This is a genomic window from Pseudomonas sp. LSJ-87 (genome assembly GCF_032971465.1).
Lineage (GTDB): Bacteria > Pseudomonadota > Gammaproteobacteria > Pseudomonadales > Pseudomonadaceae > Aquipseudomonas > Aquipseudomonas putida_Z.
Window position 1 is genome coordinate 56,435 of sequence record NZ_JAWJYQ010000030.1, and the last position, 57,671, is coordinate 114,105.

General features: G+C 57.9%; 49 protein-coding genes (2 of these 49 running past the window's edge). 36 read left to right on the top strand and 13 right to left on the bottom strand.

What is annotated here, in order from left to right; translation table 11 throughout:
• From RYH74_RS18565 to RYH74_RS18580, 4 genes are all read left to right on the top strand, one after another.
• Nucleotides 1–51, top strand: the 3' portion of a protein-coding gene (locus tag RYH74_RS18565; protein ID WP_317409875.1) for a DsbA family protein. Its footprint begins 582 nt before the window's first position; only the last 51 of its 633 coding nucleotides appear in the window; the start codon falls outside the window, past its left edge; its stop codon occupies nt 49–51.
• Nucleotides 44–1,876, top strand: a complete 1,833-nt coding sequence (locus RYH74_RS18570) for an ABC transporter ATP-binding protein (protein ID WP_075044054.1) — start codon at nt 44–46, stop codon at nt 1,874–1,876. Before RYH74_RS18565 ends, RYH74_RS18570 begins: the two co-directional genes overlap by 8 nt.
• A 237-nt stretch (nt 1,877–2,113) precedes the next feature.
• The gene (locus RYH74_RS18575) at nt 2,114–4,570 is read left to right on the top strand and encodes an EAL domain-containing protein (protein WP_317409876.1); all 2,457 of its coding nucleotides are present in this window, start codon (nt 2,114–2,116) and stop codon (nt 4,568–4,570) included.
• Nucleotides 4,571–4,600: 30 nt separating this feature from the next.
• Complete coding sequence (locus tag RYH74_RS18580; protein ID WP_317409877.1) at nt 4,601–5,386, top strand: TenA family transcriptional regulator; 786 nt, start codon at nt 4,601–4,603, stop codon at nt 5,384–5,386.
• A 126-nt stretch (nt 5,387–5,512) separates the two neighbouring features.
• Here RYH74_RS18580 and RYH74_RS18585 read toward each other — a convergent pair whose 3' ends face one another.
• From RYH74_RS18585 to ubiG, 3 genes are all read right to left on the bottom strand, one after another.
• Entirely contained in the window at nt 5,513–6,253 is a 741-nt protein-coding gene (locus RYH74_RS18585) for a YciK family oxidoreductase (RefSeq protein ID WP_025338096.1), read from the bottom strand.
• A gap of 152 nt (nt 6,254–6,405) precedes the next feature.
• Nucleotides 6,406–7,077: an N-acetylmuramic acid 6-phosphate phosphatase MupP gene (gene mupP / locus RYH74_RS18590; protein ID WP_087501536.1), complete on the bottom strand. Its 672-nt coding sequence runs from the start codon at nt 7,075–7,077 to the stop codon at nt 6,406–6,408.
• A gap of 2 nt (nt 7,078–7,079) precedes the next feature.
• The gene (gene ubiG / locus RYH74_RS18595) at nt 7,080–7,778 is read right to left on the bottom strand and encodes a bifunctional 2-polyprenyl-6-hydroxyphenol methylase/3-demethylubiquinol 3-O-methyltransferase UbiG (RefSeq protein WP_025338098.1); all 699 of its coding nucleotides are present in this window, start codon (nt 7,776–7,778) and stop codon (nt 7,080–7,082) included.
• 111 nt (nt 7,779–7,889) lie between these two features.
• Between ubiG and mtnA the strand changes: the two genes are divergently transcribed.
• The 25 genes from mtnA (at nt 7,890) to RYH74_RS18720 (ending at nt 41,104) form a co-directional block, all read left to right on the top strand.
• Nucleotides 7,890–8,966 (top strand): S-methyl-5-thioribose-1-phosphate isomerase, encoded by a 1,077-nt coding sequence (gene mtnA, locus RYH74_RS18600; RefSeq protein WP_025338099.1) that lies wholly within the window; start codon nt 7,890–7,892, stop codon nt 8,964–8,966.
• 366 nt (nt 8,967–9,332) lie between these two features.
• Nucleotides 9,333–12,098 (top strand): DNA gyrase subunit A, encoded by a 2,766-nt coding sequence (gene gyrA, locus RYH74_RS18605; RefSeq protein ID WP_075044057.1) that lies wholly within the window; start codon nt 9,333–9,335, stop codon nt 12,096–12,098.
• A gap of 257 nt (nt 12,099–12,355) precedes the next feature.
• On the top strand, nt 12,356–13,441 hold the full coding sequence (serC, locus tag RYH74_RS18610; protein ID WP_317409878.1) for a 3-phosphoserine/phosphohydroxythreonine transaminase: 1,086 nt from the start codon (nt 12,356–12,358) through the stop codon (nt 13,439–13,441).
• Entirely contained in the window at nt 13,441–14,535 is a 1,095-nt protein-coding gene (pheA, locus tag RYH74_RS18615; RefSeq protein ID WP_013971453.1) for a prephenate dehydratase, read from the top strand. The genes serC and pheA overlap by 1 nt, the downstream gene beginning before the upstream one ends.
• 176 nt (nt 14,536–14,711) lie before the next feature.
• A complete protein-coding gene (locus RYH74_RS18620) occupies nt 14,712–16,952 on the top strand; it encodes a bifunctional prephenate dehydrogenase/3-phosphoshikimate 1-carboxyvinyltransferase (protein WP_317409879.1) in 2,241 nt (746 codons plus the stop codon).
• Nucleotides 16,949–17,635, top strand: a complete 687-nt coding sequence (cmk, locus tag RYH74_RS18625) for a (d)CMP kinase (RefSeq protein WP_075044059.1) — start codon at nt 16,949–16,951, stop codon at nt 17,633–17,635. Before RYH74_RS18620 ends, cmk begins: the two co-directional genes overlap by 4 nt.
• A 124-nt stretch (nt 17,636–17,759) precedes the next feature.
• Nucleotides 17,760–19,436, top strand: coding sequence for a 30S ribosomal protein S1 (gene rpsA / locus RYH74_RS18630; RefSeq protein WP_003252673.1), 1,677 nt, complete (start codon nt 17,760–17,762; stop codon nt 19,434–19,436).
• A gap of 88 nt (nt 19,437–19,524) precedes the next feature.
• On the top strand, nt 19,525–20,583 hold the full coding sequence (locus RYH74_RS18635; RefSeq protein ID WP_317409880.1) for an acyltransferase: 1,059 nt from the start codon (nt 19,525–19,527) through the stop codon (nt 20,581–20,583).
• Nucleotides 20,584–21,169: 586 nt separating this feature from the next.
• Complete coding sequence (gene ihfB, locus RYH74_RS18640) at nt 21,170–21,469, top strand: integration host factor subunit beta (protein ID WP_013971456.1); 300 nt, start codon at nt 21,170–21,172, stop codon at nt 21,467–21,469.
• A 19-nt stretch (nt 21,470–21,488) separates the two neighbouring features.
• Complete coding sequence (locus RYH74_RS18645) at nt 21,489–21,752, top strand: lipopolysaccharide assembly protein LapA domain-containing protein (protein ID WP_046615541.1); 264 nt, start codon at nt 21,489–21,491, stop codon at nt 21,750–21,752.
• 102 nt (nt 21,753–21,854) lie between these two features.
• On the top strand, nt 21,855–23,282 hold the full coding sequence (locus RYH74_RS18650; RefSeq protein ID WP_317409881.1) for an MBL fold metallo-hydrolase: 1,428 nt from the start codon (nt 21,855–21,857) through the stop codon (nt 23,280–23,282).
• A gap of 208 nt (nt 23,283–23,490) precedes the next feature.
• The gene (locus RYH74_RS18655; RefSeq protein WP_317409882.1) at nt 23,491–24,555 is read left to right on the top strand and encodes an LPS O-antigen chain length determinant protein WzzB; all 1,065 of its coding nucleotides are present in this window, start codon (nt 23,491–23,493) and stop codon (nt 24,553–24,555) included.
• Nucleotides 24,556–24,705: 150 nt separating this feature from the next.
• On the top strand, nt 24,706–26,070 hold the full coding sequence (locus RYH74_RS18660) for a Wzz/FepE/Etk N-terminal domain-containing protein (RefSeq protein WP_317409883.1): 1,365 nt from the start codon (nt 24,706–24,708) through the stop codon (nt 26,068–26,070).
• Nucleotides 26,071–26,361: 291 nt separating this feature from the next.
• Nucleotides 26,362–27,672: a UDP-N-acetyl-D-glucosamine 6-dehydrogenase gene (gene wbpA / locus RYH74_RS18665; RefSeq protein WP_286919575.1), complete on the top strand. Its 1,311-nt coding sequence runs from the start codon at nt 26,362–26,364 to the stop codon at nt 27,670–27,672.
• Nucleotides 27,673–27,745: 73 nt separating this feature from the next.
• Entirely contained in the window at nt 27,746–28,696 is a 951-nt protein-coding gene (gene wbpB / locus RYH74_RS18670; protein WP_003260857.1) for a UDP-N-acetyl-2-amino-2-deoxy-D-glucuronate oxidase, read from the top strand.
• A gap of 269 nt (nt 28,697–28,965) precedes the next feature.
• Nucleotides 28,966–29,541, top strand: a complete 576-nt coding sequence (gene wbpD, locus RYH74_RS18675) for a UDP-2-acetamido-3-amino-2,3-dideoxy-D-glucuronate N-acetyltransferase (protein WP_317409884.1) — start codon at nt 28,966–28,968, stop codon at nt 29,539–29,541.
• A gap of 2 nt (nt 29,542–29,543) precedes the next feature.
• Complete coding sequence (locus RYH74_RS18680; RefSeq protein ID WP_317409885.1) at nt 29,544–30,629, top strand: DegT/DnrJ/EryC1/StrS family aminotransferase; 1,086 nt, start codon at nt 29,544–29,546, stop codon at nt 30,627–30,629.
• Nucleotides 30,623–31,900 (top strand): lipopolysaccharide biosynthesis protein, encoded by a 1,278-nt coding sequence (locus RYH74_RS18685; RefSeq protein WP_317409886.1) that lies wholly within the window; start codon nt 30,623–30,625, stop codon nt 31,898–31,900. Before RYH74_RS18680 ends, RYH74_RS18685 begins: the two co-directional genes overlap by 7 nt.
• Before the next feature lie 5 nt (nt 31,901–31,905).
• A complete protein-coding gene (asnB, locus tag RYH74_RS18690; RefSeq protein ID WP_317409887.1) occupies nt 31,906–33,792 on the top strand; it encodes an asparagine synthase (glutamine-hydrolyzing) in 1,887 nt (628 codons plus the stop codon).
• A gap of 298 nt (nt 33,793–34,090) precedes the next feature.
• The gene (locus tag RYH74_RS18695) at nt 34,091–35,230 is read left to right on the top strand and encodes a glycosyltransferase family 4 protein (protein ID WP_317409888.1); all 1,140 of its coding nucleotides are present in this window, start codon (nt 34,091–34,093) and stop codon (nt 35,228–35,230) included.
• A complete protein-coding gene (locus tag RYH74_RS18700; RefSeq protein WP_317409889.1) occupies nt 35,227–36,459 on the top strand; it encodes a glycosyltransferase family 4 protein in 1,233 nt (410 codons plus the stop codon). Before RYH74_RS18695 ends, RYH74_RS18700 begins: the two co-directional genes overlap by 4 nt.
• A 3-nt stretch (nt 36,460–36,462) precedes the next feature.
• The gene (locus RYH74_RS18705; RefSeq protein ID WP_317409890.1) at nt 36,463–37,074 is read left to right on the top strand and encodes a sugar transferase; all 612 of its coding nucleotides are present in this window, start codon (nt 36,463–36,465) and stop codon (nt 37,072–37,074) included.
• Nucleotides 37,071–37,688 carry an acetyltransferase gene (locus RYH74_RS18710; RefSeq protein WP_317409891.1) on the top strand — a complete coding sequence of 206 codons (618 nt, stop codon included), beginning with the start codon at nt 37,071–37,073 and terminating at the stop codon, nt 37,686–37,688. Before RYH74_RS18705 ends, RYH74_RS18710 begins: the two co-directional genes overlap by 4 nt.
• Before the next feature lie 88 nt (nt 37,689–37,776).
• On the top strand, nt 37,777–38,955 hold the full coding sequence (locus RYH74_RS18715; protein ID WP_317409892.1) for a DegT/DnrJ/EryC1/StrS aminotransferase family protein: 1,179 nt from the start codon (nt 37,777–37,779) through the stop codon (nt 38,953–38,955).
• A gap of 151 nt (nt 38,956–39,106) precedes the next feature.
• Nucleotides 39,107–41,104 (top strand): nucleoside-diphosphate sugar epimerase/dehydratase, encoded by a 1,998-nt coding sequence (locus RYH74_RS18720; RefSeq protein WP_317409893.1) that lies wholly within the window; start codon nt 39,107–39,109, stop codon nt 41,102–41,104.
• 224 nt (nt 41,105–41,328) lie between these two features.
• Here RYH74_RS18720 and RYH74_RS18725 read toward each other — a convergent pair whose 3' ends face one another.
• The 3 genes from RYH74_RS18725 to RYH74_RS18735 all read right to left on the bottom strand — a co-directional run bounded on the left by RYH74_RS18725 (nt 41,329) and on the right by RYH74_RS18735 (nt 44,712).
• Nucleotides 41,329–42,666, bottom strand: a complete 1,338-nt coding sequence (locus tag RYH74_RS18725) for a hypothetical protein (protein WP_317409894.1) — start codon at nt 42,664–42,666, stop codon at nt 41,329–41,331.
• 66 nt (nt 42,667–42,732) lie between these two features.
• Nucleotides 42,733–43,950: a hypothetical protein gene (locus RYH74_RS18730; RefSeq protein WP_317409895.1), complete on the bottom strand. Its 1,218-nt coding sequence runs from the start codon at nt 43,948–43,950 to the stop codon at nt 42,733–42,735.
• 180 nt (nt 43,951–44,130) lie between these two features.
• Nucleotides 44,131–44,712, bottom strand: a complete 582-nt coding sequence (locus tag RYH74_RS18735; protein WP_317409896.1) for a hypothetical protein — start codon at nt 44,710–44,712, stop codon at nt 44,131–44,133.
• Nucleotides 44,713–44,895: 183 nt separating this feature from the next.
• On the opposite strand from RYH74_RS18735, the gene rfbB reads away from it, so the two are divergent.
• The 5 genes from rfbB to RYH74_RS18760 all read left to right on the top strand — a co-directional run bounded on the left by rfbB (nt 44,896) and on the right by RYH74_RS18760 (nt 49,754).
• Nucleotides 44,896–45,966, top strand: coding sequence for a dTDP-glucose 4,6-dehydratase (gene rfbB, locus RYH74_RS18740; RefSeq protein ID WP_317409897.1), 1,071 nt, complete (start codon nt 44,896–44,898; stop codon nt 45,964–45,966).
• Nucleotides 45,963–46,868, top strand: a complete 906-nt coding sequence (gene rfbD, locus RYH74_RS18745; protein WP_317409898.1) for a dTDP-4-dehydrorhamnose reductase — start codon at nt 45,963–45,965, stop codon at nt 46,866–46,868. The genes rfbB and rfbD overlap by 4 nt, the downstream gene beginning before the upstream one ends.
• Nucleotides 46,869–46,876: 8 nt before the next feature.
• Entirely contained in the window at nt 46,877–47,758 is an 882-nt protein-coding gene (gene rfbA / locus RYH74_RS18750) for a glucose-1-phosphate thymidylyltransferase RfbA (protein WP_317409899.1), read from the top strand.
• Nucleotides 47,758–48,306, top strand: a complete 549-nt coding sequence (gene rfbC / locus RYH74_RS18755) for a dTDP-4-dehydrorhamnose 3,5-epimerase (RefSeq protein ID WP_317409900.1) — start codon at nt 47,758–47,760, stop codon at nt 48,304–48,306. The genes rfbA and rfbC overlap by 1 nt, the downstream gene beginning before the upstream one ends.
• A gap of 251 nt (nt 48,307–48,557) precedes the next feature.
• Nucleotides 48,558–49,754, top strand: a complete 1,197-nt coding sequence (locus tag RYH74_RS18760; RefSeq protein WP_317409901.1) for an O-antigen ligase family protein — start codon at nt 48,558–48,560, stop codon at nt 49,752–49,754.
• On the opposite strand, the gene RYH74_RS18765 is transcribed toward RYH74_RS18760, so the two are convergent.
• The 3 genes from RYH74_RS18765 to wecB form a co-directional block, all read right to left on the bottom strand.
• Nucleotides 49,751–50,641 (bottom strand): glycosyltransferase family 2 protein, encoded by an 891-nt coding sequence (locus RYH74_RS18765; protein ID WP_286101228.1) that lies wholly within the window; start codon nt 50,639–50,641, stop codon nt 49,751–49,753. The two genes, RYH74_RS18760 and RYH74_RS18765, sit on opposite strands and share 4 nt — an antisense overlap.
• A 176-nt stretch (nt 50,642–50,817) precedes the next feature.
• Nucleotides 50,818–51,657 (bottom strand): lipopolysaccharide kinase InaA family protein, encoded by an 840-nt coding sequence (locus tag RYH74_RS18770; protein ID WP_317409902.1) that lies wholly within the window; start codon nt 51,655–51,657, stop codon nt 50,818–50,820.
• Between the two features lie 135 nt (nt 51,658–51,792).
• On the bottom strand, nt 51,793–52,950 hold the full coding sequence (gene wecB / locus RYH74_RS18775) for a non-hydrolyzing UDP-N-acetylglucosamine 2-epimerase (protein ID WP_317409903.1): 1,158 nt from the start codon (nt 52,948–52,950) through the stop codon (nt 51,793–51,795).
• Between the two features lie 539 nt (nt 52,951–53,489).
• Here wecB and RYH74_RS18780 point away from each other — a divergent pair.
• Complete coding sequence (locus tag RYH74_RS18780; RefSeq protein WP_024086485.1) at nt 53,490–53,825, top strand: ComEA family DNA-binding protein; 336 nt, start codon at nt 53,490–53,492, stop codon at nt 53,823–53,825.
• Between the two features lie 238 nt (nt 53,826–54,063).
• On the opposite strand, the gene RYH74_RS18785 is transcribed toward RYH74_RS18780, so the two are convergent.
• Nucleotides 54,064–54,231, bottom strand: coding sequence for a DUF2897 family protein (locus RYH74_RS18785; RefSeq protein ID WP_317409904.1), 168 nt, complete (start codon nt 54,229–54,231; stop codon nt 54,064–54,066).
• Between the two features lie 181 nt (nt 54,232–54,412).
• On the opposite strand from RYH74_RS18785, the gene pyrF reads away from it, so the two are divergent.
• The gene (gene pyrF / locus RYH74_RS18790) at nt 54,413–55,114 is read left to right on the top strand and encodes an orotidine-5'-phosphate decarboxylase (protein WP_010952851.1); all 702 of its coding nucleotides are present in this window, start codon (nt 54,413–54,415) and stop codon (nt 55,112–55,114) included.
• Between the two features lie 58 nt (nt 55,115–55,172).
• Here pyrF and RYH74_RS18795 read toward each other — a convergent pair whose 3' ends face one another.
• From RYH74_RS18795 to RYH74_RS18805, 3 genes are all read right to left on the bottom strand, one after another.
• Nucleotides 55,173–56,003, bottom strand: a complete 831-nt coding sequence (locus RYH74_RS18795) for an undecaprenyl-diphosphate phosphatase (RefSeq protein WP_025338140.1) — start codon at nt 56,001–56,003, stop codon at nt 55,173–55,175.
• Between the two features lie 194 nt (nt 56,004–56,197).
• Nucleotides 56,198–56,473, bottom strand: coding sequence for a DUF3077 domain-containing protein (locus tag RYH74_RS18800; RefSeq protein ID WP_075044081.1), 276 nt, complete (start codon nt 56,471–56,473; stop codon nt 56,198–56,200).
• 1,008 nt (nt 56,474–57,481) lie between these two features.
• On the bottom strand, nt 57,482–57,671 hold the end of the coding sequence (locus RYH74_RS18805; RefSeq protein ID WP_075044082.1) for an NADP-dependent oxidoreductase. It continues 818 nt past the right edge of the window; the window shows 190 of its 1,008 coding nt (coding positions 819–1,008); its start codon lies off the right edge, out of view; it ends in the stop codon at nt 57,482–57,484.

The following is a 57,671-nucleotide window of genomic DNA, read 5'->3' on the forward strand; positions in this document are numbered from 1 at the left end:
CGCCTGCAACCCTTGCTCGGCCGCTGGCTGCAGCAGGCCGCCTGTGCTTGATGTGCCTGGGTCACCCGACCCGGTACCGGGCAAACCTCACACTGTGGCCGATCGATTGAGCTGGGCGGAAATCCGCCGCCTGGCCCTGCATCACAAGAAAAACCTCTGGTCCGCCAACCTCATCGCCGTATTGGCTGCCTGTTGCAGCGTGCCTATCCCGCTGCTGCTGCCGCTGCTGGTGGACGAAGTGCTGCTGGGCCATGGCGATGCCGCGCTGAAGTGGATGAACCACCTGCTGCCGTCCAGTTGGCAGGTGGCCGCGGGCTACATCGGCCTGATGCTGCTGCTGACCCTGTGCCTGCGCCTGGCCGCCCTGGCGTTCAACGTGATCCAGGCCAAGCTGTTCGCCGGCCTGGCCAAGGACATCGTCTACCGCCTGCGCATTCGGCTGATCGAGCGGCTCAAGCGCATCTCGCTGAAGGAATACGAAAGCCTGGGCAGCGGCACGGTGACCACCCACCTGGTCACCGACCTGGACACCCTCGACAAGTTCGTCGGCGAAACCCTTAGCCGCTTCCTGGTGGCCATGCTGACCCTGACCGGCACGGCGGCCATCCTGATCTGGATGCACTGGCAGCTGGCCTTGCTGATCTTGCTGTTCAACCCGCTGGTGATCTACTTCACCGTGCAGCTGGGCAAGCGCGTCAAGCACCTGAAAAAGCTCGAGAACGACAGCACCGCACGGTTTACCCAGGCGCTGGCGGAAACCCTCGACGCCATTCAGGAAATCCGCGCCGGCAACCGTCAGGGCTACTTCCTCGGTCGCCTTGGCCTGCGCGCCCGCGAAGTGCGGGACTACGCCGTGGATTCGCAGTGGAAGAGCGATGCCAGCGGCCGCGCCAGTGGCCTGCTGTTCCAGTTCGGCATCGATATCTTCCGCGCCGCGGCCATGCTCACCGTGCTGTTCTCCGACCTGTCGATCGGCCAGATGCTGGCGGTGTTCAGCTACCTGTGGTTCATGATCGGCCCGGTGGAGCAGCTGCTCAACCTGCAATACGCCTACTACGCCGCCGGTGGTGCGCTGAGCCGCCTCAACGAGCTGCTGGCACGTGACGACGAGCCGCAGTACCCGGCTGCCAGCGACCCGTTCGCCGGCCGCGAGACGGTGGGCATCGAAGTGCGCGACCTGCGCTTTGCCTATGCCGACGAGCCGGTGCTCGAGCACCTCGACCTGTCCATCGCCCCGGGCGAGAAGGTGGCGATCGTCGGCGCCAGCGGTGGTGGCAAGAGCACCTTGGTGCAGCTGTTGCTGGGCCTCTACAGCGCCCAGGCCGGCACCATCCGCTTTGGCGGTGCCAGCCTGCAGGAAATCGGCCTGGAAACCCTGCGTGAAAACGTCGCGGTGGTATTGCAGCACCCGTCGTTGTTCAACGACACCGTGCGCGCCAACCTGACCATGGGCCGTGACTGCAGTGACGAGGCCTGCTGGCAGGCGCTGCGCATTGCCCAGCTGGATGCCACCATCGCCGCGTTGCCGCAGGGCCTTGACAGTGTGGTGGGGCGCTCCGGCGTGCGCTTGTCCGGTGGCCAGCGCCAGCGCCTGGCCATTGCCCGCATGGTGCTGGCCGAACCCAAGGTGGTGATCCTCGACGAAGCCACCTCGGCCCTGGATGCCGCCACCGAATACAACCTGCACCAGGCCCTGGCGCGCTTCCTCAGCGGCCGCACCACACTGATCATCGCCCACCGCCTGTCGGCGGTGAAACAGGCCGACCGGGTGCTGGTGTTCGACGGCGGGCACGTGGCCGAGGATGGCGACCATCAGCAGCTGATTGCCGAGGGTGGGTTGTATGCCAAGTTGTATGGGCACCTGCAGCAGAGCTGAATTTGTGGCAGCCTGTGCGGGCCCTATCGCCGGCAAGCCAGCTCCCACAGGATTACCACAGGCCTGAGCATTGTGGGGTACCTGTGGGAGCTGGCTTGCCGGCGATAGGGCCGGGAAGGCCGTGCGAAAATCCCCAGGTTCCCTGTCATAAAAAACCCAACCGCCGGGATGGCAAATGGCCTACGCTGTGCTTGTCTGGGTTGATTTGCGCCTTATCTGCTCTGTGACAGGGACTCCATGAAGGGACATCGCACTCTAGAAGCGCCAAAGTTGCTCGGCATCACCTGGCCCTTCATCGCCGTTGTGGTCTTCCAGGTAGCCTTGGGCAGCCTCAGCCTTTATACGCTCTCGGCCGTGCGTGCCTATGTCGCGGGCGAAAGCCTTTGGTCCAAGGCGCAGAAAGACGCCATCTACTACCTCAACCTGTACGCCGAAACCCGCGACGACAGCACCTACCATCGCTATCGCCAGGCCATCACCGTGCCCCAGGGCGACCACCAGCTGCGCGAAGTGCTGGACCAGCCCAGCCCCGACCTGAACGCCGCGCGCCAGGCCGTGCTGCAAGGCGGCAACCACCCCGACGATGTCGAGCGGATCATCTGGTTCTACCGCAACTTTCGCAACGTCAGCTACATGCAGACGGCCATCGACTACTGGGACATCGGCGACGACTACCTGGGCAAGCTGGATATGCTGGCCATGGAAATGCGCAGCAGCTTCGCCGCTGGCCCGGTCGACGCCCGCACGGTCAGCGACTGGAAGGCGCGCATCGTCACCATCAACGAAGGGGTAACCCCGGCCGCCAAGGCGTTCAGCGATGCCTTGGGCGAGGGCTCGCGCATGTTGCTGCGGGTGCTGCTGATCACCAACCTGCTGACCGCGATGTTCCTGATTGCCATTGCCTGGCGCCGCTCCAGCAAGCTGTTGGCCCAGCGCCAGGCCTTTGCCAGCGCCCTGCAGGAAGAAAAGGAGCGGGCGCAGATCACCCTGCAGGCCATTGGTGATGCGGTGATTACCGCTGACGTGGAGGGCAGTATCGGCTACATGAACCCCGCCGCCGAGCAACTGACCCACTGGCAGGCCGGCCATGCCCAGGGCCTGCCGCTGTCGGCGCTGTTCAGCCTGGTGGACGAGCAGGCCGAGGAAGACGGCCGTAGCCTGGTCGAACAGGTGCTCAGCGGCAGCCTCAAGGGTGGCGCCGAACATGCCCGGCTGATCCAGCGCCTGGACGGTAGCACCGTGTCGGTCAACCTGGTCGGTTCGCCGATCGTCAATGACGGCCAGGTCAGCGGCATCGTGCTGGTGCTGCACGACATGACCCAGGAGCGCCAGTACATCGCCAACCTGTCCTGGCAGGCGACCCACGACGCCCTGACCGGCCTGGCCAACCGCCGCGAGTTCGAATACCGCCTGGAGCAGGCGCTCAATGACCTGGCGCGCCAGGCCGGGCGGCATTCGCTGATGTTCCTCGACCTCGACCAGTTCAAGCTGGTCAACGATACCTGCGGGCATGCTGCTGGCGACGAGCTGCTGCGGCACATCTGTGCCGTGCTGCAGTCCGGCCTGCGCGAAGGCGACACCCTGGCCCGGCTGGGGGGTGACGAATTCGGCGTGCTGCTGGAAAACTGCCCGCCCGACCAGGCCGAGCGCATTGCCGAGCAGCTGCGCCAGCTGGTGCAGAGCCTGCATTTCGTTTGGAAAGGGCGGCCGTTCGTCACCACCGTCAGTGTCGGCCTGGTGCACATGGCCCAGTCCCCCGGCACCCTCGAAACCTCGCTGCGTGCCGCCGACATGGCCTGCTACATGGCCAAGGAAAAAGGCCGTAACCGCGTGCAGGTGTACCATGCCGACGACAGCGAGCTGTCCATGCGCTTTGGCGAAATGGCCTGGATCCAGCGCTTGCACGTGGCCCTGGAAGAAAACCGCTTCTGCCTGTACGCCCAGGAAATCGCCCCGCTGAAAACCTTCGAAGGCCCCGGCCATATCGAGATCCTGCTACGCCTGCACGACGAAAGCGGGCGTACCATCCTGCCCAGCAGCTTCATCCCGGCGGCCGAGCGCTACGGCCTGATGACCGCGCTGGACCGCTGGGTGGTGCGCAATGTGTTCCTGGTCATCCGCCAGTGCCTGGACGAAGGGCGCGAGGGGCCGCTGTCGATCTGTGCGATCAACCTGTCGGGGTCGAGCATTGGCGATGACAAGTTCCTCGAATACCTGCAACGCCTGTTCGTCGAATACGCCATTCCGCCGCGGATGATCTGTTTCGAAATCACCGAAACCAGCGCCATAGCCAACCTTGGCAGCGCCATCCGCTTCATCAACGAATTGAAGGGGCTGGGTTGTCGCTTCTCGCTCGATGATTTCTGCGCCGGCATGTCGTCGTTCGCCTATCTCAAGCATTTGCCCGTGGATTACCTGAAGATCGACGGAAGTTTCGTCAAGGACATGCTCGACGACCCGGTCAACCGGGCCATGGTCGAGGTCATCAACCACATCGGTCATGTAATGGGCAAGCGCACCATTGCCGAATTCGTCGAAACACCCTTGATCGAGCAGGCCTTGCAGGAAATTGGCGTGGATTACGCCCAGGGCTACCTCATCGAACGCCCCCAGGTGTTCACCTGTGACAGTCTGCAGCGCCAACGGATCGCCGCCCGGCCTCTGTTGCAGCGGGCACCTGGCACGTTTCGCTAGCTAGAAATCACAAGGATCAAGGAGCTGAAAGTGATTGACGCATTCGTTCGTATCGGGCCTTTGATGGATCCCGCCAGCTACCCCCAATGGGCCCAGCAAATGATTGAAGACTGCCGCGAGAGCAAGCGCCGGGTAGTCGAGCATGAGTTCTACGCGCGCCTGCGCGACGGCCAGCTGAAGCAATCGACCATTCGCCAGTACCTGATCGGTGGCTGGCCGGTGGTGGAGCAGTTTTCGCTGTACATGGCTCACAACCTGACCAAGACCCGCTATGGCCGTCATCAGGGCGAAGACATGGCGCGGCGCTGGCTGATGCGCAACATCCGTGTCGAGCTCAACCACGCCGACTACTGGGTGAACTGGTGCCAGGCGCATGGCGTGCACCTGCACGAGCTGCAGGCCCAGGATGTGCCGCCAGAGCTGAACGGCCTGAATGACTGGTGCTGGCGCGTGTGCGCCACCGAGAACCTGGCCATTTCCATGGCGGCGACCAACTACGCCATCGAAGGTGCGACCGGTGAATGGTCGGCGGTGGTGTGCTCCACCGACACCTATGCGCTGGGCTTCCCGGAGGATCAGCGCAAGCGGGCGATGAAGTGGCTGAAGATGCATGCCCAGTATGACGACGCGCACCCGTGGGAGGCGCTGGAGATCATCTGCACCCTGGCCGGCGAGAACCCGACCCTGGGGCTGCGCAATGAACTGCGCAAGGCGATTTGCAAGAGTTATGACTGCATGTACCTGTTCCTGGAGCGGTGCATGCAGCTGGAAGGGCGCCAGCAGGGGCGCATGCGCCCGGTGTTGGCAGCGGGCTGATCGCTCTCCAGTCCCGGCCTCTTCGCGGGTAAACCCGCTCCCACAAGTACTGCGCTGCCCTCATGGGCGGTGAATAACCCTGTGGGAGCGGGTTCACCCGCGAAAGGGCCGGTACAGGCAAAAGCCTTACTGGGCGTTGAATGCCTGCCCATTCACCCCTTTGCTGTCGGGCCCCATCAGGTACAGGTACACCGGCATGATCTCTTCCGGCAGCGGGTTGTTCTGCGGGTTTTCGCTAGGGTAGGCCTGCGCCCGCATCGCCGTGCGCGTGGCACCCGGGTTGATGCTGTTGGAGCGCACCGGTGCCACCCCTTCCAGTTCATCGGCCAGGGTTTGCATCAGGCCCTCGGTGGCGAACTTGGACACGCCATAGGCGCCCCAGTAGGCCCGGCCCTTGCGCCCGACGCTGCTGCTGGTGAACACCACCGAAGCGTCTTCCGACAGCTTCAGCAGTGGCAGCAGGGTGCTGGTGAGCATGAAGGTGGCATCGACGTTGATGTGCATCACGCGCATGAAGTTGTCACCCGACAGCTGCTCCAGCGGCGTGCGCGGGCCGATGATCGAAGCGTTGTTCAGCAGGCCGTCGAGGCGACCGAACTGGTCTTCGATCATCACCGCCAGTTCGTCGTACTGGTGGGGCAGGGCGGTTTCCAGGTTGAACGGGATCACCACCGGTTGCGGGTGCCCGGCGGCTTCGATCTGGTCGTAGACCTCGTTCAGGTTGGCCTCGGTCTTGCCCAGCAGCAGCACAGTGGCGCCCAGCGCAGCGTAGGCCTTGGCGGCAGCGGCGCCGATGCCGCGGCCGGCACCGGTAACCAGGATGACCCGGCCTTGCAGCAGGTCGGGGCGGGCGGTGTAGTCGAACATGGTAGGTCCTTCGAGTTCGTTGGCGCGGCACCGTCCCCTGTGGGAGCGGGTTTACCCGCGAATGCGTACTATCAGACGCCGGTGTCGCCTGGGCTGGCGCATTCGCGGGTGAACCCGCTCCCACAGGGGCTGTGCTGCGGTCTAGAGGGGGTTCAGCAGCCGCACAGCGCGCTGTCGATCACTTTGCGCAGTTCCAGCGGGTGGTCCACCACCACATCGGCGCCCCAGTTGTTGGGGTTGTCCTCTGGATGAATATAGCCGTAGCGCACCGCCGCCGTGCGGGTGCCGGCGTCGCGGCCAGACTCGATGTCGCGCAGGTCGTCGCCGACGAACAGCACGCTGGCCGGGTCCAGGCCGAGGGTCTTGCAGGCGAGGATCAGCGGCTCGGGGTCGGGCTTGCTGTTCTTGACATGGTCCGGGCAGATCAGCAGCGCCGAACGCTCGGCCAGGCCCAGTTGCTGCATGATCGGCTCGGCGAAGCGCACCGGCTTGTTGGTGACCACGCCCCACAGCAGGTTGCCTTTCTCGATGTCGGCCAGCAGCTCGGCCATGCCGTCGAACAGCTTGCTGTGCACCGCGCAGTCGCGCTGGTAGCGCTCGAGGAACTCCAGGCGCAGGGCCTCGAAGCCTTCGGCCTCCGGGCTGATGGCGAAGGTCGCGGCGACCATCGCCCGGGCGCCGCCGGAGATCACGTCGCGGATCAGCTTGTCATCGACGGCCGGCAGGCCGCGCTCGGCGAGCATGGCCTGGCAGATGGCGATGAAGTCCGGCGCCGTGTCGAGCAAGGTGCCGTCCATGTCGAAGAGTACTGCTTGCAAACGCATGCTTATTCCTCGCGCAGGGTCTGGATCATGTAGTTGACGTCGACGTCGCTGCTGAGCTTGTAGTGCTTGGTCAGCGGGTTGTAGGTCAGGCCGATGATGTCCTTCACCTGCAGGCCGGCAACGCGGCTCCAGGCGCCCAGCTCGGACGGGCGGATGAACTTCTTGAAGTCGTGGGTGCCGCGCGGCAGCATCTTCAGGATGTACTCGGCGCCGACGATGGCCAGCAGGTAGGCCTTGGGGTTGCGGTTGATGGTGGAGAAGAACACCTGGCCGCCAGGCTTGACCATGCGGTAGCAGGCGCGGATGACCGAAGACGGGTCGGGCACGTGCTCGAGCATTTCCAGGCAGGTGACCACGTCGAACTGTTCAGGCATTTCCTCGGCCAGGGCTTCGGCGGTGATCTGCCGGTATTCCACCTGCACGCCCGACTCCAGCTGGTGCAGCTGGGCCACGGCCAGTGGCGCTTCGCCCATGTCGATGCCGGTGACCGTGGCGCCGCGCAGGGCCATCGCCTCACTGAGGATGCCGCCGCCGCAACCCACGTCCAGCACTTTCTTGCCGGCGAGGCTGGCGCGCTCGTCGATCCAGTTGACGCGCAGCGGGTTGATTTCGTGCAGCGGCTTGAACTCGCTTTCGCGGTCCCACCAGCGGTGGGCCAGCGCTTCGAACTTGGCGATTTCGGCGCGGTCGACGTTGCTCATTAGAACAGTCCTCTGAAACTTCGCAAAATTGCGCCGGAGTATACCCGAGCGCTCGGCCCCGAGGGTCGCTATAATCGCCGGCTTTTGATATCCGAACGACGGGGAGAGGCGATGCGCGAGCGACTTTTGGCGGCGGAGAAGGTGACCGGGATCCGCTGGCAGGGCGGCGTCTTGCACCTGCTCGACCAACGCCTGCTGCCGTCGGAAGAGCGCTGGCTGGCCTGCGACAATGTCGCGCAGGTGGCGGCGGCGATCCGCGACATGGCCGTGCGCGGCGCCTCGGCCATCGGCATTGCCGCGGCCTATGGCCTGGTGCTGGCCCTGGAAGAGCGGCTGGCCGAGGGTGGCGATTGGGAAATGGACCTGGAAGAAGACTTCCTTGTCCTGGCTGAAGCGCGCCCTACCGCCGCCAACCTGTTCTGGGCGCTGAACCGCATGCGTGAGCGCCTGCAGCGCCTGCGTCCGGACGAAGGCGTGCTGGCGGCGCTGGAGGCCGAAGCGGTGGCCATCCACGAAAGCGACCGCGAAGCCAACCTGACCATGGCCCAGCACGGTATCGAGCTGATCCGCCGCCACCAGGGCAACGCCCAGACCCTGCTCACCTACGGCAACGCCGGCGCCCTGGCCTGTGGTGGTTTCGGCACCGCGCTGGGGGTGATCCGCGCCGGTTACCTGGAGGGCATGGTCGAGCGTGTATACGCCGGCGAGACCCGCCCCTGGCTGCATGGCTCGCGCCTGACTGCCTGGGAACTGGCCAACGAAGGCATCCCGGTGACCCTGTGCGCCGACTCGGCGCTGGCCCACCTGATGAAGAGCAAGGGCATCACCTGGGTGGTGGTGGGCGCGGACTGCATCGCCGCCAACGGCGACGTGGCCAGCAAGATCGGCACCTATCAGCTGGCGGTCAGTGCCATGCACCACGGCGTACGTTTCATGGTGGTGGCGCCGAGCACCAGCATCGACCTGAACCTGGCCACGGGCGAGGACATCCCGCTGGAAGAGCGCGCTGCCGACGAGCTGCTGGACATTGGCGGCACCCGCGTGGCGCCGGATGTCGAGGTGTTCAACCCGGTGTTCGACGTGACCCCGGCCGACCTGATCGACGTGATCGTGACCGAGCGCGGCATCGTCGAGCGGCCGGATGCCGCCAAGCTGGCACAATTGATCTGCCGCAAGCGCCTGCACTGATATTCGTAGTGCCTGTGCCGGCCTCTTCGCGGGTAAACCCGCTCCCACAGGGATAGCACAAGGCCTGAGGGCGGTGGTGTACCTGTGGGAGCGGGTTTACCCGCGAAGAGGCCGGCACAGGCTACAAAAAATCCAGATTCAACCTCGTGTGAGGCCACCTGCCACATCTCCCCACCGCCCCTGCCTTTGTGATAACATCCGGCAGTTTCCAAGACCGCCCACCACGGCGGCCTTCATTGCGCAGATCCATGGCACAACTCATTGATTTGTCGTAAGTCGTCGCACCCTTATGCGCTGCGGCGGCGAGCTTCGTTCGGCCCTTGATGGAGCTGCGAAGTTTCACCAGAAAAAGGAATCAGGCTTCTCATGGGCGAACTGGCCAAAGAAATCCTCCCGGTCAATATCGAAGACGAACTGAGACAGTCTTACCTCGACTACGCGATGAGCGTGATTGTCGGGCGAGCGCTGCCCGATGCGCGTGACGGCTTGAAGCCCGTGCATCGTCGCGTTCTCTATGCGATGAGCGAACTGGGCAACGACTGGAACAAGCCGTACAAGAAATCCGCCCGTGTGGTCGGTGACGTGATCGGTAAGTACCACCCGCACGGCGACACCGCGGTCTACGACACCATCGTGCGTATGGCCCAGCCGTTCTCGCTGCGCTACCTGCTGGTCGACGGCCAGGGCAACTTCGGTTCGGTGGACGGCGACAACGCCGCAGCCATGCGATACACCGAAGTGCGCATGGCCAAGCTGGCCCACGAGCTGCTGGCCGACCTGCACAAGGAGACCGTCGACTGGGTGCCCAACTACGACGGCACCGAGCAGATCCCGGCGGTCATGCCGACCCGTATTCCCAACCTGCTGGTCAACGGTTCCAGCGGTATTGCCGTGGGCATGGCGACCAACATCCCGCCGCACAACCTCGGCGAGGTCATCGATGGCTGCCTGGCACTCATCGACAACCCCGAAGTCACCATCGATGAGCTGATGCAGCACATCCCTGGCCCGGACTTCCCGACTGCCGGCCTGATCAACGGCCGCCAGGGCATCATCGAGGCCTATCGTACCGGCCGTGGTCGCATCTACATGCGTGCCCGCTCCGAGATCGAAGACATCGACAAGGTCGGTGGCCGTCAGCAGATCGTGGTTACCGAGCTGCCGTACCAGCTGAACAAGGCTCGCCTGATCGAGAAGATCGCCGAGCTGGTCAAAGAGAAGAAGATCGAAGGCATCACCGAGCTGCGCGACGAATCCGACAAGGACGGCATGCGCATCGTCATCGAGCTGCGTCGCGGCGAGGTGCCGGAGGTGGTGCTCAACAACCTCTACCAGCAAACCCAGCTGCAGAGCGTATTCGGCATCAACGTGGTGGCCCTGGTCGACGGCCGTCCGCGCCTGCTCAACCTCAAGGACCTGCTCGAAGCGTTCGTGCGTCACCGCCGTGAAGTGGTGACCCGCCGTACCGTGTTCGAGCTGCGCAAGGCCCGCGAACGCGGCCATATCCTCGAAGGCCAGGCGGTCGCGCTGTCCAACATCGACCCGGTCATCGCCCTGATCAAGGCCTCGCCGACCCCGTCCGAAGCCAAGGAAGCCCTGGTCTCCACTGCCTGGGAATCCAGTGCCGTGCAGGTCATGGTCGAGCGCGCCGGCGCCGATTCCTGCCGCCCCGAGGACCTGCCGGAGCAGTACGGCCTGCGTGAAGGCAAGTACTACCTGTCGCCGGAACAGGCCCAGGCCATTCTCGACCTGCGCCTGCACCGCCTGACCGGCCTCGAGCACGAGAAGCTGCTGGCCGAGTACCAGGAAATCCTCGAGCAGATCGGCGAACTTATCCGCATCCTCAGCAGCGCCGAGCGCCTGATGGAAGTGATCCGCGAAGAGCTGGAAGCCATCCGCGCCGAATATGGCGATGCCCGCCGTACCGAAATCCTCGATGCGCGCCACGACCTCAACTACGGCGACATGATCCCGGAAGAAGAGCGCGTGGTGACCATCTCCCACGGCGGCTACGCCAAGACCCAGCCGCTGTCCGCCTACCAGGCCCAGCGCCGTGGCGGCAAAGGCAAGTCGGCTACCGGGGTGAAGGACGAGGACTACGTCGAGCACCTGCTGGTTGCCAACAGCCATGCCACCCTGCTGCTGTTCTCCAGCAAGGGCAAGGTGTACTGGCTGAAGACCTACGACATCCCTGAAGCGTCCCGCGCCGCCCGCGGTCGCCCGCTGGTCAACCTGTTGCCGCTGGAGGAAGGTGAGCGCATCACCGCCATGCTGCAGATCGACCTCGAGGCCCTGCAGCAGAACGCTGACGCCGACGAAGAGCTGGAGGACGCGGAAGACACCGTGCTCGAAGGCGAAGTGGTCGAGGCCGAGGAAGTGGACGAGGAAGACGGCGACACCCCTGAGTGGGTAGCCGAGCCGACCGGCGCCTACATCTTCATGGCCACTGCTTCGGGTACCGTGAAGAAGACCCCGCTGGTGCAGTTCGCCCGTCCGCGCTCCAACGGCCTGATCGCCCTGAAGCTGAAGGAAGGTGACACCCTGATCGCCGCGGCCATCACCGACGGTGCCAAGGAAGTCATGATGTTCTCCGACGCCGGCAAGGTGATCCGATTCGCTGAAAGCGTGGTGCGCGAGATGGGCCGTAACGCCCGTGGCGTGCGCGGCATGAAGCTGGGCAAGGGCCAGCAGATCATCTCCATGCTGATCCCGGAATCCGGCGCGCAGATCCTCACCGCCTCCGAGCGTGGCTTCGGCAAGCGCACCCCGCTGTCCAAGTTCCCGCGTCGCGGCCGTGGTGGCCAGGGCGTGATCGCCATGGGTACCAAGGGGCGCAACGGCCTGCTGATCGGCGCCATCCAGGTGCAGGAAGGCGAAGAGATCATGCTGATCTCCGACCAGGGCACGCTGGTGCGTACCCGCGTTGGCGAAGTGTCCAGCCTGGGCCGTAACACTCAGGGCGTGACCTTGATCAAGCTGGCTGCCGACGAGACGCTGGTGGGCCTGGAGCGCATCCAGGAGCCTTCCGAGGACGAACTCGATGATGTGATCGAGACGGACGAAGAGGGCGTCGAGGCTGAAGCGCCAGACAACGAAGAAGCTGCTGGTGCCGAAGAGGCCCCGCAGGAGTAAGCAAGCGTAAAACCCGAACGGGGCGACCAAGGTCGCCCCGTTTGACTGATCAGGCCAGGTCATCGTGGCCGCTGTGCGGCCCATCGCCGGCAAGCCGGGCTCCCACAGGTTCAGCGCGAGCTTCGAGGGTTGCGCGGCCCTTGTGGGAGCTGGCTTGCCGGCGATGGCCTGCAAGGCAGGCCCATGACAGGCGACACAGTTTTAGTTGGTCAGCACCGAATTACGATTTTGTACCATTTGGCAGAGCGAGAGTGGATGTGAGCAAACGAGCCTTTAACTTCTGCGCAGGCCCTGCCGCGCTTCCTGACGCTGTTCTGCAGCGCGCCCAGGCCGAGATGCTGGATTGGCGTGGCAAGGGCTTGTCGGTGATGGAAATGAGCCATCGCAGCGATGATTACGTGGCCATCGCCGAAAAGGCCGAGCAGGACCTGCGTGACCTGCTGTCCGTCCCCTCCAACTACAAGGTGCTGTTCCTGCAGGGCGGCGCCAGCCAGCAGTTCGCCGAAATCCCGCTGAACCTGCTGCCGGAAAACGGCACCGCCGACTACATCGAAACCGGCATCTGGTCGAAAAAGGCCATCGAGGAAGGGCGCCGCTTCGGCAACGTCAACGTCGCCGCCAGCGCCAAGCCCTACGATTACCTGGCCATCCCGGGCCAGAACGACTGGAAGCTGACCAAGAACGCTGCCTACGTGCACTATGCGTCCAACGAGACCATTGGTGGCCTGCAGTTCGACTGGGTACCGGAAACCGGTGACGTACCGCTGGTGGTCGACATGTCGTCCGACATTCTCTCGCGCCCGATCGACGTGTCGCAGTACGGCCTGATCTACGCTGGCGCGCAGAAGAACATCGGCCCGAGCGGCCTGGTCGTGGTGATCGTGCGCGAAGACCTGCTGGGCCGCGCCCGCAGCAGCTGCCCGACCATGCTCGACTACAAGGTCTCGGCCGACAACGGCTCGATGTACAACACCCCGGCCACCTACTCCTGGTACCTCTCGGGCCTGGTGTTCGAATGGCTGAAAGAGCAGGGTGGCGTCGATGCCATGGAGCAGCGCAACCGCGCCAAGAAAGACCGCCTGTACGGTTTCATCGACAGCAGCGAGTTCTACACCAACCCTATCAGCCACAACGCCCGTTCGTGGATGAACGTGCCGTTCCGTCTGGCTGACGAGCGCCTGGACAAGGCCTTCCTCGCCGGCGCCGATGCCCGTGGCCTGCTCAACCTCAAGGGCCACCGTTCGGTAGGCGGCATGCGTGCCTCCATCTACAACGCCCTGGGCCTTGAAGCAGTCGAAGCCCTGGTGGCCTACATGACCGAATTCGAGAAGGAGCACGGCTGATGTCCGAGCACGAACTGAAGGCGCTGCGCGTTCGCATCGACAGCCTCGACGAGAAGATCCTCGAGCTGATCAGCGAGCGCGCCCGTTGCGCCCAGGAAGTGGCCAAGGTCAAGACCGCCTCGCTGGCGGAAGGCGAAAAGCCGGTGTTCTACCGCCCCGAGCGTGAAGCAGCCGTGCTCAAGCGCGTGATGGAGCGCAACAAGGGCCCGCTGGACAACGAAGAGATGGCGCGGCTGTTCCGCGAAATCATGTCGTCGTGCCTGGCCCTGGAAGAGCCGCTGAAAATCGCCTACCTCGGCCCTGAAGGCACCTTCACCCAGGCAGCGGCCATGAAGCACTTCGGCCACGCGGTGATCAGCCGGCCGATGGCGGCCATCGACGAAGTGTTCCGCGAAGTGGCGGCCGGTGCCGTCAACTTCGGCGTGGTGCCGGTGGAAAACTCCACCGAAGGCGCGGTCAGCCACACCCTGGACAGCTTCCTCGAGCACGACATGGTGATTTGCGGCGAGGTCGAGCTGCGCATCCACCACCACCTGCTGGTGGGCGAGAACACCAAGACCGACAGCATCACCCGTATCTACTCCCACGCCCAGTCGCTGGCCCAGTGCCGCAAGTGGCTGGACGCGCACTACCCGAACGTGGAGCGCGTGGCCGTGTCGAGCAATGCCGAGGCGGCCAAGCGGGTCAAGGGCGAGTGGAATTCGGCGGCGATCGCCGGCGATATGGCGGCCAACCTGTACGGTTTGACTCGCCTGGCCGAAAAGATCGAAGACCGCCCGGACAACTCCACGCGCTTCCTGATGATCGGCAACCAGGAAGTGCCGCCGACCGGCGACGACAAGACCTCGATTATCGTTTCGATGAGCAACAAGCCGGGTGCCTTGCACGAGCTGCTGGTACCGTTCCACCAGAACGGCATCGACCTGACTCGCATCGAGACCCGCCCATCGCGCAGCGGCAAGTGGACCTACGTGTTCTTCATCGACTTCGTCGGCCACCACCGCGACCCGCTGATCAAGGCGGTGCTCGAGCAGATCAGCCAGGAGGCTGTGGCGCTGAAGGTGCTGGGTTCGTATCCGAAGGCGGTGCTTTGATCGAAGATTGCCGGGGCCGCTGTGCGGCCCATCGCCGGCAAGCCGGCTCCCACAGGTACAGCACAAGCCTCCAGGTGTGCGCGGTCTCTGTGGGAGCTGGCTTGCCGGCGATGGGCTGCAAGGCAGCCCCGATGGGCCTCACAGGCTGTCTAGATTTCTGAACAGGGTTCGCACCAGTGGTAAAAGCAGTAACAACCAAACCCGCGCCAATCATCAACCGCCTGGTCGTGGTCGGCCTCGGCCTGATCGGTGGCTCCTTCGCCAAGGGCCTGCGTGAAAGCGGCCTGTGCCGCGAAGTGGTCGGTGTCGACCTGGACGCGCCCTCGCGCAAGCAGGCCGTGGCCCTGGGCGTGGTCGACCGCTGCGAGGAAGACCTTGCCGCCGCCTGTGTCGGTGCCGATGTCATCCAGTTGGCCGTGCCGATCCTGGCCATGGAGAAGGTGCTGGCCCGTCTGGCCGGGCTTGACCTTGGCGATGCTGTCATCACCGACGTCGGCAGCGCCAAGGGCAACGTAGTGCGCGCCGCGCGGGAAGTGTTTGGGGGGCGCCTGCCGCGCTTCGTCCCCGGCCACCCCATCGCCGGCTCCGAGCAGAGCGGGGTAGAAGCCTCCAACGCCACCCTGTTCCGTCGGCACAAGGTCATCCTCACGCCGCTGGCCGAAACCCACCCGGCCGCCCTGGCCCTGGTCGACCGCCTGTGGCGCGAGCTGGGCGCCGATGTGGAGCACATGTCGGTCGAACGCCACGACGAAGTGCTTGCCGCCACCAGCCACCTGCCGCACCTGCTGGCCTTCGGCCTGGTCGATTCACTGGCCAAGCGCAATGAAAACCTCGAGATCTTCCGGTACGCTGCGGGAGGCTTCCGCGATTTCACGAGAATCGCCGGCAGCGACCCGACCATGTGGCACGACATCTTTCTCGCCAACCGCGACGCTGTCCTGCGCACGCTTGATACATATCGCAGCGATCTCGACGCCTTGCGCGACGCGATCGCTGAAGGGGACGGGCACCAGCTGCTGGGTGTATTCACCCGCGCACGCGTTGCCCGCGAGCATTTCAGTAAAATCCTGGCCCGCCGGGCCTATGTGGACGCTATGAACGCCAACGATCTGATTTTCCTGGCCCAACCGGGTGGCCGCCTGTCCGGGCGAATCCGCGTACCGGGCGACAAGTCGATTTCCCACCGCTCGATCATGCTCGGCTCGCTGGCCGAAGGCACCACCGAGGTCGAAGGCTTCCTCGAGGGTGAGGACGCGCTGGCGACCCTGCAGGCATTCCGTGACATGGGTGTGGTCATCGAAGGCCCCAACCACGGTCGCGTGACCATTCACGGCGTCGGCCTGCACGGCCTCAAGCCGCCACCTGGGCCGCTTTACGTGGGCAACTCGGGTACCTCGATGCGCCTGCTGTCGGGCCTGCTGGCCGGCCAGCCGTTCGACGTGACCATGACCGGCGACGCTTCGCTGTCCAAGCGCCCGATGAACCGTGTGGCCAACCCGCTGCGCGAAATGGGTGCCGTGGTCGAGACCGGCCCTGAAGGCCGCCCGCCGCTGACCATCCGCGGTGGCCACAAGCTCAAGGCGCTGACCTACACGCTGCCGATGGCCAGTGCCCAGGTCAAATCCTGCCTGCTGCTGGCCGGCCTGTACGCCGAAGGCAAGACCACCGTAACCGAGCCTGCGCCAACCCGTGACCACACCGAACGCATGCTGCGCGGCTTCGGCTACAGCGTCGACAGCAACGGCCCGGTGGCCTCGCTGCAGTCCGGCGGCAAGCTCACTGCCACCCGTATCGAAGTGCCGGCCGACATTTCCTCGGCGGCGTTCTTCCTGGTGGCGGCGTCCATCGCCGAAGGCTCCGAACTGGTGCTGGAGCACGTTGGCATCAACCCGACCCGTACCGGCGTGATCGACATCCTGCGCCTGATGGGCGGCGACATCACCCTGGAAAACCAGCGTGAAGTCGGCGGCGAGCCGGTGGCCGACCTGCGTGTGCGTGGTGCCAAGCTGAAGGGTATCGACATTCCTGAAGAGCTGGTGCCACTGGCCATCGACGAGTTCCCGGTGTTGTTCGTCGCCGCTGCCTGCGCCGAAGGGCGTACCGTGCTGCGTGGTGCCGAGGAGCTGCGGGTGAAGGAATCCGACCGTATCCAGGTCATGGCCGACGGCCTGATCACCCTGGGCATCAAGTGCGAGCCGACCCCGGACGGCATCATCATCGACGGCGGCCAGTTGGGTGGCGGCGAAGTGCATGGCCACGGTGACCACCGTATCGCCATGGCCTTCAGCGTTGCCTCGCTGCGCGCCAGCGCGCCGATCCGCATCCACGATTGCGCCAACGTCGCCACCTCGTTCCCCAACTTCCTGGCGCTGTGCGCCGAGGTGGGTATCCGCGTGGCGGAAGAGGGCAAGTCGTGAGTACCCTGGCGCCGGTCATCACCATCGACGGGCCAAGCGGTTCGGGCAAGGGTACGGTCGCCGGGCTGCTGGCCCGCGAGCTGGGCTGGAGGTTGCTGGACTCTGGCGCGCTGTACCGTCTGCTGGCGTTCAACGCCAGCAACCACGGTGTCGACCTGACCAACGAAGAGTTGCTGACCAAGCTTGCCGCCCATCTGGATGTGCAGTTCATCGCCGCCGAGCCCGGTAAGCTGCAACAGATCATCCTCGAGGGCGAGGACGTCAGCAACGTCATCCGCACCGAAACCGTCGGCGCCGGTGCCTCGATGGTTGCTTCGCTGCCGGCCGTGCGTGATGCACTGCTGGTGCGCCAGCGCGAATTCCGCGAGGCGCCGGGCCTGATCGCCGACGGCCGCGACATGGGCACCGTGGTGTTCCCGGACGCGCCGTTGAAAGTCTTCCTCACCGCCAGCGCGGAGGAGCGGGCGCGTCGCCGCTACCTGCAGTTGAAGGGCAAGGGTGAAGATGTTAGTCTGTCGAGTCTGCTGGATGAGATTCGTGCGCGTGATGAGCGCGACACCCAACGTGCAGTGGCCCCGCTGAAGCCAGCGGTCGATGCCATTCAGTTGGACTCTACCGAGTTGTCCATCGAGCAGGTGTTGCAACGTATCAGGAGCGAGATCGCACTGCGCGACCTTCTCTGATAGCCAGGAAAGCAGGCAGGGGCACCAGTCAACGTCCTGCCGGCTTTCCTTTACTTAAAACAAACCCACATTGTCTGGAATGTGGCTGTGGGCGTCTGTTTCGCCCGAATCTACAGGAATTAAAATGAGCGAAAGCTTTGCAGAACTCTTTGAAGAAAGCCTGAAAACCCTCAATCTTCAGCCGGGTGCCATCATCACCGGTATCGTTGTCGACATCGACGGCGACTGGGTTACCGTACACGCTGGCCTGAAGTCCGAGGGCGTCATCCCGCTCGAGCAGTTCTACAACGAAGCTGGCGAGCTGACCATCAAGGTCGGTGACGAAGTTCACGTTGCGCTGGACGCGGTCGAAGACGGCTTTGGCGAAACCAAACTGTCCCGTGAAAAAGCCAAGCGCGCCGAGTGCTGGATTGTTCTGGAAGCAGCTTTCGCCGCCGAAGAAGTGGTCAAGGGCGTTATCAACGGTAAGGTTAAGGGCGGCTTCACTGTCGACGTTAACGGCATCCGTGCGTTCCTGCCGGGCTCCCTGGTTGATGTCCGCCCTGTGCGCGACACCACCCACCTGGAAGGCAAAGAGCTGGAATTCAAGGTCATCAAGCTGGACCAGAAGCGCAACAACGTTGTCGTTTCCCGTCGCAGCGTGCTGGAAGCCGAGAACAGCGCCGAGCGCGAAGCCCTGCTGGAAACCCTGCAGGAAGGCCAACAGGTCAAGGGTATCGTCAAGAACCTCACCGACTACGGCGCCTTCGTGGACCTGGGCGGTATCGACGGCCTGCTGCACATCACCGACATGGCTTGGAAGCGCATCAAGCACCCATCGGAAATCGTTAACGTTGGCGACGAAGTCGACGTACGCGTTCTGAAGTTCGACCGTGAGCGCAACCGCGTTTCGCTGGGTCTGAAGCAGATGGGCGAAGATCCGTGGGTAGCTATCACTGCCCGTTACCCAGAAGGTACTCGCGTACAGGCTCGCGTTACCAACCTGACCGACTACGGCTGCTTCGCTGAGCTGGAAGAAGGCGTTGAAGGTCTGGTACACGTTTCCGAAATGGACTGGACCAACAAGAACATCCACCCGTCGAAAGTCGTTCAGGTTGGCGACGAAGTGGAAGTCATGGTTCTGGACATCGACGAAGAGCGTCGTCGTATCTCCCTGGGCATCAAGCAGTGCAAGTCCAACCCATGGGAAGACTTCTCCGGCCAGTTCAACAAGGGTGACAAGATCACCGGTACCATCAAGTCGATCACCGACTTCGGTATCTTCATCGGCCTGGACGGCGGCATCGACGGTCTGGTTCACCTGTCCGACATCTCCTGGAACGAAACCGGCGAAGAAGCCGTGCGTCGTTTCAAGAAGGGCGACGAGCTGGAAACCGTCATCCTGTCGGTCGACCCAGAGCGCGAGCGCATCTCCCTGGGCATCAAGCAGCTGGAAGACGATCCGTTCTCCAACTTCGTTGCTGTCAATGACAAGGGCGCTATCGTCAAGGGCATCGTGAAAGAAGTTGACGCCAAAGGCGCCATCGTCACTCTGGCCGACGACATCGAAGCTACTCTGAAAGCTTCCGAAATCAGCCGTGACCGCGTTGAAGACGCGCGTAACGTCCTGAAGGAAGGCGAAGAGATCGAAGCCAAGATCATCAGCGTTGACCGCAAGTCCCGCGTTATCAGCCTGTCCATCAAGTCGAAGGACGATGCTGAAGAGCGCGAAGCCATCCAGAGCCTGAAAAACGCTCCGGAAGCGGCTGCCGACACCACCATGGCTGCGCTGCTGCGCGAAGCAATGGCCAAGCAGAACTGAGTTCTGTTTGATCGGTAAAAAAAGGCGACCTTCGGGTCGCCTTTTTTTATGCTGAAAGAAGGCCATGTCGGGGGATTGTGCGATGTTGATGTTTGGCGACGTCATGGAAGGTCGCGGGCGCGATAACAATTTCCTGATCATCAGGCTGCTGGCGGCAACTGCCGTAGTGGTGGGGCATTCCTTTGCGCTCTCCTATCTGGAGTGCCTGAGTTGCACCGACCCTGGGCTGCTGCTGGGTATGCCGGTGCCCGTTCATAGCCTGGGCGTGGAAGTATTCTTCATGGTCAGCGGTTTCCTGATCGCGGCCAGTGGTGAAAAAAATAGCACCCGGGATTTCTACCTGGCCCGCGCATTGCGGATCTTGCCTGGCTTACTCGTGTGCCTGCTGCTCATGGCCTTTGTGCTAGGGCCTGTCATTACCTCGCTGCCGCTTGGTGAGTATCTTTCCCAGCGCCAGGTTTACAGGTACGTCTATAGCCCATTGCTGGTTTTCAAGGATGCCCAGTTCCTGTTGCCTGGGGTGAGCTTTACCCCGCGCCCCTATGGGGCTTCGGTCAATGGCAGCCTGTGGACCATCCCATTGGAAATGCGCATGTACGTGGTGCTGTGGCTATTGGTGCTGGTGGCCAAGGTTTGCCGGTGGCCGATGACAGGTTTGACGCTTGCCGCGTTGGTGATTGCACTGGGCTTGCACACCTTGCATCCAGCCTTTGCGGAGTACCCGTTCAAGCTGGTGGTGTGCTTCCTGGCAGGGGCGGTGTTCTATTCATACCGGGCGGTGATCCCGTATACCGGCTGGCTGTTGATTGCCTTTGTTGCGTTGTTCTTGTTGGCCAAGGGTGGACGCCTTGAGGTTTTTGCGTTTGCTGTTCTGACGATGTACGGCACGTTGTACGTAGCTTATTGCCCGCAGTTGAAGCTTCCTTCGTTTGTGGAGGATTACTCGTACGGCATCTACCTGTATGCATTTCCGATCCAGCAGGTGTTGGCGTGGGCAATGCCATGGGCTGGGCCTTACTGGCTGATGTTGGCGGCCGTGCCGGCGTCCTGGTTGGCGGGGTATGTGTCGTGGGGGCTGGTAGAGAAGCCTGCCTTGGCGATGCGCAAACGCTTTTCCCGAGCGGGCTCCCGGCAGCAATTGGCATAGGCGTTCGGGCTCCAATAGCTGGTGTGCCCACTTTCACCCAGAAGGTGGTGTAGCCTTGTGCTGCCTCAGTGGTATAACGGTGTGCCCAACTCTCCAGAAACTGGCGCGATCCCCTGTGGGAGCGGGCATGCCCGCGAAGCAGGCGACGCGATGGATGGCACCGGCTACGCCGGTGTTCGCGGGCGCGCCCGCTCCCACATGGGCTGTGCTGGCCTCAAGGCAGGTGATGTCCATGCGGGGGCAGTGGTCTGGCCCATTTTCCCAGTACTTGCACGATCCCCTTGTGAAGCGGCCCTGTGTCGCGAAAAGCCTGCTCTCGACAGGCCGGTACCTGGCTTCGAAACAGGCAGCATCTCTGCAGGGCCGGCGACCCAAGCCCGATTTCCAAAAGCCTGCACTATCCCTGTGGGAGCTGGCTTGCCGGCGATGAGGCCGGGCCTGCCACGCGCCGCCAGCTAGACCATTCCTGTAAAACTTCAATCTTGAATTTTTTTATTAAGTCAAGAACCACCCTGTTCAAATCCCTCCCAGCGTGCTACAAACTGGTTAAGCAATGATCTAGCTGCTTGATAACGAAGGGAAAAATATGACGAAGTCGGAGCTGATCGAACGTATTGTCACCCATCAGGGGCTGCTCTCGTCCAAGGACGTGGAGCTGGCCATCAAGACCATGCTTGAGCAGATGTCACAATGCCTTGCCACTGGCGATCGCATCGAGATCCGCGGTTTTGGCAGCTTCTCGCTGCACTATCGCGCCCCTCGCGTAGGCCGTAACCCGAAGACCGGCCAGTCGGTCAGCCTCGAAGGCAAGTTCGTGCCGCACTTCAAGCCCGGCAAAGAGTTGCGCGACCGGGTCAATGAAGAAGAGCATGAGGCCCACACCTGATTCCACAAGGAGCAATCTGATGCGTAACCTCAAGCGCGCCCTGGCGGCGGTGTTCGTGCTGCTGTTGGCGGCTGTGGTGCTGTTCTTCGTGCTGGAGAACCAGCAAACCGTCTCGTTGGTCCTGTTCGGTTGGGCTGCCCCGGCCATGCCGGTCGCTGTGCTGGTTCTGGCCGCCCTGGTCATTGGCCTGGCAGTCGGTCCGCTGTTGGGTGCCTACGGCGTGCAGCGCAGCAAGCGCAAGATCAAGGCTTCTGCCCGCCAGGCAGCATTGAGCGGTAACTAAGGGCATTTCCTACATCCGTTTGGGAAAGTGTCACCTATGCCTGCGCCGGCCGTCATGGAGTAATAACGCACTTCATTTTCGGCCCTGGCGAGTGTGCGCAGCATGGAATATCCCGTCCTTTCCCATCATGGTGGCACCCGCGGCGTCACCGGTTCCTGCCATCAACTGCACCTCGACCCGTCCACCAGTCTGCTGATCGACTGCGGCCTGGAGCAGGGCGCCGAGGCCGCGCCAGGCGCAGCATCGGCACCACTCGGTTTCGGCGTGCAGGGCATCCAGGCCCTGGTCATCACCCATGTGCATCTCGACCACGTTGGCCGCATCCCGGCACTGCTGGCTGCCGGCTACCGAGGCCCCATCCTGTGCAGCGAGCCGTCCGCCCGGTTGCTGCCACTGGTGCTGGAAGACGCCTACAAGCTGAGCATCAGCAGCGAGCCCGCCCAAGTGGCAAGGTACCTGGAGTTCATTCGCGACCTGATCGTGCCCCTGCCTTTCGAGCAGTGGCACACCCTGGTCGAGCAACCAGGGCTCACCTGTCGCATTCGCCTGCAACGCGCCGGGCATCTGCTGGGTTCGGCCTATGTCGAATGCGATGTGCAGTCCGCGCAAGCCAGCACCCGCTACGTTTTCTCCGGTGACCTCGGCGCCTGCGGCAACCCCTTGCTGCGCCCAGTGCAACCCCCGGAACGGGCCGATGTACTGGTACTGGAAAGCACCTACGGCGACCGCCTGCACCCGCCTGCAGGCGACCGTCAGCAGCGACTGGAAGCGGCCATCGACCGCGCCCTGGCTGACCAGGGCACGCTGCTCATTCCAGTGTTCAGCCTCGGCCGTACCCAGGAGTTGCTGTACGAACTCGAAAGCATTCTTCATCGCAAGGCCTTGCTGAACAAGGCCGGCCCGGCCCCCGATGGCGACCCGCTCGACTGGTCGCAATTGCCCATCATCCTCGACTCGCCCCTGGCCCAGCGCATTACCGGTGTATACCGGGAGCTGCACGACTACTGGAATGCCGAAGCCCGGGCGCGCCTTGCCGAAGGGCGCGATCCGTTGGGTTTCAGTCAGCTGATCAGCGTGGACACCCACGCCCGCCACCAGCAGGTGGTCAATTACCTGAAGAGCACCGGGCGGCCGGCGATCGTGATTGCCGGCAATGGCATGTGCTCGGGTGGGCGCATCGTCAATTACCTGAAGGCCATGCTGGGGGATCCGCGACATGAGGTGATGTTTGTCGGTTACCAGGCCAAGGGTACGCCGGGCGCGGTGATACAGGCGAGTGAAGGGGCAGAAGGGTTTGTGCAGATTGATCTGGATGGGCAGATGTATGAGATCCGGGCGAAGGTGATGACACTGGGTGGCTACTCGGGGCATGCGGATCAGGCGCAGCTGGTGGCGTTCGCGCACGGCTGTAATGCCCGGCGGATAGTGTTGGTGCATGGCGAGCAAAGGGCGAAGCAGACGCTTGCGGCTGCGCTGCGCGAAAGGCTCGCACGGTCAGGGAATGAGGTGTGTGTCACAGTCGCGAAATGACCTTCTGGCGGGAAGGTTGATGTCTGTCAGAAAGTGAGGAACTTTTGCGAGGCGGGTCTTTCTACTACTGCTTGGAAGTAATGTTAGAAGTGTGGCGGAAAGAGTGGCAAATAGCCGCTACGCTTGATTCGAGGGGTATTGAGTCGCTTAGGTCGGAAGCGTGCCCCAAGATGATGCAATCAGACAGACCCAAGGAAAAAAAGACTAAATGCGCAATGAACGCGAGCGCCTGAGTGGTAGTGACGAGATTGACCTGATTGAGCTTGTGCAGGGTGTTTGGCGCCAGAAGGTCTGGGTGGGGCTGGTTGCGGTACCGGTGATTGCTTTGGGGTTGGCTTATGTGATGCTGGTTTCGCCGGTATATGAGGCGAAGCTCTATATTCAGCCCCCCTCCCAGAGCGAGATTGCCCAGCTGAACTACGGTCGTGGTGAGGGAACGGGCCTGGCGCCACTGAGTGCCAAGGATGTGTACAGCATTTACCTCAAGTCCCTTCAGTCTGAAGCAGTACGAGACAAATTCTTTCGCAGCGCCTTCCTGCCCATGCTGACCGAAGAAGAGCGGGGCGGTTCTCGTGATGCCTTGTATGCTCAGTTCAACGGCATGTTGAAAGTGGCCGTGGCTAGCAAAGACATGCCGGATCGTTATGTGCTGACGGCGAACCTGGAAGACCCGCGCCTTGCGGCGACCTGGGTGTCGAATTACGCCGAGTTGGCTGCGGAGCGAGCAAAGAACGAGTTGTTGAGCGGTACCCGCAGTGATATATCGATCATGGCTGACAACCTTGATCAGCAAATCAAGGCTGCGCGAGCCACTGCCAGCAATCAGCGTGTGGACCAGATTGCCCAACTCAAGGAGGCGTTGCGCGTAGCGCGGTCGATTGGCCTGGAAAAGCCGCCGATCATTTCCGAGACGCTGTCCAAGGAAGTGTCTGCCGGTATGAATGGGGCTCTTACCTACATGCGCGGTACCAAGGCGCTGGAGGCAGAAATCGCCAACCTGGAAGCGCGCTCATCGGACGACCCGTTCATCCGGAATTTGCGTGAAAAGCAGGAAAAGCTGAGCTTCTTGCGCACGTTGAAGGTCGACCCATCCCTCGTTGCGATGTACCAGCAGGATGGCGCCGTTTCCCAGCCTGACAAACCGATCAAGCCGCGAAAAGCCATCATCATGTTGCTATCGGCGTTGGTAGGGGTAGCGCTTGGTGTGTTGGTTGCCCTGGGGCGGGACATATGGTGTAGGCGCAAAGCGACGAACGGAAGGGAACTTCCCTGATCGCAAAGCATCCTCAAGCGTTGTTGTCGCTTGCGGAAGGTGCAACAATAGCCTTTCGTCGCCGATGACATGGAAAGCTGGAAGAGCGAGCACGACACGCTGATCTGCCCTGCCTGTCTTGGTTAACCCCGTTTTAGACAGGGAAGTAATGTGAATAGCGTTGTGCGTTCCCCCTCCATGGCCGCTTCAGGCGAAATCGATCTTTTCAACGTTCTGCGCACAATCTGGCGTAGGCGTTTGCTAATTGTTGCTGTTGGGGGCGTCTGTGCGCTTGTCGGTGCCGCAGTCGCCTACAACATTACGCCTGTATATGAGGCGTCAACGAGTTTAAGGCCTGTCGCCCTCAACCAGCTGGACGCCTTGAATCGAACAAAAATCTATTCTTTGCCGCCAGAGGCAGCACTCAAGAGAGTCGGTGCGACGCTGGACTCTTATAACGCTAGGCTCGACTTCTTTCGTTCCAGGCCAGATCTGATCGATGCTTTTCAGGATGAAGGGCAAAGCGTCGAGCAGGCATTTGAAGACTTCAACCGAGATGCGCTCAGCGTAGTCTTGGCTGACCCGAAAAAGAACGATCTGTTGAGCGATTTTATCGGGTTGAAAATGCGTTATGAAAAGGGCGTGAATGGCGCGGCCATTCTCAACGATTTCGTCGATTATGCCATTGAGCGCGAGCGTAGCCAGCTATCCAAGGATATGCAGATTATTTTGGCCAACCGCTTGGCAGAGGTGGACAAAAAGCTCAATTCCGCAGTGTCGGAATATGAGGCAGGGAATGAAAGCAGTATCGCCCGTCTCGAAGAGGCAGATGCGATCAAGCGTGCGCAACTCAATGATGAGCTCAAGGCTTTGCGCGTTCAGTTGAAATTGCAGCGCGAGGCGCGCCTGGCCGAGCTTGATGAGGCTATCAGTGTTGCGCGAAGCCTCGGTTTGAAAAAACCTTCGACACCTTCATTGATGGCTGATGAAAGCGCGACAAATGGCAATATCATTCGTACCGAGGTAAACGGTAGGCCGGTGCCGCTGTACTTCATGGGCACCGAAGTGCTGGAGGCTGAGCGCGCTGCATTGCGCAAACGTACCTCAGATGACTTTGTCGAGCCTAGAATCGGTCAGATCCGCAAAGAACTTATCCTGCTTTCGACCAACCGCAAAGTCCAGGCAATCAAGGCCCGGGCGAGCGAAGCGGCGTTCTTGGAAGGGGTCGAAGCGCTTCGCGTGGAGCGTGCGCGCTTGCAAGCCATCGATACCCAGTTGGAGGGGCTGCACCTGGTGAATATCGATCAGCGTGCGGTGCTCTCCAACAAGCCTTTGAAGCCGCGCAAAGCACTCATCGTGCTAATTGCATTTATCGGCGGCCTGTTGCTCGGAACAGTCGCTGCGCTGCTGCGAGGTGCTTTCAAGGACCATGCGAGGCAGCAACGAGTTCTTGAAATCGAGGGTTCGGCACATCGCGTCATACCCGACGAATTGACAGGGCAGAACCACGCCAGGCTGGGTGATGCGCAAGCTTGAGCCCTCAATTGTATGATGTTGTTTTGGTGGCACTTTGGCGGTTACATGTCTCAGGAAAACTCCGATGGATTGGCGAAGCCTAACCGCATATCATTGTGACGCATCTCATTGGTGGCAGCCACCGGGTCGCTCCCCGGGCGAATGTAAGTGGGCGTTTTTTGCTCGACAGCGTGTGTAATGCGCGCTGTCGCCGAATGGATTCACTCGACTGACGAATGAATCGAAGAAGGTTCAATAACCCGTTGTTCAGCCGTGGAAACGGGCAGGTAAATTCAAGGTGAGTTGGGAAGCATGACAGATATGAATGCGGTGGTAGAGAAGTTCAAAAGCCGGCAGGCCTTGATTGGTATCGTGGGTCTCGGTTATGTCGGGTTGCCGCTGATGCTGCGTTATAACGCCATTGGTTTTAATGTGCTGGGTATTGATATCGATCAATCGAAAGTCGATAAACTCAATGCCGGCCAGAGCTACATTGAACACATCCCGGCTGCCAATATCAGCAAGGCACGTGAAACCGGCTTTGAAGCTACCGTCGACTTCAAGCGTGCCAGCGAGTGCGATGCACTGATCCTGTGCGTGCCCACCCCGCTGAACAAATATCGCGAGCCCGACATGAGCTTCGTGATCAACACCACCGACGCCATCAAGCCTTACCTGCGTGCAGGCCAGGTGGTTTCGCTGGAAAGCACCACCTACCCAGGTACCACCGAAGAAGAACTGCTGCCACGTGTGCAGGAAGGCGGCCTGGTAGTTGGCGAGAACATCTACCTGGTCTATTCGCCAGAGCGTGAAGACCCGGGCAACCCGAACTTCGAAACCCGCACCATTCCGAAGGTCATTGGTGGTCACACCCCAAATTGCCTGGAAGTGGGTATCGCCTTGTACGAGCAGGCTATCGATCAGGTCGTACCAGTAAGCTCCACCAAAGCTGCTGAAATGACCAAGTTGCTGGAGAACATTCACCGTGCGGTGAACATCGGCCTGGTCAACGAAATGAAAATCGTCGCCGATCGCATGGGTATCGACATTTTCGAAGTGGTCGATGCCGCGGCGACCAAGCCTTTCGGCTTCACCCCTTACTACCCGGGCCCGGGCCTGGGCGGCCACTGCATTCCGATCGACCCCTTCTACCTGACCTGGAAGGCGCGTGAGTACGGCCTGCATACCCGTTTCATCGAGCTTTCCGGTGAAGTCAACCAGGCCATGCCTGAGTACGTGCTGGGCAAGCTGATGGATGGCCTGAACGATGCCGGCAAGGCACTCAAGGGCAGCCGCGTGCTGGTTCTGGGTATCGCCTACAAGAAGAACGTCGACGACATGCGCGAGTCGCCATCCGTCGAAATCATGGAGCTGATCGAAGCCAAGGGTGGCGTGGTTGCCTACAGCGACCCGCACGTGCCGGTGTTCCCGAAGATGCGCGAGCACCACTTCGAGCTGAGCAGCGAGCCGCTCACCGCTGAGAACCTGGCAAGCTTCGACGCTGTGGTACTGGCCACCGATCACGACAAGTTCGACTATGCCCTGATCGAAGCCAAGGCCAAGCTGATTGTCGACAGCCGCGGCAAGTACCGCACGCCGACCGCGCACGTCATCAAGGCCTGATCGGCGTCGCCAGCAAATTGATCCGCCTGGCCCTCAAGGGCAGGCGGATTCATTCGTCTTCAAAGGAAGCCTCATGAAAAACTTTGCTCTCATCGGTGCTGCAGGCTATATCGCCCCTCGCCACATGCGCGCCATCAAGGACACCGGCAACCGCCTGGTCTCTGCGTACGACATCAATGACTCGGTAGGTATCATCGACAGTATCTCGCCGCAGAGCGAGTTCTTCACCGAGTTCGAGTTCTTCCTCGACCACGCCCATGGCTTGAAGCGTAACCCGGCTACTGCCCTGGACTACGTTGCGATCTGCTCGCCCAACTACCTGCACCACCCGCACATTGCCGCAGGCCTGCGCCTGGGTTGTGACGTGATCTGCGAAAAGCCGCTGGTCCCGACCCCGCAGCAACTGGACGAGTTGGCCCTGGTCGAGCAGGAAACCGGCAAGCGCCTGTACAACATCCTGCAACTGCGCCATCATCAGGCAATCCTTGCCCTGAAGGACAAGGTTGCCCGCGAAAACAACCCGCACAAGTATGAAGTCGACCTGACCTACATCACCTCGCGCGGCAAATGGTACCTGCAAAGCTGGAAGGGTGACCCACGCAAGTCGTTTGGTGTGGCCACCAACATCGGCGTGCACTTCTACGACATGCTGCACTTCATCTTCGGCAAGCTGCAGCGCAACGTTGTGCACTTCACCTCCGAGCACAAGGCCGCCGGTTACCTGGAGTACGAGAAAGCACGTGTACGCTGGTTCCTGTCGGTTGATGCCAATGACCTGCCAGAGTCGGTGAAGGGCAAGAAGCCAACCTACCGTTCGATCACCGTCAATGGTGAGGAAATGGAGTTCTCCGAAGGCTTCACCGATCTGCACACCACCAGCTATGAAGAGATCCTTGCTGGCCGTGGTTACGGTATCGAGGATGCGCGTCACTGTGTTGAAACCGTGAACACCATTCGTAGCGCCCCGGTTGTTGCGGCGGCGGATAATGAAGGCCACCCGTTTGTACTGGCGCTTTCGCGCTGACGGGACAACAAACGGGTAGCGCCTAAGCGTTACCCGTGGCCGGTTCTTCTTGGCGGGATCGCAATTCAGAAAGCATGGTCACCGAGAGTCCTTGTCTCAATTCATGGCTTTCTCCAGTAGCGTTTTTTCATCGTCCCGATCATGAACGCCAACTCAACTATCCGCATTGGCACCATCCCAATGGTTCGGTGCTCGTCGATACGGGCAACACGCGTCAGCAGCGATGCGGCATGCGTTCGATCAACCTCAATCAAGTGTGAGTCTCAAACATGAATTACTCTCAGCATCCGAGTGCCATCGTCGATGAGGGCGCGCAGATCGGTAACGGCTCCCGGGTCTGGCACTTTGTTCATGTGTGTGCCGGTGCCCGTATTGGGGAAGGCGTTTCCTTGGGGCAGAACGTGTTCGTTGGCAACAAGGTCGTGATCGGCGACCGTTGCAAGGTCCAGAACAACGTGTCGGTATATGACAACGTGACCTTGGAAGAAGGCGTGTTCTGTGGCCCGAGCATGGTATTCACCAACGTCTACAATCCCCGTTCGTTGATCGAGCGAAAGGATCAGTACCGCGACACTCTGGTCAAGAAAGGCGCGACACTGGGGGCCAACTGCACCATCGTCTGCGGGGTTACTATTGGCGAGTACGCCTTCGTCGGTGCTGGCGCAGTAATTAACAAGGATGTGCCAGCGTACGCCCTTATGGTTGGCGTTCCGGCCCGGCAAATCGGCTGGATGAGCGAGTTTGGTGAGCAACTTGAGCTGGATGAGAAAGGCGAAGCCGTTTGCTCGCATACTGGCGCACGTTACGTTTTGAGCGAAGGGACCCTGAACAAGGTGGATGTTTGAACATGATTGAATTCATTGACCTGAAAAGCCAGCAAGCGCGCATCAAAGACAAGATCGACGCGGGCATCCAGCGCGTACTGGACCATGGGCAGTACATCCTCGGCCCGGAAGTGGCAGAGCTGGAAGCGCGCCTGGCTGAGTTTGTCGGTGCGAAATACTGCATCACTTGCGCAAATGGTACCGATGCTCTGCAAATTGCTCAGATGGCGCTGAATATCGGCCCGGGCGATGAGGTCATCACCCCCGGCTTCACCTATATCGCAACTGCTGAAACAGTAGCATTGCTGGGGGCGAAGCCCGTGTATGTGGATGTAGACCCACGTACCTACAACCTCGACCCTGCATTGCTCGAGGCAGCGATCACTCCCCGTACCAAGGCGATCATTCCGGTATCCCTGTATGGTCAATGCGCTGATTTCGATGCGATCAATGTTATCGCTGCCAAGTACGGTATCCCGGTCATCGAGGACGCAGCCCAGAGCTTTGGCGCGTCCTATAAAGGGAAGCGCTCCTGCAATCTTTCGACTATATCCTGCACCAGCTTCTTCCCAAGCAAGCCACTGGGTTGCTATGGCGATGGCGGTGCCATTTTCACGAATGACGACCAGCTTGCAACCGTGCTTCGTCAAATCGCGCGCCATGGTCAGGATCGTCGTTATCACCATATTCGCGTCGGTGTGAATAGCCGGCTGGACACCTTGCAAGCAGCCATCCTGCTGCCCAAGCTCGAGATCTTCGAGGAGGAGATAGCCCTGCGCCAACAGGTGGCCGATAACTATGATCGTCTTCTCGCCGAGGCGGGCATTGAAACGACCCCATTTATCGAACCGCACAATATCTGTGCATATGCGCAGTACACCGTTCGTGTCCAGAACAGGGATGCTGTACAGGCTAGGCTGAAGGAGGCCGGTGTACCTACAGCCGTGCACTACCCGATTCCGCTGAACAAGCAACCCGCAGTGGCTGACGCTGCCGCTCAGTTGCCGGTCGGTGACGAGATTGCTGGTCAGGTGATGAGCCTGCCGATGCATCCGTATCTGGCCCTGGCGGACCAGGAAGCCATTGTCGCGGCGCTAAAAGCGTGCTGAAAGCATTGCGTGCCGTGAAGAACGGAAAGAATGATTTCCTGCGTAATGTGTTGACGCTGATGACCGGCACTACGCTGGCGCAGGCGATTCCGATCGCGGCAATGCCTTTGTTGACGCGCCTGTACACGCCGGAAGATTTCGGCGTGTTGGCGCTATATATGTCCTTGGCGGGGATGATTTCAGTCATCATCACGGCCAGGTATGAAATCGCAGTGATGTTGCCCGAGCGAGACGAGGACGCAGCCAGCCTGGTTACGTTGTCGGTTTGTATAGCGAGCGCTATCAGTCTTGTGCTTCTGATGGTTGTCTCCATGTTCAACGACGACATCCAGGTACTGCTCAACAACAAGGCAATTGGGCCGTGGCTTTACCTGTTGCCGATAACGGTTTTCGTGACGGGCATGTGGCAGGCATTGAACTATTGGAACAACCGGTCCAAGAAATTCAAGCGCCTGGCTGTCAGCCGGGTTACGCAGGGTGGAGGCATGACTCTTGCCCAGTTTCTACTGGGCGGATTGTCGGCTGGTGGTCTTGTGCTTGGCTACCTTGTTGGGCAGGTCGGCGGCCTGATGGTGTTTCTGACTAGGACATGGCGCGAAGATCGAGCAGTGCTTTCACGAGTCAGCCTTGCAACTATGCTCGAAAACGCCCGACGTTACAGCAAATTCCCTAAGTACTCGACTTTCGGGGCTTTGCTGGACAATGCGGCGGTTCAGATGCCAGTCCTCATGCTCAGCAAGTTCTACGATACCCACATCGTTGGCATATTCAGTCTCACATTCAGAGCACTGAACTTGCCTATGAGCTTGATCGCAACCTCGTTCTCACAAGTGCTGTTTCAGCGCTTCGTGGTGCTGCAGCGAGAGAATCCCGACCGACTGGCACCCTTTGTCCTCAAGCTCTTTTTCGGCTTGCTAGGTTTGATGGTGCCTTTGGTGGCGTTTGTATGGGTGGTTGGCCCAGATCTCTTTGCCCTCGTATTCGGTGAGACCTGGCGAAAGGCGGGCGAGTACGCCACTGTGCTTATTTTTGCTGTGGCCATACGGTTTGCGGTGAGCCCGTTGAGTACCGTTTTGGCGATGGACCACAACATCAAGATAGGTACGTTGTGGCAGATGATCTACTTCGTCACGATCACCTCGACACTTTACATTTTCAGAAATGCAGGAATGGAAACGTTTTTGCTAGCGTTTACCCTGCATGAAGTTGCCCTGTATAGCCTATACCTAGGCTTTATTATCTTTGGCGCGAAAAGACACAGGTTTGGATAAGCGATATGTGCGGAATATTAGGCGGTGTATGGAAACAGGCAGATAATTCGCTCGAAGGACGGGTGAAGTCCGCACTGGTTACCATCCAGCATCGTGGTCCGAATGATTCGGGGTACGAAATTACGTCAGTAAACGGCAGTTGCTTGGTTCTTGGTCATACTAGGTTGTCAATCATTGACTTGTCGAGTGCAGGGCATCAACCGATGTACTCGCATGACCGAAAGTACTCGGTCGTGTTCAATGGTGAAATTTATAATTACCGGGAACTACGAAGTGAATTAATTGCGCTCGGATATGCATTTAAGTCAGACTCTGATACGGAGGTGCTGCTGACAGCCTGGCAGCACTGGAGAGAGGCCAGCCTTCCAAAGCTTGTCGGTATGTTTGCCTTTGTCATGTTTGATCATGATCGTAATACTATTTCCTGTGTTCGAGATGCTTTTGGAATCAAGCCATTCTTTTATACTTGTGAGGATGGTGGTTTCATTTTTGCTTCCGAGGTCCCGGCGATCAAGGCTCTGAAAAAAGGCAGGGTTGAACTCAATTGGCAACGGGCCTACGCCTATTTGGCTCACGGGGACTACGATACCAACTCGGATACATTTTTTCAGGGGGTTTATCATCTTCCGCCTGGCCATATTGTTCATTATCAAATTGCAATGGGGCAGATGACGACACCGGAACCTTGGTATGTGCCTCGTTTAGAAGAACGTACGGATCTGAGTTTTAAAGATGCTGCGGATGAACTGCGCGAACGCTTTTTGAACAGCATCCGTCTACATCTTCGCAGCGATGTACCAGTAGGTGCAGCTCTTTCTGGTGGGCTAGATTCTTCGGCCGTAGTATGTGCTATGAGGCACGTCGAGCCAGATATGCCGATTAATACTTTCAGCTACATAGCGAAAGGAGATGTTCTATCTGAGGAGCTTTGGGCTGATAAGATCAACGATTACGTAGGGGCGAACGCAAATAAAGTGATCGTATCCTCTGAGGAGTTGATGCGCGATCTTGATGATATGATCAGAGTGCAAGGTGAACCGTTTGGCAGTACCAGTATTTATGCCCAGTACCGAGTTTATAAACTAGCGAGCGAGCGTGGCGTGACGGTGACTCTGGATGGGCAGGGTGCAGATGAAATGCTCGCTGGGTATAGTGGTTACCCGGGACAAAGGGTTCGCAGTCTAATCGAAAAAGGCGCGTATACAGAGGCGTTCAGCTTTCTGAGACGGTGGTCAAAGTGGCCTGGTCGTAGTTTGAAGTGGGGGGTCGGATCTGCACTTGGGCAACTTACATCTGGTAGTGTGAATGACTTTTTGCGTTTATTGGACGGCAGAAAGAATATCCCCGATTGGTTGGATGGCAAGGCATTAGAGCATGCTGGGGTACTATGCAAAAACTCACGGCGGCACTGTACGGTTGATATTCAGGGTAGAAGACTGATTTCTGAATTGACCTCTTCGCTTCACCATCGGGGACTTCAGCATCTTCTCAGACATGGGGATCGTAACTCCATGAGGTTCTCTATCGAAAGCAGAGTCCCATTTCTGACTACAGATTTAACAGAGTTTCTTTTGTCTCTGCCGGAAGACTACCTAATATCCCGGGATGGTGAAACTAAACATGTGTTCCGTGCTGCCATGAGGGGAATCGTACCTGATGAGGTGCTGGATAGACGAGACAAGGTAGGGTTTCAAACACCTGAAAAGGATCTACTGATCGCTCATGCTAGTGAGATCAGGAAATGGCTTGCGGAAGATCTAGATCTTGGGCTCATTAATCGTGATGCTCTATTGGTGAGGTTTGATGATATTGTTAGTCATAAGTCTCCATATACATCAGAATTGTGGCGATGGATTAATTTCTATCGCTGGTACGCAATGTTTGTTGGGTGATCAGTTTTCTGCGGAATGCTGTTGATGAAAAGTATGGGGCAGGTTTATTCAAGAGTCGATTTGAGCAAGTCAAAGGCTATTTCCGGTCTTATCTTGTTCGGGGTGATTTTTTATATTTCTTGCGAAGCTATCATCTCTTGTGATTTTGTATGGAAATATAAATCCAATATTGTTCAACTGGTCTGGTATGAGTTTTCTTGGGTTGTTGATCTGATCAAATTTGTATGCCTGGGTTTTGGCGTTGTCATCACTCAAATATGTTTGTCGAATTCGAAAAGTCGGTCCATGATGCCTTGTAATGCTCAAGCGACCCCGTGAGGAAAAAATGAAAGTTGCTCATCTCACATCTGCTCACCCTCGATATGATGCGCGTATCTTCCTGAAACAGTGTCGTTCACTGGCTGAGGCTGGTCATGAAGTTCATCTGGTGGTCGCGGATGGAAAAGGCGATGAGGCTCAGGCGTCGGTATATATTCATGATGTGGGCATAATTCGTGGTCGTTTAAAACGAATGCTGTCTACTACCCAAAAGGTACATGGTAAGGCTGTTGAGTTAGACGCAGATATATATCATCTTCATGATCCAGAGCTGTTGCCGGTGGGGTATCGGCTAAAAAAAGCTGGCAAGAAGGTTGTTTTCGACTCTCATGAAGATGTTCCTGTTCAGATTTTGGATAAGCCCTATTTGTCGCCCGCGGCGCGTAAAGTGGTATCTAAAGTTTTTGCGATGTATGAGTCTTGGGTTTGTTCGCGCTTGGATGCGGTTGTTTCAGCTACTCAGTTTATTAACGAGAAATTTTTAAGGATTAATCCGCGCTCTGTGGTTGTTTGTAATTTCCCAATGCTTGACGAGTTAGCTGTAGTTGACGTCGCATGGAGTGAAAAGAAAGATCAGGTTTGTTACATTGGAAGCATTGCCAAGACCAGAGGGGTTGTCGAGATAGTAGATGCTATCGGGCGTACTCCAGGTAGCACAAAATTAGCGCTGGCGGGTGATCTAGAACGTTCAGCGTTGACTCGTATATTGGAAGCTTCGAGTGGTTGGGAGCGCACCAAAGCTCTGGGCTTTCTTGATCGTGATGGCGTCAAGAGAACTCTAGGTGAGTCGCGGGCGGGGCTCGTTACCCTTCATCCGACGAGGAGCTATCTAGATGCGTTGCCAGTTAAAATGTTCGAATATATGGCAGCTGGTGTTCCTGTCATCACTTCCGACTTCCCCTTGTGGCGCGAGATTGTCGAAAACACTCAATGTGGCAAGTGTGTTAATCCATTGGATGCGGCCGAAATCGCGGGTGCTATTAGTTGGTTTGTTCAAAACCCAGTTGAAGCAGAAATCATGGGGAACAATGGTCGTAGGGCTGTTAAAGAGCACTATAATTGGGGTGTTGAGAAAGGAAAACTCTTGGATCTTTACAGCCGAATCGAGCAAGAAGTATGAAAAAGCTATGGATACTAAACCACTATGCTCAGGAGCCGGGTGGTGCGGGCGGTACGCGGCATTTTAGCCTCGCTCGGTATCTCAAATCATATGGGTGGAATTCCACCATCATTGCCGCAAGTGTTGATCACCAGTCCGGTAAACAACGCTTGGCTGATAATGAGCAAAGCCGCCTTGACGTATGCCAGGATGTACCATTCCTTTGGCTGAAAACATCAGCTTACTCCGGGAACGGCGGTGGTCGGATGATCAATATGCTTCAATATGCTTGGCAGTTGGTAAAGCCAGGAACGCTGAGCAAATTGGATAAACCTGACTTGATTTTCGCTTCCAGCGTGCATCTTTTTACGGGGTTGGCTGGGGTCTTTCTTGCGTGGCGTCTAAAAGTTCCCTGTGTTTTTGAGGTGCGTGATCTATGGCCTCAAACGCTTGTAGATATGGGAAGGATACGTGACAGTGATTTCATTACACGTGTTCTTCGTGTAATAGAGAAGTTTATTTATAAGCGTTCAAAGCGGATTGTTGTTCTGTTGCCGGAAGCTTGGCGATATATCGTGCCGCTTGGCATCCCTAAAGAGCAAATTGTATGGTTGCCTAACGGTGTTGATTTAGAGGGGTTCGCGTTTTATCCACTATCGCATGAAAAACCCAGGCAGCGTTTTGAGCTTATGTACTTTGGTGCGCACGGTCAGGCAAATGGCTTGGAGAGTGTGCTTGAGGCAATGCACGTTTTGAAGTTAAGAGGTTTGGGTCAAAACGTTGTTCTTCGCATGATAGGCGACGGCCCTTTAAAAAACCAATTACAGGCGCAGGCTGCTGCGATGCAACTTGATAACGTCCTGTTTGAAGCGTCTGTTAAAAAATCTGAAATTCCTAATCTCGCACGCGAAGCAGATGCTTTCATTATTTCTGTTCTGGATCTGCCGAATCTTTATCGGTTTGGTATTAGTATGAACAAAATTTTTGATTATATGGCTGCTGGGCGTCCAACGATTATCGCATCTTCAGCAATTAATAACCCCATCGCTGAGGCTGATGGCGGCATAACGGTTTCTCCGGATAATCCTGAGGAAATGGCTGATGCTATCGTAAAGCTGGCAGATTTAAATCGTGATGAATTGTCACTGATGGGCGTGGCCGCAAGAAGATACGTCGAATCAAACCATGAGTACCAAAAACTTGCGCTGAAATTGGCAGGTGTGCTGAATGATGTGGCTAACGAGGCGTGACTGATGCAATGGAATAAAGTTGTAAAACGCTTCGCTGATATATTTATTTCAGCTTCAGCTTTGATTGTGCTGGCTCTGCCGCTGCTCGCGTTGTGTATTCTAATACGTCGTAAGCTTGGTGGGCCTATTTTCTTTCGTCAGGTGAGGCCTGGTCAATACGGGCGCCCATTTGAGATGGTAAAGTTCCGTACAATGACTGATGCAAGAGATGACAATGGGGACTTGCTGTCGGACGCCCAGCGTTTGACTTCGTTCGGTAAATTCTTGCGCGCTACTAGTCTAGATGAGTTGCCAGAACTAGTTAATGTGTTGAAAGGTGATATGAGTTTGGTTGGGCCGCGGCCTCTGTTGATGGAGTATTTGCCGCTCTACAATGAACACCAAGCTAAGCGCCATTTGGTAAGGCCGGGTATTACTGGTTGGGCTCAGGTGAATGGTCGCAATGCAATAAGCTGGGATGAAAAGTTTGATCTTGATGTCTGGTATGTCAATAACGCCTCTATGCTTCTCGATTTTAAAATTCTTTTTCTAACAGTGAAAAAGGTATTTTGGCGCGAAGGTATAAGTGCACAAGGAGATGCTACCATGCCAAAATTTACAGGTAGTAAAAAATGAAGCACTTGGCGATTCTTGGTGGTAGCGGCCATGGTAAGGTAATCGCTGATACTGCCGAATTGAGCGGATGGTCGAATGTTGTTTTTTTCGATGATGCTTGGCCTTCCCGTACGCGTAATGGGAAGTGGGAAATTATCGGCACTTCTGTCCACCTGTTACAGCGTCTCCATGAGTTTGACGGGGCTATAGTAGCTATTGGTGATAATTCGATTAGATATGAAAAAACGAAACTCCTCCTCGAGCATGGTGCTACTCTTTCGACGCTTGTCCATCCGGCAGCTACTGTAAGTGCTTACGCGACCATCGGGGCTGGCAGCGTAGTTTTCGCTGGTGCGGTAATCAATGCGGGTGCTTGCGTCGGACTGGGTGGGATTTTGAACACTGGTTGTAGTGTTGATCATGACTGCGTGCTTGCTGATTCCGTGCACATCAGTCCTGGGGTGCGGCTCGCTGGTGGAGTCAAGGTGGGTGATCGGGCTTGGGTTGGTATAGGTGCTTGCGTCAAACAGATGGTCTGTATCGGTGCTGATGCGATTGTGGGAGCCGGGGCCGCTGTAGTCTCTGACGTAGTCGAAGGCATAACGGTGGTAGGCGTGCCTGCTAGAGCCTTATAATCAGTCCACGCGGCTTGGCAATGCAGTGGTAAGATGTGCTTAGCAGTCATTGCTCACTCGCTTGATACAGTAAATCAGGATTAGTCTAATGCTGAATACACCATTTTCTCCGTGGCCTTCTTTCACCGAAGAGGAGGCGAACTGTGCTCGTGATATCATTTTGTCCAATAAGGTCAATTACTGGACGGGGCAAGAGTGCCGTCAGTTTGAAAAGGAGTTTGCTGCTTGGGCCGAAAGTGATTTTGCGGTGGCGGTTGCCAATGGCACGGTGGCTCTGGACCTGGCTCTGAAAGCTCTAACTATTGGAGCGGGTGATGAAGTAGTTGTGACTTCGCGAACCTTTCTGGCTTCCGTTTCCAGCATTATCAATGCAGGTGCGACTCCCGTTTTTGCCGATGTAAACGCTGACTCCCAGAACATAGATGCCTCCACCATTGAGGCGGCTCTGTCACCTCGAACAAAAGCCATCATCTGTGTTCACTTGGCTGGTTGGCCGTGTGATATGGACCCAATCATGGCCTTGGCAAAAGAGCGAGGCATTCGTGTGATTGAGGACTGTGCACAGGCGCATGGTGCTCGATATAAAGGCAGATCGGTCGGAACCATTGGTGATATTGGCGCGTGGTCATTTTGTCAGGACAAGATTATGACCACTGGCGGGGAAGGCGGTATGGTCACCACAAATGACCGTGATTTGTGGTCCAAAATGTGGTCGTTTAAAGATCATGGTAAGAGCTGGGAGGCTGTCTACGAGCGTCAGCATGCCCCGGGATTCCGCTGGCTGCATGAGAGTTTTGGTACCAACTGGAGAATGCTCGAGGTACAAGGTGGTATTGGCAGGATTCAGCTGAGGCGGATGCCAGAGTGGCATCAAACTCGATTGGACAACGCTCAGCGCATCTGGGATTGTGCCAAGGGACTCTATGGACTGCGAGTTCCAGAGATACCAAGCGACATCGTCCATGCTGCTTACAAATGCTACGTTTTTGTAAAACCGGATCAGCTAGCTGTTGGTTGGGATCGTGATAGAATTATCAATGAAATCAATGCGTTAGGGGTTCCCTGCTTCTCAGGCTCGTGCTCGGAAGTTTATCTCGAAAAGGCATTTGATGGTACGGGTTGGCGACCAGAGCAAAGCTTACCTACAGCTCATAAATTAGGTGAAACCAGCTTAATGTTCCTGGTTCACCCTACGCTCACGGAATCTGAAATAGTCAAGACTTGTGAGGCTTTGACTAAAGTAATGCAAGAGGCCGCTGTTAGATGACACTCTGGGCTTAGATGAGATGTAGGATTGAGTTTTTGCCGCCCAGATTTGATTTTCCTGGTCTTGGTTGGAGTTCACTCCCACAGCAGGAAGCACTTATGATTTGTATAGGAAGGGATCTGGTTTGGTTCGGAATCAGGAGAGTAAGCGGATGACGGATAAGCTGCGTACGGGGATGCTACTGCTACCCCGTCGCTACAAACGCGCGCTCCAGGTTGTAACTGACGTGCTGTTGGTGTGGCTGGCCCTCTGGCTTGCGTTTTTGGTTCGTCTTGGGATTGATGAAATCTATGAGCCGCTGCGTATTCACTACTGGCTGTTCATGGCCGCGCCAATAATTGCTATACCAATTTTTATTCGGTTCGGGATGTATCGGGCGGTTATGCGTTATTTTGGCAACGACGCATTGATCGCCATTGGTAAAGCTGTTTCGTTATCGTCGCTTATTTTAGCGCTGGTCGTTTATTGGCACAGTAACCACAGTGCAGTCGTGCCTCGCTCCATTGTGTTCAATTACTGGTGGTTGAGCCTTGTATTGATTGGCGGGCTTCGATTGGTCATGCGACAGTACTTCCTTGGGGACTGGTTTGCCGCTAGGCAGCATGTGCCTTTCACAAGCCGGGATAATGGTTTGCCAAAGGTCGCTGTTTATGGGGCGGGAGCAGCAGGGAACCAGTTGGTAGCAGCTCTCCGTATTGGCCGTGCTATGCGTCCAGTAGCTTTTGTCGATGATGATGAGAGTGTTGCTGATCGCATCATTTCTGGGCTCCAAGTTTTTCGGGGTGGGGATATCCAGAAAATGATTGAGGTTACTGGCGCCGAGGAAGTGCTTTTGGCTATCCCTTCGGCTAGTCGCGCCCGTCGTCGCGAAATATTGGGGTTGCTCGAGAACTTTCCGTTGCATGTCCGCAGTGTTCCTGGCTTTATGGATTTGGCCAGTGGCCGCGTTAAGGTCGATGATATTCAAGAGGTCGACATTGCTGATTTGTTAGGTCGCGACGCCGTTCCAGCCCAAGAGGATCTGCTGGCTCATTGCGTTACAGGTCAGGTGGTTATGGTGACTGGAGCTGGTGGATCGATCGGCTCCGAGTTGTGCCGTCAGATTCTCATGCTTGAGCCAAAGATTTTACTTCTGTTTGAGCATAGCGAGTTCAATCTCTATAGTATTCACGGCGAATTGGAGCAGCGCATTCGTCGTGAGTCCCTTCCTGTGCGTTTGATTCCGTTTTTAGGCTCAATCCGTAATCAGCAGCACTTGATCAATACCATGATGATGTGGGGTGTGAATACTGTCTATCATGCGGCTGCCTACAAGCACGTCCCTATGGTGGAGCACAACATTGCCGAAGGGGTTATGAATAATGTCATTGGTACATTAAATACAGCCCAGGCAGCGCTTCAGGCTAACGTAGCAAACTTTGTGCTGATTTCGACCGACAAGGCAGTTCGTCCTACTAATGTGATGGGTAGTACCAAGCGTCTGGCAGAGCTAATATTGCAGGCGTTGAGTAAGGAAGTGGCGCCGATATTGTTCGGGGATTCTAGCAATGTTGCGAGAGTGAATAAAACTCGCTTCACGATGGTGCGTTTTGGTAATGTGCTCGGGTCGTCAGGTTCAGTCATTCCACTGTTCCATAAGCAGATCAAGGCAGGCGGGCCGTTGACGGTCACTCATCCTAAAATCACTCGTTATTTCATGACTATTCCTGAAGCTGCCCAACTGGTCATACAAGCCGGATCAATGGGGTTGGGTGGAGATGTATTTGTCTTGGATATGGGCGAGCCTGTAAGAATCGCGGCGTTGGCTGAAAAGATGATCCATCTATCTGGCTTGAGCGTCAGGTCTGAAAAGAATCCTCATGGTGATATCGCTATTGAGTTCACTGGGCTGCGTCCAGGGGAAAAGCTGTACGAAGAACTGTTGATCGGAGATAACGTATCGCCCACTCAACATCCAATGATCTTGACGGCAAGCGAAGACTTCTTGGTTTGGGATATGCTTAGAGGGCGTCTAGCACTGTTGGTCGAAGCAGTCGAAACCGAGGACTTTGCATTTGTTCGTCAATTGCTCAGGGAATTGGTGAGCGGATATACGCCCGAGGGGGAGATTGTAGATTGGGTCTACCAGCAGCGTTTGAGGGATATCTAATAGTCTGGACTAGTCGACAGTTTATGAGCTGCCGACTAGCTTAGACGCAGGTAGAGCGTTGTTTGGGGCGTCATTGGTATTATTAAATTTGACCCAAGGTGCAGGATGTCTCTTGCAGCGAAGCGGCTGGAAAGTCTTCGGTTCACAATGCTCCGATGCGAGGTCGGATATTAACCGGCTGCGTATCCAGGTGCCTGCGGTCGTATGGCAATTTCCCGCTTAAACTAATTCTTGTCTTGTTGATAATTTTTAGAGATATAGGCGCCTTGCTTGGCAATCAGTTCTGCGAAGCCGTCTGTAAAGAAGGCTGGCCAACTAAAAAGTGGGTTTACTTCCCTGGTTGTATTTGGGCCTACATACAAGTTAAGTATGTTTTCTTTTAGTGGATAGGACTTCTGGTAAATCTGATAAATGTCCGAAACGTTGCTGGCAAACGGGTACCAACTCAGTCCAAGTATTCCGCTAAGGGAGCTTGGGCCGTATCCTAGGTTTTCATTGCTTCCAATTGTTGCATATTTGTAGCGATAAATTCCGTTGCTGCCATCCATGTAGTTTTTTAATAGAATTGATCCGTCTTGTACTATAACTACTTTGCGGGTGAATTGTTTTGAGAATCCTTTATAGGCTTTTAGTAGAAGCTTTCGTTTTCTATCGTCAGCGTCGGAAGCAGCTATCATGCTCCGGAAAAATAATGGCCAGCGATGCGAGTGAGAGGAGTCTTCGGAAATGTTTGGAACGCGCTTCTCCTCTAGGTTGGCTTTTAATTCGGTGTGTCCCGCGAATCGAAAGTCCGGATGGTCCCTCCAGATTCCAGGCTGAAAGAGCCAACCTCCATCGCTGGTGAATATTCCTCGCTCAAGTATGGTAGCAATTCCATCGCTTTGCATTTCTTTGATGCTTTCTTTGACCTGAGGGTCAATGAGTATTTTTTCTTGCTGTCTCTCGTAGATAAAATTTAGGTCAGAAGCTGCTGAAAATAAAAAAAGCTCGTAATCCGTTATAGCGGGGTAGTAGCTTAACGGCCATTTTGATTTTGTTTGAATGAAGCTGATTTTTGATTTTATCCCTGTCAGTGGGATCTCCCCCCACTGATAAGAGGGCTCGTACAGCCATCTATTATGTAGCCAATTCGAGGTCCGCTGTACAAGGTATGAGTCTACTGCGTTAAGCGGATAGTTGAACTCAATTCGGAGCGCTAGGTAGCGAGTGACGAAATACATCCACTGAGCTTGATTAAGCTGTCCGCCTGGGAGTTCCTGTCTGGCGAATCTGTCCATTAGATATTCAAATTGCTTAACACCCTTTGTATCGCCAGCGGCGAAAGCAAAATGCATAGGGATCATAAGAACATGTGAAGCATCGTAGGCATCCCGCACTTTCCATAGTGGCTCGCGAGTAAGAAGTGATATGGTATTATTCCATTTTTCGCTAGAGCTTCCGATTTCTGAGATCACCGTCTCCGAATTTTTGTGGTCGACTACATGCGGAGAAGCATAACTGGAGAGAGTGATAAGCAAAGAAAAGGCTATTGCCATTCTTTTTATTGGCGCGACTTTGTGCATGGGTAACGGTCTTCACTGGATTATGAGAGGGACTTCCTGGTGTGGGTAAGCACAATAGGCAAGTCTCTAACCTCGCTGACGATTTGTGTGTGACTCACTCGTGCCATTATCATTGAGCTCTGGAGATATTGCTGCGGTCTGCTCCCTACGAACTGCAGCATATAAACCCACGGCTGCACCAACGAGCTGGTAAGTGAAGAACTTTCCGAATACCAGCACCACAATCGTTGATGAAAGAAAGGCGAAAGCTGCAGCCGTCCGCCTTGTTCTATCTCTGTGGCCGAACACGCTGACAGATAGAGAAAGTAAAGGGATGAAAAGTAAGCCACAAAATATTAGAAAACCGAAAATACCAAGATCCTGCCAAGCTGACAGTATGTTGTGGATGTAGTAGCCTTTCTCGTAGTTGCCATAGTCTCCAAAGACTGGGCTGTCTAATGTTTTTTCGAGACCGCTGGCCGTTAACTCGTCGCGAACGTTCGAGGACTTATCCTCTGACAGGTTCAAAAGGTTGGCTATTCGGTTGTTCGCGGAGTCGGCGTTGAATGTTAGCAGTGCAGCTATTGCCATCGCTCCCAAAGCAGCAGTAGCCATTGGTGATATGGATCTATACTTTGAGCGGCACATCTCAAATGCTACATAAAATAGCGCGAATTGTACAAACTCGCTCCGTGAGCTGTTTACGTATAAGCATATAAAGCCAATGGCAAACATAATTGCTCGGTACTTTAATTTATGTATCTTAGCTATGGATACTATCAGAGGGCACATGTAGGCGATCGCAAAAACTTGATAGTTGGCAACGATCTCCGGATTTGCTGCTATCTCTTTGATGTAAAAGCGCCCTCCATTTGACAGGCCTATGATGGTCGCGCTCATCAATAGCGTAGCTATGATTGTCGTGTATTTGAAATCTTCGCTGCTGATTCGAATCCTTCTAAAGATCAAATAGCAAGCAGTAATGTTCACGATCTGCAAGGAGTGGTCACGCACATTGTCCAGGTGCTCGCCTATCAGGAAGTGATACCCAACAATTGCACTGAACATTGCGATAAATGAAATGAAGGCGGCATCAACTAAATGAATGCGTCCTGTTTTAACGATCTCAGAAATTAGTATCAAGGTAAGTGGCACAGACACTGCGCCACCCACCAGCGTGGCGTATCCACCTAAAAAAGGCGGTATGTGTCCAAGGCCCAAGGCGGTATGGTAGAAAAATGTGCCACAGAAAAGCACAAGCATTAGTAGCGCGGAAAGTCTTGGCGCTAATGCGTCCCCTTTCAAAATTGCGGCTCCTTAATAGATCTTCACTGGTCATGGGTGCGAATCATAGCGCTAGCCCTGAAAGAAACCAATAAATCGACGGGGTTGCTGCTGGTAGATCAGCATAATGGTGATGCGCAATCACCTATCCCGTGGTTTACAGCGTTGACCTATCGATGCTCTGCCTGTCACCTGGCACGCTCACAAGCTTGGGCTTTTTGTCACAGGTGCAACGTCTAACTGCCCCACGTCATTACCGATAATTGAATTCGAAAAAGTAACTGAGTATCTTCCAAGGTCAGCAAGATCGCGTGAAAAATCAACAGCTACTCCTTGCATATTCCACTTATAAGCCTCAGCCTCATAAGAAGCCCCGGACTTCAACTTCACCCAATGAGTCCCGCTAGTCGCCGGCTGCCCGAGCTTATCAGTCAGCATCTCTTTAACCAGATACAAATTATTAGCATTGCCCGTCAAAACCAACTGACTAACAGCCCCATCATCCACCGTTGCAAACACTTTATACCCCGGCGAAATAGGCAGATAAGGCAACCCCCGCACCTCAAACCGTCCCGCTTTCTCGGTCGCAACCCGGCAAGGCTCACTAGGGCGTAGATCCCCCGCCACACACTCCGGCACCTCCGTCATGAAGTCTCCCTGCAGATCAACCCCCAGGAACGCGCTAGGCGTCATAACCCGCTCAGCAAGCTGCGTGGACTGTGCCCAGACAGGCGCGGAAGCAAACAAGGCCGCAACAGCGACCGAAGGAAAAATAGAAGGCATGGACAATCCCTGTGAGCCCGGATGGCTTTTCCTGAGAAGGGGTCGTATTTTGCCCCGCCAGCAATGACAGAACAACAGTCAAAAGCGTGAACGGCGTCTTACCGCAACACTCCCGCAGCTTTCCCGTCTAGAATTGCGCCCAGTTACCTTTACCCGACACTTACTCGAGAAGCGTTCAACCCTATGACAATCCTGGTAACCGGCGGCGCCGGCTTCATCGGTGCGAATTTCGTGCTGGATTGGTTAAGCCAGTCAGGCGAAACCATCGTCAACCTGGACAAACTGACCTACGCCGGCAACCTGCGGAGCCTGGCTAGCCTGGAAGGTAATCCGCAACATGTCTTCGTGCATGGCGATATCGGCGATGGGCCGTTGGTGCAACGGCTGTTGGCCGAGCACCGCCCGCGCGCCGTGCTCAATTTCGCCGCCGAGTCGCATGTCGACCGCTCCATTCACGGCCCTCAGGCATTCGTTGAAACGAATGTGGTGGGTACCTTCCAGTTGCTGGAAGCAGTGCGGGGCTACTGGCAGGGCCTGGATGAGGCAGAGCGGGCGGCGTTCCGCTTCCTGCATGTTTCCACCGACGAGGTTTATGGCTCGTTGAAAGCTGGTGAACCTGCGTTCACCGAAACCCACCAATACCAGCCAAACAGCCCCTACTCGGCCAGCAAGGCGGCCAGTGACCACTTGGTGCGCTCCTATCACCATACCTATGGCCTGCCGGTGCTCACCACCAACTGCTCCAACAACTACGGGCCGCTGCATTTCCCCGAAAAGCTGATCCCACTGATGATCGTCAATGCCTTGGCTGGCAAGCCGCTGCCGGTGTATGGCGATGGGCAGCAGATTCGTGACTGGCTATACGTCAAAGACCACTGCAGCGCCATCCGCCGTGTGCTGGAAGCAGGGCAGGTGGGTGAGGTGTACAACGTCGGCGGCTGGAACGAAATGCCCAACCTCGACATCGTCCACCGTGTATGTGCGCTGCTCGATGAGCTTCGCCCGCGGGCTGACGGGCAGTCTTATGCCAGCCAGATCAGCTTCGTAGCCGACCGCCCAGGCCACGACCGCCGCTATGCAATCGATGCCCGCAAGCTCGAGCGCGAGCTTGGCTGGAAGCCTGCTGAAACCTTCGAAACCGGCATTCGCAAGACGGTTACCTGGTATCTGGCTAACCAGGACTGGGTCAAAGGCGTAATGGACGGCAGTTATCGTGACTGGGTCGCACAGCAATATGGGGCTGAGAAAGTTTGAAAATCTTGCTGTTGGGGAAGAACGGGCAGGTAGGTTGGGAGTTGCAGCGTGCCCTTGCGCCATTGGGGGAGGTGATTGCGCTTGACCGCCAGGGCGACGGTAGCTTGTGTGGTGATTTGAGTGACCTCGAAGGCCTGGCGGCTACAGTGCGCTCGCTAGCCCCGGATGTGATCGTCAACGCTGCGGCCTACACGGCAGTGGACAAAGCCGAGAGCGAGCCAGAGCTGGCTGCCCGAATCAATGCCGAAGCGCCGGGCGTTCTGGCACGTGAGGCCGCCAAGCTGGGAGCATGGCTGATTCACTACTCTACAGACTACGTGTTCGATGGCAGTGGCCAAGCCCAATGGCAAGAGGATGCTCCCACCGGTCCGTTGTCTGTCTATGGCCGTACCAAGCTCGATGGTGAGCTGGCCATTCAGGCCAGCGGTGCCTCTGCCGTGGTGCTGCGTACCAGCTGGGTGTATGCTGCGCGCGGCCACAATTTTGCCAAGACCATGCTGCGTCTGGCGGCGGAGCGCGATGCGCTCAACGTGGTGGCAGACCAGTTTGGTGCCCCCACTGGCGCAGACCTGATCGCCGATGTTACCGCCCATATCCTGCACCGAATATTCAGCGTGCAGGACGCGCGCCCTTTGGCAGGCACCTACCATCTTGCAGCAGCCGGCGAAACCAGCTGGCACGGGTATGCCCAGTTCGTATTGGCGCATGCCAGCCACAATGGCATTGCCTTGAGGGTTTCAGCCGAGCAGGTAGGCGCAATCAATACCGAAGCTTACCCGGTGCCGGCGCCACGCCCGCGAAATTCTCGGCTGGCATTGGCTAAACTCGAAGAAACGTTCAATCTCAAGATGCCGCTTTGGCAACAAGGCGTGCAACGCATGCTGGACGAAATCCAGCGCTAGGAATTTTTATGGCACGCAAAGGACTCATTCTGGCGGGCGGCTCTGGCACTCGCCTGCACCCCGCCACGCTGTCGGTATCGAAGCAACTGTTGCCGGTGTACGACAAACCGATGATCTACTACCCGCTCAGTACGCTGCTGCTGGCCGGTATTCGTGACATCCTGATCATCTCGACGCCACAAGACACCCCACGCTTCGAGCAATTGCTGGGTGATGGTAGCCGTTGGGGCATCAACCTTTCGTATGCCGTGCAAGCTAGCCCGGATGGGTTGGCCCAGGCGTTCACGATCGGGGCAGGCTTCATCGGCAGCGCCGCGTCTGCCTTGGTGCTGGGTGACAACATTTTCTATGGCCACGACTTCCAGGCGCTGCTGCAGAGCGCTGACCAGCGGCAGACGGGCGCGTCCGTCTTTGCATATCATGTCCAGGACCCGGAGCGTTATGGGGTCGCGGAGTTCGATGACAGCGGGCGTGTGCTGTCGATTGAAGAAAAGCCGAAGGTCCCCAAGTCCAACTATGCGGTCACCGGCCTTTATTTCTACGACAACCAGGTCGTCGACCTGGCCAGGCAGCTGAAGCCGTCGGCACGTGGCGAACTGGAAATTACCGACCTCAACAACTTGTACCTCCAGCAGCAGCAGCTGCAGGTCGAGATCATGGGGCGTGGTTATGCGTGGCTGGATACCGGTACCCACGACAGCTTGCTGGATGCCAGCCAATACATTGCCACCATGGAGCGGCGCCAGGGCCTCAAGGTCGCTTGCCCTGAAGAGATTTGCTATCGCGCGGGCTGGATCAATGCTGAACAGCTTGAGCGCCTCGCCCAGCCGTTGCTGAAAAACGGTTACGGTCAGTACCTGAAGAACCTGCTTGAAGTGAAGGTATTTTGATGCACGCTATTTCATTGGCCATCCCTGAAGTCGTCCTGTTTACCCCAAAGGTTTTCGGTGATGAGCGTGGCTTTTTCTACGAGAGTTTCAATGCGCGCGTGTTCAATGAAGTGACTGGCCTGCAGCCAGACTTCGTTCAGGACAACCATTCCCGCTCGGTGAAGGGCGTGCTGCGCGGGTTGCATTACCAATTGCCGCCCCATGCCCAAGGCAAGCTGGTGCGTGTGGTACAGGGTGAAGTGTTCGATGTGGCGGTGGATATCCGCCGTAGCTCGCCCACTTTCGGCAAATGGGTTGGTGCGGTGTTGTCGTCGCAAAACCATAACCAGTTGTGGATTCCGCCGGGTTTCGCCCACGGCTTCGTGACGTTGAGCGAGACTGCCGAGTTTGTCTACAAGACCACCGACTTCTACTCGGCCCAGAGCGAACGTTGCATTGCCTGGGATGATCAGCAAATTGCCATCGACTGGCCGATAGACTTCGAGCCCACGCTGTCCGCCAAGGACCAGGTTGGCAAGGCCCTGGCGCAGGCCGACCTGTTCGACTGACGGTACCTGCGGGGGAGGGGGCGGTGAACGTGCATTGCTCTGGTGGCCTGCGTATGATGGCGAGCTGCCATGAATCGCTTGCCAAGCGCAGCGCTGCTGCAATTGGTGACTCCGGGCGTGGCAGAAATCCGCAGCTGAGCCGGAAAAAGAACTTGTTTCAGAAAAGGGCGATTTCCATCAGCTGCAGCATTTTTATAATTAAATTCGCATAGGATATGTGATGAAGAACGCCGTTTGCCTGAGGACGCTAGATGTCGATTGATGTATCAATAGAGTCCCCGGCTCAACGCTTTGGAAGTCTGGTCAATACCTACCTGTTGCCATTGGGCTGGTTTTTCATCCTTACAGGGATGTTCTGGGCCTGGGACCGTACTACCTACCACAAGCTTTTCTACATTTTTCTTGCCCTGCCCACGCTTGGGATGTTGATCGCACAGCGTAAATGGTTCAAACCTCTCGTTTGTAACCCACTGTTCCTGGCTTTCCTGGCCTTCAGTGCCTACACCCTTTTGAGCATCGCCTGGTCCGACACGGAAAACTCCGTTGGCAGCTTGGTCAAGCGGCCACTGTACATCGCAATGTTGCTGTTCGCTGCCGGTATCATCAGCCTGCGTTCTCCTGGGCAGCTGGAGCAATGCACGCGTCTGGCAGCTATCTTCGCTGCAATTGCGGCAGGCGTTTCATTGGCTTACTTCCTCTACCTGAACCCGTCTTTTGCGGGCAGGCGTTTGGTAGGTTACGGCGCGCTGTACAACCCGTTGCTCTCCGCCCATGTATTTGGCGCATTTGCTGCGTTCTGGTTGGCATCCTGGTTCCAGGCCCGTAGCGCGCTCAGCCCATTGCCGCTTGTGTGCCTGGCGATCTTGGGGCTGGCGGTTTTCGCAACCGGCTCCCGCACGCCATTGATTGGCCTGGCGGCTGCTTTGGGTTGGCTTCTGGTGGTTGGCGACCGCAGGCGTGGGCTCATGGCCGGTGCGGTGATCGTGCTTGTGCTGATTGGCGTTGCACTGGTGTATCCCGAGGCCGTGACTCAGCGTGGCGTTTCATACCGCCCGGCCATTTGGTTGGATGCGCTGCGCCAGGCCAGCGAACATCCATGGTTGGGGCATGGTTTCGACTCACCCATGACTGTGATTATTCCGGGGCTTGGAAGAACACTTGCCGATCCGCATAACATCGAGTTAGGCGTGCTATACGCCGGTGGGATCGTAGGTTTGGCCCTGTGGATGGCGATTTACGGCGTGGCCATGTACTTCTGCTGGGCTTACCGCAAACATCCCGGTGTTACCCTGGCGGCAACCTGGCTGATCTTCGGCTTCGCCTCGGGCCTGACGGAAGGCAGTGCCTTCATGTCACGCCCGAAGGAGCATTGGTTCCTGATCTGGATTCCGATGGCCCTGGTCTATGGCCAGTCACTGGTCCACTGGAAGCGTAGCCGCGCGGCTTAAGACCAGGCCATCCGCCACATACCGCGCAGGGTCTTCTTGTTCCAGTACCTGAGCGGGATTTCTGAAAGGACTTCCCGGCTCAGTGCCTTGTCGCGGTTGGCGTACTTCAGCACCATGGAATTACGGAAGTTCATGCACACCTGCTCGTACTGCGGGTGGTCGCTGAACACGGCAAAGGTGCGCAGCACGTTATCCACCATGAAGCGGCCGTTCTTGAAGGTGTTGGTGGGGTGGTCACGGTACTGCGCCAGCACCTCGCCCAGCACGTCGATGAAGTAACCGGCACGTGCGATCGACAGTTCGATATACACGTCTTCCAGGCGGATGTCGGCATTGAAACCGCCCACTTTTTCCAGCGCCTCGCGGCGCAGCATCAATGTGGCTGCCATGGGGCCAGGCTTGCGGTCGAGGAACAGGTCGTCGAAGTCCAGGCGGCGGAAGGGCAGGTTACGGTTGCGCTGCTCGCGAGCACCCATCACCTTGCCATCCTGGTCGATGGTTTCGATGTTGGCCGAGCAAATGCCCACTTCAGGCTTGCCGTTCATGTATTCCACCTGGGTGGCGATACGGTGCGGCAGCATGATGTCATCGGAGCCGAAAGGCACGATCAGGTTACCCTTGGCGCGTGCGATCGCGTCGTTGAGCGTGCGTGCCAGGCCTTGGTTGGCCTGGAAGCGCAGGTCGAAGCCGTACTGCTCCTGAAGGCGCTTGAGCACTGCAGGGCTGTCGTCCTTGGAGCCGTCATCGATCACCAGAAGCTCGATGTTCTTGTAGGTCTGGTTGATGACGCTGGTGATGCTTGCTTCGATGTAGCGCGCATGGTTGTACGACGCGATGATCACTGTCACCAACGGAGTGTCAGTGACGGCGTGACTCTCAGAACTCATGTGAAATCCCTAGCTTTGATCCGTTTGTATGAAGCTTTGCGCAGGCTGCCTGCTTGCTCTTTTCCAAAGTGATGGCAATTCAGTGTCTTGGGCAGGCAGTTCCCATTCTAAAGGAAGGGGCATCTTGGGGATACGGTAGGCACGGCGCAGGTCGCCTACCCGTGTAGCAATGGTGCTTACCAACGACTTTCGAGTACGCCACGGGTGAAGATCTCGCGGCGCTTCAGGCGCCCGATTTCCTCATGCTTGGCAAGCGCGTATACCCGGTTGAAGGCAGCACGTTGCACATCAGGGAAGTACTCGGCCAGTGCGCATTCAACCGCGGCATCGTAGTCCGCTTCGGTTATGTAACGGTAAATTTCCCGGTAGTAGAAAAAGCCGAACTGAAAGCCCAGGGTTTCGCTGAAGAAATTGCCCGGCTCGGAGAAGCTGTTCTCCAGGTCGATGGCCTGCGCTTTGCCTTGTTGCGGGAGCATCACGTTGGCGGCCCACAGGTCCATGTGGGTGACCCCCCGGCAGTGCAGGGCATGCAGCAGTTCGAAGGCGGCCTCGATTACCTGGTGCACCGCTTCGGGCGCCCTGCGGATTCTTGCCAACCCGTCCTCGTGGCCACTGAGCAATTCGGTGATAAGGAAGAAGTCTTGCATCAGGCCGAACCTGGAGCGGCTGTAACCGTAGCCGACCAGCCTTGGCACCCGTGCACCGCGGCGGCCCGCTTCGCGCGTATTGATCAGTTCCTCGAGAGACCAGTCGTACATGCCGTTGCGCTTGGGCCTGCCGCGTTGCATGCGCAGTTTCTTTTTCAGCGAGTCGAGTTTTTCGCGCTTGGTGAACAACTGGCTCTGCACGCAGGCGAGCGGTGCGCTGACCCGTTTGGCGCTGGCGCTTTGCGCGATCAGCTGTTCGAAGGCTTGTCGGGTGTGAGGGGCAATGGGGCCCTGAAGGTGCAGGGTGGTGTCGCGATACCGCAGGGTGTGGGGGTATTCGTCTTGCCAGATCTGTGTGTCGCCAACCACGCTTCGTCCTTGTAGTATCAAAAAGCCATATTTCAATGGATCCAATGTTACAGAATTTTCACATTATTCCTACAATTTATTGACGTTCGTTAACCTGATCGTATGGTATAGGGCCGCACCGGCGGCCTCTATTGCTCAAGCCTTGGGCGCCTTCTGCGCATCCTGTGCAACGGCAAGATCAGCGAGCGCCTGCACTATCCGCCCACACGCTTTGCCATCGCCGTAGGGGTTATGCGCCACGCTCATCTCCCGGTAAGCCCCCTCATCCGTCAACAACCTGGCCAGCTCACCGGCAATGGAATCCACCTCCGTACCCACCAGCTTCACAGTCCCCGCTGCCACGGCCTCTGGCCGCTCCGTGGTATCGCGCATCACCAGCACCGGTTTGCCCAGTGCCGGTGCTTCCTCCTGAATGCCCCCCGAGTCGGTCAAAATTACATACGCACGGCTCATCAGGTAAACGAACGGCAGGTAATCCAGTGGTTCGATCAGGTAGATATTCCCCACATCCGCCAGCAGCCGGTTGACCGGTTCGCGCACGTTGGGGTTGAGGTGCACCGGGTACAGCACATCCACCTCGGGGAACTGGCGCGCCGTCTGTACCAAAGCCTGGCAGATGCGTTCGAAGCCACCGCCAAAGTTCTCGCGGCGGTGGCCTGTTACCAGCACCATGCGGCGGTTGGCTGACAGGTAATCGAACTGGCGTTCGAACTGGGCCCTCAGCGCTGGGCTCTCCAGTTTGTGCACCACTTCCAGCAGGGCGTCGATCACGGTGTTGCCGGTGGTGAAAATGCTCGCCGGGTCGGTGCCTTCCCTTAGCAGGTTGTCACGCGAGGTGGCGGTGGGGGCGAAGTGCAGGGCGGCCAGGGTGCCGGTCAGGCGCCGGTTGCCTTCCTCTGGCCAGGGGGAATACAGGTTGTTGGTGCGCAGGCCGGCTTCTACGTGGGCGATGGGGATTTGCTGGTAATAGGCCGCCAGGCTGGTGGCAAACGTGGTCGCGGTGTCGCCATGCACCAGCACAACATCGGGCTTGAATTCGGCCAGTACCGGCTGGATACCCTGCAAAATCCCGGTAGTCACGCCGGTCAGGTCCTGGCCGGGTTTCATGATGTTCAAGTCGTAATCGGGGGTGATATCGAACAGTTCCAGTACCTGGTCGAGCATTTGCCGGTGCTGGCCGGTGACGCACACGCGGGACTCGAAGCGGGCATCCTGGGCGAGTTGCAGGGCAAGCGGGGCCATCTTGATGGCTTCTGGACGGGTGCCAAATACGGTGAGGGTCTTGAGGGGCACGGCGGTGATCCTCTTGCTGGACGGGGGCAGTACGGGTGGGCCGAATGGGCTGGGCAGGCGCGTGAAGGCTGGCCTGGTGGACGGGCTGGGTGCGAGGGCAAGCGGCGGGTGAATGGGGGCATGCAGCTTGGGTCCTTCAAGCAAACGGCTGTCCATTGCTCAAAAAATCTAGCAGTTGGTTCATGTGATGCCAGTTGGCAGGTGGTGTGTTTGCCAGCTGCAGAGTGCGGTTGTTTGTGATCAGGCCTTGTTCACCGGGGGTTGTAGGAATGTGGGCAGGTTTTGCTGTGAATGCGGCATCGGACAAACGGGTATTCGGCTACAGGCCATAAGGGATGGCGCCAATGCTCTAGGGGCGGGGTGGTTGAGGGGGGAAAGGCCATTGTTTCTGGGTTGGCGAAGTTGGGTTGGTGATTGATCGATTTGGTAACCATTCGCCGATGATGGTGGCTGTTTCGGTGTGGGGTTTGCCGCTAGGGTTGATTGCGCGGCCGAAGGAAAGCGGCTGCTGGAAAATGACCAACCCAGGAGTATTCACCATGCGTAACAACGTTCTGTCGTACTTGCTGCTGCCGCTGTTCGCCAGCCTGTCCTTTTCCCTTAGCGCTGCCCCGGCCAGCACTACGGCGGTGGCCGAGCCGGTGCCGGTGGTAACCCAGCAGCAGGCCCAGCAGCCGCAGCGGCTGGACCTGAACACGGCTGATGCGCTTACTTTGCAGAAGGAGCTGAACGGGATAGGGAAGGCCAAGGCTGAGGCCATAGTGGCCTACCGGGAGGCCAATGGGCCGTTTGCTTCGGTGGATGAACTGCTGGAGATCAAGGGGATTGGTAATGCGTTGCTGGAGCGTAACCGGGACAAGGTGATGGTGGAATAAGGGGGAGGGGCTGGGGTTTGTGTCCTGGCCCTGACTTTCATGAAGATTCAATTGAGAGAACTGAATTCGAAAGCGGTCCGCGTACCCTGTGGGAGCGGCTTTAGCCGCGAAGAAACAAACGCGGTGCATGGCACCGGCTGCGCCGGTATTCGCGGCTAAAGCCGCTCCCACAGGGACCCTGCCGACTCAATGAGTTATGTATCAGCCGGTCAGATCGTGCCAGCGATCGGCGTGCGTGCTAGCGGTCCTGCGCATCCTTGGCATCCGCTTCGGCATTGCGCTCATGCACCTTGCGCAGCTGTTCTTCGGTCAGTGGCAGTTTATTTGCCGTATCGCGCAGCAGCATCAGCCCGCCGACGATCGAGCCGAGGGCTATGATGAGTATCAGCCAGGCATACCAGGGCATTGTCGTTCTCCTTTGCTGGTGATGGGCAGCGCTTGTACAAATGTTGAGCAATTGCCCGTTCCGTTGGTTCAATTATAGGAGCCAGCCACTGTCGGGCCAATTCCGTGACCTGCGGGCCCCAAAGCTTGTGCCACTTCGTTTACAATGCGCGCCGTTTTCGACTTGCCAAGAGACCCTGCCCATGTCCGCCTGCCAGACGCCCCTGATCGTCGCCCTGGATTTCCCTACCCGTGAGGCCGCCCTGAAGCTGGCTGACCAGCTTGACCCTGCGCTGTGCCGGGTGAAGGTTGGCAAGGAGCTGTTCACCAGCAGCGCTTCGGGCATTGTCGAAACCCTGTGCGACAAGGGCTTCGAAGTGTTCCTGGACCTCAAGTTCCACGACATCCCCAACACCACCGCCATGGCGGTGAAGGCCGCGGCCGAGATGGGTGTATGGATGGTGAACGTGCATTGCTCCGGTGGCCTGCGCATGATGGCGGCCTGCCGTGAAGAGCTGGCCAAGCGCAGCGGCCCGCAGCCGTTGCTGATTGGTGTGACCGTGCTGACCAGCATGGAGCGTGAAGACCTGGCCGGCATCGGCCTGGATGTCGACCCGCAAGAGCAGGTGCTGCGCCTGGCGGCGCTGGCCGAGAAGGCTGGCATGGACGGTTTGGTGTGCTCGGCGCTTGAGGCCCCGGCACTGAAGGCGGCGCACCCGTCGCTGCAGTTGGTGACCCCGGGCATTCGCCCGGCAGGCAGTGCGCAGGATGACCAGCGCCGTATCCTCACCCCACGCCAGGCACTGGATGCAGGTTCGGACTACCTGGTGATCGGCCGCCCGATCAGCCAGGCCGCCGACCCGGCGCAAGCGCTGGCTGCGGTAGTCGCTGAAATACGCGGCTGAACCCGACCAATGAAAAAGGGCTGCGGATGCAGCCCTTTTTCATTTTTGTGTCGTGCTATCAGCCCTGAGCTGTCGACCAGTCGATCCAGCCGAACTGCCAGGTAGCCAGGATCAATAAACCGAAGGCGATGCGATACCAGGCAAACGTCGCGTAGCTGTGGTTGGCGATGAACTTGAGCAGCGCACGCACGGCGATCATGGCGAAGATGAACGAGGTCACGAAGCCGATGGCGAACACCGGCAGGTCGCCGGGCTGGAACAGCTCACGGTACTTGTAACCCGAATACACTGCTGCGCCGACCATGGTCGGCATCGCCAGAAAGAACGAGAACTCGGTGGCCGCCTTGCGCGACAGGCCGAACAGCAGGCCGCCGATGATGGTGGACCCGGAACGCGACGTGCCCGGGATCATTGCCAGGCACTGGACGAAGCCGATCTTCAGGGCATGGCTCCAGCGCATGTCATCGACGTGGTCGACTGCCACGCGGTGGGTACGGCGTTCGGCCCAGAGCATGATTACCCCGCCAACCACCAAGGCCGTTGCCACGGTGATCGGGTTGAACAGGTAGTGGTGAATCAGGTCGGCGAACAGCACGCCCAGCACCACCGCTGGCAGGAACGCCAACAGCAGGTTGCCGGTGAAGCGCCGCGCCGCGGGCTGACTGGTCAGGCCGAACACCACTTCCAGGATCTTGCCGCGAAACTCCCACACTACCGCCAGGATCGCCGCCAGCTGGATGATGATGTTGAACGCTATCGCGCGTTCACCGCCGAAATCTATCAAATCGGCAACGATGATCTGGTGCCCGGTACTGGAGATCGGTAGAAACTCCGTGAGCCCTTCAACCACTCCCAGGATGATTGCCTGGAAGGCAGTCCATAAATCCATTGATCCCCCCGTTGGAGCCGTGCTGCTTGCACGGCCCATGCTCTTGATTTACCTATGATTGCCGGTTCAGGCGGCGAAGATGTTGGTGCGCGCCGGATGCTACCAGAGCGACGGTGCGAAGACTTGTGCGGGGTTGTAACGGTGTGGAAGCGTCTGCTGTGCCGGCCGCTCCCACAAGGGGCTGCGTTGCCTTGTCAGTGCAGCTTGTTCTTGGCCAGTTCGATGTCGTTCATCAGGGCCTTGGCCATGGCCAGCAGGTAATCGGCGGAGCCCAGCAGCTTGTGGTCATCCTCCATGTCGCCTTCGCGCACAAGGTGCTTGATGTAGCCCAGCAGGACTGACACGTGCTCGTAGGCATCATCGATCGGTATGCCGGGTTGTACGCGGAGCAGGTCCAGGGTGGGGTTGCCGGCTTCGAGGAAGGTTTCCAGGCCTGCGGTTAGGATGGGGGAGGGGGTGTACTTTTTCATGGTTAAGATCCAGTGCGTGACGAGGAGCAACCACCCGGATCTTTCTCACGGACAAGGGTGGCAGCCATTGCGCGGGGTGAGAAACCGGTGCACTGACGCCGGCCAAGCCGAAGCCTGCCCGCGAATGGCTGCCATTGAACAGTGGAGCAGCAGTGCATAACAGGTTCTCACACCCGGTCACCAACATGGCGACCCGGTGAAGTTATCCCTGAGGGATTTCCCCGACAATTCAGCTGCTTCCGACCGCTGCGTAGGATAGTTCGCTTGCTGCTTCAAGCTGAAGCGGTGAGAGCAAGGTTCAGGAAAATCTGACGCGCTGCGAACGCGGTGCTGCAGTTATCGCCGGGGCCGCTGTGCGGCCCAATCGCCGGCAAGCCAGCTCCCACAGGTACAGCGTCGGACTCAAGGGTGGCGCTGTACCTGTGGGAGCTGGCTTGCCGGCGATGAGGCCAGTATTGACTACCTCAATCTCGAACCTTGAGCACCAACTTGCCAAAGTTCTCCCCACTGAACACCTCCCACAGGTACAGCATCGGGCTCAAGGGTGGCGCTGTACCTGTGGGAGCTGGCTTGCCGGCGATGAGGCCAGTGTTGGCTACCTCAATCTCGAACCTTGAGCACCAACTTGCCAAAGTTCTCCCCACTGAACACCTCCCACAGGTACAGCATCGGGCTCAAGGGTGGCGCTGTACCTGTGGGAGCTGGCTTGCCGGCGATGAGGCCAGTGTTGGCTACCTCAATCTCGAACCTTGAGCACCAACTTGCCAAAGTTCTCCCCACTGAACACCTCCCACAGGTACAGCATCGGGCTCAAGGGTGGCGCTGTACCTGTGGGAGCTGGCTTGCCGGCGATGAGGCCAGTGTTGGCTACCTCAATCTCGAACCTTGAGCACCAACTTGCCAAAGTTCTCCCCACTGAACACCTCCCACAGGTACAGCATCGGGCTCAAGGGTGGCGCTGTACCTGTGGGAGCTGGCTTGCCGGCGATGAGGCCAGTGTTGGCTACCTCAATCTCGAACCTTGAGCACCAACTTGCCAAAGTTCTCCCCACTGAACAGCTTCAGCAAGGTCTCGGGGAAGGTCTCCAGCCCTTCCACCACATCCTCCTTGCTCTTCACCTGCCCGCTGGCCAGCCACCCGGCAATCTCCAGCGCGGCCTTGCCGTAATCCTTGGCGTAATCCATCACCACGAAGCCT

Bases quoted from the DNA above. Each gene is read 5' to 3' on its own strand.
- RYH74_RS18575 (WP_317409876.1), top strand. From the start codon at position 2,114: ATGAAGGGACATCGCACTCTAGAAGCGCCAAAGTTGCTCGGCATCACC.
- RYH74_RS18585 (WP_025338096.1), bottom strand. From the start codon at position 6,253: ATGTTCGACTACACCGCCCGCCCCGACCTGCTGCAAGGCCGGGTCATC.
- mupP (WP_087501536.1), bottom strand. From the start codon at position 7,077: ATGCGTTTGCAAGCAGTACTCTTCGACATGGACGGCACCTTGCTCGAC.
- ubiG (WP_025338098.1), bottom strand. From the start codon at position 7,778: ATGAGCAACGTCGACCGCGCCGAAATCGCCAAGTTCGAAGCGCTGGCC.
- mtnA (WP_025338099.1), top strand. From the start codon at position 7,890: ATGCGCGAGCGACTTTTGGCGGCGGAGAAGGTGACCGGGATCCGCTGG.
- gyrA (WP_075044057.1), top strand. From the start codon at position 9,333: ATGGGCGAACTGGCCAAAGAAATCCTCCCGGTCAATATCGAAGACGAA.
- pheA (WP_013971453.1), top strand. From the start codon at position 13,441: ATGTCCGAGCACGAACTGAAGGCGCTGCGCGTTCGCATCGACAGCCTC.
- rpsA (WP_003252673.1), top strand. From the start codon at position 17,760: ATGAGCGAAAGCTTTGCAGAACTCTTTGAAGAAAGCCTGAAAACCCTC.
- RYH74_RS18635 (WP_317409880.1), top strand. From the start codon at position 19,525: ATGTTTGGCGACGTCATGGAAGGTCGCGGGCGCGATAACAATTTCCTG.
- ihfB (WP_013971456.1), top strand. From the start codon at position 21,170: ATGACGAAGTCGGAGCTGATCGAACGTATTGTCACCCATCAGGGGCTG.
- RYH74_RS18645 (WP_046615541.1), top strand. From the start codon at position 21,489: ATGCGTAACCTCAAGCGCGCCCTGGCGGCGGTGTTCGTGCTGCTGTTG.
- RYH74_RS18650 (WP_317409881.1), top strand. From the start codon at position 21,855: ATGGAATATCCCGTCCTTTCCCATCATGGTGGCACCCGCGGCGTCACC.
- RYH74_RS18655 (WP_317409882.1), top strand. From the start codon at position 23,491: ATGCGCAATGAACGCGAGCGCCTGAGTGGTAGTGACGAGATTGACCTG.
- wbpA (WP_286919575.1), top strand. From the start codon at position 26,362: ATGACAGATATGAATGCGGTGGTAGAGAAGTTCAAAAGCCGGCAGGCC.
- wbpB (WP_003260857.1), top strand. From the start codon at position 27,746: ATGAAAAACTTTGCTCTCATCGGTGCTGCAGGCTATATCGCCCCTCGC.
- wbpD (WP_317409884.1), top strand. From the start codon at position 28,966: ATGAATTACTCTCAGCATCCGAGTGCCATCGTCGATGAGGGCGCGCAG.
- RYH74_RS18680 (WP_317409885.1), top strand. From the start codon at position 29,544: ATGATTGAATTCATTGACCTGAAAAGCCAGCAAGCGCGCATCAAAGAC.
- asnB (WP_317409887.1), top strand. From the start codon at position 31,906: ATGTGCGGAATATTAGGCGGTGTATGGAAACAGGCAGATAATTCGCTC.
- RYH74_RS18695 (WP_317409888.1), top strand. From the start codon at position 34,091: ATGCTCAAGCGACCCCGTGAGGAAAAAATGAAAGTTGCTCATCTCACA.
- RYH74_RS18700 (WP_317409889.1), top strand. From the start codon at position 35,227: ATGAAAAAGCTATGGATACTAAACCACTATGCTCAGGAGCCGGGTGGT.
- RYH74_RS18705 (WP_317409890.1), top strand. From the start codon at position 36,463: ATGCAATGGAATAAAGTTGTAAAACGCTTCGCTGATATATTTATTTCA.
- RYH74_RS18710 (WP_317409891.1), top strand. From the start codon at position 37,071: ATGAAGCACTTGGCGATTCTTGGTGGTAGCGGCCATGGTAAGGTAATC.
- RYH74_RS18715 (WP_317409892.1), top strand. From the start codon at position 37,777: ATGCTGAATACACCATTTTCTCCGTGGCCTTCTTTCACCGAAGAGGAG.
- RYH74_RS18720 (WP_317409893.1), top strand. From the start codon at position 39,107: ATGACGGATAAGCTGCGTACGGGGATGCTACTGCTACCCCGTCGCTAC.
- RYH74_RS18725 (WP_317409894.1), bottom strand. From the start codon at position 42,666: ATGCACAAAGTCGCGCCAATAAAAAGAATGGCAATAGCCTTTTCTTTG.
- RYH74_RS18735 (WP_317409896.1), bottom strand. From the start codon at position 44,712: ATGCCTTCTATTTTTCCTTCGGTCGCTGTTGCGGCCTTGTTTGCTTCC.
- rfbB (WP_317409897.1), top strand. From the start codon at position 44,896: ATGACAATCCTGGTAACCGGCGGCGCCGGCTTCATCGGTGCGAATTTC.
- rfbA (WP_317409899.1), top strand. From the start codon at position 46,877: ATGGCACGCAAAGGACTCATTCTGGCGGGCGGCTCTGGCACTCGCCTG.
- rfbC (WP_317409900.1), top strand. From the start codon at position 47,758: ATGCACGCTATTTCATTGGCCATCCCTGAAGTCGTCCTGTTTACCCCA.
- RYH74_RS18760 (WP_317409901.1), top strand. From the start codon at position 48,558: ATGTCGATTGATGTATCAATAGAGTCCCCGGCTCAACGCTTTGGAAGT.
- RYH74_RS18765 (WP_286101228.1), bottom strand. From the start codon at position 50,641: ATGAGTTCTGAGAGTCACGCCGTCACTGACACTCCGTTGGTGACAGTG.
- RYH74_RS18780 (WP_024086485.1), top strand. From the start codon at position 53,490: ATGCGTAACAACGTTCTGTCGTACTTGCTGCTGCCGCTGTTCGCCAGC.
- RYH74_RS18785 (WP_317409904.1), bottom strand. From the start codon at position 54,231: ATGCCCTGGTATGCCTGGCTGATACTCATCATAGCCCTCGGCTCGATC.
- pyrF (WP_010952851.1), top strand. From the start codon at position 54,413: ATGTCCGCCTGCCAGACGCCCCTGATCGTCGCCCTGGATTTCCCTACC.
- RYH74_RS18795 (WP_025338140.1), bottom strand. From the start codon at position 56,003: ATGGATTTATGGACTGCCTTCCAGGCAATCATCCTGGGAGTGGTTGAA.
- RYH74_RS18800 (WP_075044081.1), bottom strand. From the start codon at position 56,473: ATGAAAAAGTACACCCCCTCCCCCATCCTAACCGCAGGCCTGGAAACC.